Source organism: Bacillus sp. 37MA, from assembly GCF_000372765.1.
Lineage (GTDB): Bacteria > Bacillota > Bacilli > Bacillales > Domibacillaceae > Domibacillus > Domibacillus aminovorans.
This window is the reverse complement of the sequence record NZ_KB889752.1, coordinates 3,404,730-3,453,464: the sequence shown is the minus strand read 5'-3', so window position 1 is coordinate 3,453,464 and position 48,735 is coordinate 3,404,730. Positions and strand designations below refer to the sequence as shown.

The following is a 48,735-nucleotide window of genomic DNA, read 5'->3' as shown; positions in this document are numbered from 1 at the left end:
CATGAAATCTTCGATATTATTCGGTATTAGCCCCGGTTTCCCGGAGTTATCCCAATCTGTAGGGCAGGTTGCCCACGTGTTACTCACCCGTCCGCCGCTAATCTAAAGGAGCAAGCTCCTTTAGATCCGCTCGACTTGCATGTATTAGGCACGCCGCCAGCGTTCGTCCTGAGCCAGGATCAAACTCTCCAAAAAGTGTTTGACTTGCTCATAAATAAAACATGTTAAAAATTAACGTTGGCGTTTATTTTGTTCAGTTTTCAAAGATCAATTTCAATCGCTGTTATCAACGACAGCTTTAACATCATACCATTTATTCAATATGAATGTCAACATGTTTTCAGAAGTAATTATTCCGATAAAACATATTACTTGTTAAGAATTTGACTACATCTAAACATCCACTCACTCCAAGTTGATGTTATATCAGTAGCAGATCAACATTGTACCATTTCCCGAAACATAAAGTCAATAATTTTTCCCGAAAAATCACTTGTGGATAGTTATTATCGAATTTCAAATGTACTAGGGATTTACAAAGCCACAATAATTAGCGACAGGAATTAATATAACATACATTCAAAAATAAAGTCAATGATTTTTCAACTTAATTTTTCATCTGATATACATTACCTTTTTTAAAAAGGAGTTCTGCTTATTTAAATAAATACTCCTTTTTGATGCGTTTCTTCTATTAATAGTAAGCAGCATATAAATGTGATTGAAAGCGAGTGAATAGTTTTGACTGTTCCACACGCAGACCGACTTTTTCACCACTGGAACTTTTTCAAAGTAGCCTGGCACGATCTTTTCTGAAAAAATACTTTTCGTATCGTGAATGGTTAGTTTTTCACCGCCCTTGGCAGCAGTGCTTCCATATCTTTAGAAAACTTTTCAATCCACATTTTCACTTGTTCAAACAAACAATGAATCGATATAAAAAGTTAAACCGAGGCATGTGAATGAACCTCTTTCCGAACTTCCCATGCATGCAGCAATTTGAAAATTGGCGGCAAAATGAGGCAGACAGCAATAATTCGTAGCACCTGTACAGCGACGACAAATGTCGAGTCGGCATCAAGAACAACAGCGGTTGTCGCCATTTCAGCGATGCCACCTGGTGCAAATGCAAGTGCCGCAGTCATGAACGCCATTCCAGTCATTTCCGAAACAGCATAGGCGCATGCAAACATTGCGACAATTAAAACTATGGTGCTGATGAACGCGACCGTTAACGTTTGTTTTAATCCGATAAACATTTCTTTCCGGAAACGCGAGCCAATTGATACCGCAATTAAAATTTGCGATGCGACCATCACACTGTGCGGCCAGAATGCGGCCATATCATGACCTACGTATGAGGAGCTAACGGACTGGACGATCGCAACAGCGACCATGCTTCCAAGCAGCGATGGTGCCGGAAATTTCAATAGTTTTCCTAACCGGTATCCTCCATAAGCAATAACAGCCAGTACCGCGGTCCACAAAAGCTGATTCATTTCAAATGATAGTGCCGCAGGCCCCGCCTCAACCGGTATCGATGCATGAAAAACGGGTGCCGACACGATGACTGGGATAATTAAAATAACGAGGAAGACACGCATCGTTTGAATGAGGCTGACGACCGCTGTGTTTGCGCCGACTTCTTCCGCCATTCCAGGCATCGCTGACAATCCACCCGGTGCTGTGCCAAAAAAACTCGTCAGCATATCCGTCCGGCTAAATTTCCATAGCATATAACCGGATAGCAGTGAAAACACGATTGACAATAACAACATGACGAGAATAACCACCCAGTGCTGCTGAAAAACGGATAAGAGCGATAAATTTATTTTTTGCCCGAGCTCAATGCCTAAAATGCATTGCCCGATATAAAGCCAGTATTTCGGTGTTCCTTTGGATCCCAGTAAATGTGGCTTTGCGAAAGAAATAAGTGCTGCCGTTAGCAGCGTTCCGAGCATCCAGCCGATCGATAAACCCGTCATCGACAATAAAAGACCACCCACACTGCTCGTCGCCATAAACAACCATTTATTTTCTTTCATTATATCTTCCCTCTTTCTGTTCCTTGTACAATTAACTATAATATACACACAGAAATAAATAAAATAATGGTTTAATATGATCAATCATAAATAAAAATTATGTCTATTGGAGGGGATTTTATATGGATGAGCGTGATTGGCTCTTTTTGCAGACACTTTATGAAGAAAAAAATATTACGAACGCAGCAAGAACGTTGTATATTTCACAGCCTGCTTTGACAAATCGATTAAAACAAATTGAAAAAGAATTCGGCGTTCAAATCGTCAATCGCGGCAGGCGCGGTGTTCAGTTCACACCGCAAGGCGAGTATTTAGCAAAATGCGCGCACGAAACGATTCATCGCATGCAGCAAATAAAAGAAAACGTACTCAATATGGAAAATAAAATCGCCGGCACATTGCGACTTGGTGTCTCCACCTTTTTCACAGATTACAAACTGCCCGGCTTGCTGAAATTATTTAAAGAGGAGTATCCAGATATTGAGTTTAAAGTAACGACGGATTGGAGCAGTCAAATCGCTCATTTAATCCATAACCAGGATGTACATGTTGGATTGGTGAAAGGCGACTACAAATGGAAAGACCAAAAGCGGCTCTTATTTGACGAATCGATCTGCATCGCCTCAAAAGAAAAAATTGATTTGAGTGATCTGCCCGACTTACCACGTATTGATTACCGCACCGATCAAAACTTAAAAATGATCGTCGACAATTGGTGGGCAGAAAACTATACAAAGCCGCCACTTGTCAGCATCGATGTCGATAAAGCCGGCACGTGCAAAAACATGGTCGCCAACGGACTCGGCTATGCCATTTTGCCAAGCATGATTTTAGACGATCTTGAAGACTTGCATAAAACCGAACTAAAAACGAGTGAAGGCGAGCTGATTATCCGTAAAAGCTGGATGTTCTTTCACGAAGAGTCTCTGCAACTAAACATTGTGCGGGCATTTGTTGAATTTATTGAGCGAATCGATCTGGAAGCCATTCATTAAAGTAGTAAAAACTAAGTAAACAAAAACGAGATGCCCCGCCAATATCGGGACACCTCGTTTCTTCATTGCAATTAATTTCATTTTGAGCCATTCAGTATGTTTTGCAGACCAGCTATTGCTTGCTTTTGTCCAAACAGTGTGTACGGACCGGCAGTTGCCGTAACACCACCTGCTTCTGTGACGAGTAATTGTCCGGCTGCTACATCATAAAACGCTGGGCTCATGTAAAGTGCCGCATCAAAACGGCCCGCTGCAATGTAAGCTAATGATACGGCCGCAGTCCCAATAATCCGCACTCTGTACACATCATTCACAATTTTACCAAGAAGTTCGAGACGCTGCGTGTTCGCTTCTTTATTCCCGTCTTTTGCAAAATCGCTATGGGAAATGATTGATTCTGCGAGACTGACTTCACGCACCTGAATCCGTTCCCCGTCTTTAAACGCACCGCTGCCTTTTGACGCCCAGTATACTTCATTCAACCCTGGAAATGAAAGGACCCCCACAATTGGATCATTTTTATATGTTAGTGCGATCGATACACCATATAAAGGAACACCCATGCTGTAATTAATCGTGCCATCGATTGGGTCAATCACCCATTCAAAATCACTGTCACTATCAATCGCCCCTGCTTCTTCACTAAAGATGCGATGATCAGGATAGGCTGCTTGAATGCGTTCGATGATCAGTGCTTCCACTTTCAAATCCATTTCCGTCACGAAATCTTTTGCGGCCTTCAACGTCTGCCCGCCTGCTTTGCCTTCCTGAGGTAAAATAAACTGTCCTGCTTCTTTTCCAAGCTCAATCGCAAATGCTAAATAATCTTTATACATATAATCGCTCCCCATATCTATGTATTCTTCCTCTTCTATCATACAGCATCCAAACAGATGGGTCATTTAAAAAAAGGATCAGTCCCAGGCGGACTGATCCTCTCATCTGATTTTCCCATCTTCAATCCGCACAATGCGGTCACATACATCAAGCATTCGTTCATCGTGTGTCACCATGATGGCTGCTTTATTGCGCCGTTTCACTTCATCGGCAATCATTTCAACAACGTCCCGGCCACGTTTTGAATCAAGGCTTGCAGTCGGTTCATCCGCAAGTAAAATGTCTGGATCATTCATCCAGGCCCGGGCAATCGCCACACGCTGCCGCTCGCCGCCTGACAGCTTTTCTGGATAATGACCGGTCCGGTGCGATAACCCAAGCTGTTCCAGCAGCTCATCCGCCTTTTTTTCACCAGCTGTCTGTTCTCCCGATAATTCTGCAATCAAAAGAAGCTGATCACGCACCGTTAAATAGGGAATTAAGTTAGACGTTTGAAAAATGAAACCGATTTTCTCTAAACGAATACGATGGCGTTCTTTTTCAGACAAATAGCTAAGATCTTCTCCCCCAACCAAAACGCGTCCAGACGATGGTGTCAACAAAGCACCCGCAATCGATAAAAAAGTGCTTTTCCCCGACCCGGATGGTCCGACGACGGCCACAAATTCGCCTGCTTTCGCTTCAAATGAAATATCGTTCAATGTATTTGTATTTCCAAATGACTTATTTACATGATCCAGTATTAGTTTCGCTCCCATTAAAATGACCCTCCCATCGCGTCAAGCGCATCCACTTTCGTTACTTTATACAACGACAGCAAAGAACCAAGTACCGATACAGCCAAAAAAAGAAGCGAAGTGCCTGCAGTAACCGATGGCGTCAAATAAAATGGCAAATCCACTGGCAAGACAAAAGCGATTCCATAAACGAGCGTAACACTAATGAGTAAACTTACGATCGAGATGATGATCACCTGAGAAATAATCGTCCGTGCAAGATAGATTGAATGCGTACCGATCGCTTTTAAAACGCCAAATTGATGCATTTTTTGAATCGTCATGACATAAAAAAATACCGCAAGCACAATTGCTGCAATCATAAACAAAAAGACAATCATCATCATCAATGATCCTTGTTCTTCTTTATAACCAGGAATACTTTGCAACGCTTCTTTTTTTGTCAGCAATTCTACACCATCTACGTGTATACTCTTTGATTGAACGGCCACGGCACTGACAGGCCCTTCTGTTACAAAGATCGCAGGCGTATGGCTGAATGACTGTCCTTCTGTTAAGCCGGTCACCGTCATGACTTCCCTAGTAATAGAGTCCGTGAATTGATCACCAATTGTCATTTGCAGCGACTGATCTGCGACAACACCTGACTTACCTTCTACAATTCTTGGCATAATCTCACTTTCCGGATTCATCGAAAACACCGTTACATCGACTTTTCCAGTATGCTCAATCGTCATCATCCGAACACCGAACGGCTCGCCGCCAATCGCATCTACCTGTCCAGCCGATAATTCGGAACGATTCAGCCGGTTATCTGCTCCTTCCTGCAAAACAAAATAGTCGGCGTCCATTTTTTGAATCACTGCTGCATTATCAGAAGCAAGCCCATTCGCAAGACCAGTCACAAACAGGACAAGCCACGCCACAAGCACCATAATGAGCCCGATCAGCGTATAACGGAGCTTCGCGTATTTCATTTCTCTAATCGCTAAAAACATCATTTATCCACCTTTCTTTTTTCCTGTACACAGTGTAAGAAAGAAAGATGAACGCAATATGAACGGATTATGACAAAATCGGCAGACTGACTGAAAATGTTGTTCCTCCTCCAGTTTCACTTTCTACTTTAATCGATCCATTATGCAAATGAACGATCTTTTGCACGATCGAAAGGCCGAGTCCTGTGCTGCCTTCTTTTCGGTTTCGCGCTTTATCGGCTCGATAAAAGCGATCAAATATAAAGGGCATGTCTTCTGGTGCAATTCCCTGTCCTGTATCCGTGATCGTAACGATACACATCCATTCCGTTTTCGATACATCAATTGAAATCGTACCGCCTGCTCCCGTATATTTAATACTGTTTGTAATCAAATTCACCCATACTTGATGAAGCAATTTCTCATCTGCTGTAATGGAGGCAGACGCGATATTCAAACTGAACGCCAGATCCTTTTCCTGCCAGCTCCATTCTGTCATTAAGATAACCTGCTTTATTTGTGCTGCGACATCGTATGATTTTTTCTCCAACGTTGTGTCTTCCTTGTCAAGCGTGGCGAGAGTCAGCAGCTGCTTGCTTAAGCTGGACATTCGCTGACTTTCTTCTTCAATGATCGTTAAATAACGCTCGCGTTCGGCATCTGATAGCTTTTCAGTTCGAAGTGTTTGAGCGAAACCTTGAATAGAAGCAAGAGGCGATTGTATTTCGTGCGATACGTTTGAAACGAATTCCTGACGCATCTCATCAAGCTGCGATAAACTTTTCGCCATCTTAGCAAAATGATTAGTAAGCGTTCCGATTTCATCTTTCCGCTTTACATTCAAGTCGACATCATACATGCCTTGCGCGATTTTCTTCGTCGCATCGGTCAATGTCACAATGGGTTTGACGATGTAACGCGTACTCATAATCACAAGCACCATACTTATCAGAATCATCAGCAACACGAGCACAGAGAAGAAAAGGCGGAGTTCACCAAACTGCACTTCTGTATTCGGGCGCATAAACAGCGCATACCGATCACCATTTATCATCACCGGTACGCCAATCGTGTTGACTGCTTCATTGTCAAAAAAACCGGTCACAAATGCGTTGCCGGCAAAATGCGAAATGCCATGGTATGTTTCACCAGCTTGAACGCGCCTGATAATGTCTGCACCTAAGTTACGATCGCGAAATGCACCGCCATAGTCATTCCCACCCTGTTCATTAACGAGATAGATTTGGTAACCAAGCGCCCCAATGTGATTCAAATAGTTATCTTTATTCAATGATGGATTATTATTTGTAAATGCTGCAATGTTCTGTGCCATAGCCGTTATTTTTCCATCATTATACGGCTTTAAAAATTGTTGATAATACACATTTGAAACGATAAAGGCGATAAAACTGCTCACGAGCATGACAAAAATTGTTGTCCATACGATACGTAAATAGAGCGTCTTCATCATTGCTTTAACTCCATTTTATATCCTACACCCCTCACGGTTTTGATCAAAAAATCATCCGTCCGCCCTGAAAATCGCTCGCGAAGCCGCTTTATATGAACATCTACCGTTCGATCGTCTCCCGAAAAATCGATGCCCCAAATGAGATGAATCAATTCTTCTCTCGTAAAAATCCGTCCCGGAAAACTCGCCAGCTGAGCCAATAATTCAAACTCTTTCATTGGCAGCATCATGAGCTGTCCTCCACACTCCACTTCATAACTGCGCCGGTCAATCGTCGTGCCGTTCATGATGATTTTCTCTTCATTCACCTTCTGATACCGGCGGAGCAACGCCTTTATTCGAAACAGTAATTCCTTTGGAGCAAAAGGTTTCGTCAAATAATCATCCGTTCCGACTGCATACCCTTTTTCTTTATCCTCAAGCTGATCTTTCGCTGTCAATAAAATGACCGGCACATCGTAATGACGCCGAATTTCTTCGCATAGCTCATATCCGTTCTTATTTGGCATCATGACGTCGACGATCGCTAGATGAATCGTCTTTTGCTCAAGGAGAAGAGATGCCTTCGCTCCATCGTCTGCTTCAAACACAACATACCCTTCTTCCTGCAGCGAACGCCGGACAAGTTCGCGAATATGCACGTCGTCATCCGCTACTAAAATATGAATCATTCGCTCACATCCTTTTTTCATTCATCATAACGCAAACAGCCTGCAGAGAAAAATCTCTACAGGCTATTATCTATTTTCAACTACTTAGCCGCCGATGTACGACATGCCAATTTTCTTTCGATTCTTCGCCGTCTGCTCTGTCCGTTCATCTGAATAGCGGTCGTCTCGTTTTTCCCATATACTCCGGACAGCAGATGCAAGCTCCTTATCCTCAGCACCAGACCGGATGAGCGCCCGAAGGTCGTGTCCCACTGATGCAAACAAACACATATAAAATTTTCCATCTGATGACAGACGTGCCCTTGTGCATGAGGAACAAAATGATTCGGAAACCGATGTAATAAACCCGACTTCCGCCGTCGAATCTGCGTATCGGTAACGACCGGCCACTTCCCCAAAATAATCAGCATCTACCGGCGTAAGATTTTCATTTTTTTGCAGCTGTGCTAAAATCTCTTTTTTCGTCACCACTTGCCGGAAGCTCCAGCCGTTATCATTGCCGACATCCATAAACTCAATAAATCGAAGCGTAATGCCACGCTCTTTAAAATAAGCCGCCATTGGTACAACTTCGTGGTCATTCACACCTTTTTGTACAACCATATTTACCTTTACCTGAAAGCCGAGTGCCTTCGCATAGTCGATGTTCTCAAGAATCGGTCCCGGTCCGATGCCACGCCCGTTCATTTTCCCGAACGTTTCTTTAGACAACGAATCGAGGCTTACATTCAATCGTTTTAAACCCGCTTCAAATAGGGCTTTGCCGTGCTGTTTCAGCAGCAGCCCATTCGTCGTCAGTCCAATGTCATCAAGTCCGTCAATCTCACATAACATCCGAATGAGTTCCGGCAAATCTCTTCGCAGGAGCGGTTCGCCACCGGTTATACGAATTTTCTTCACGCCGAATGCAACAAATTGTTTCGCTAAGCGTGTCATTTCTTCAAATGATAACAGCTCGCTTTTTGGCATAAAGGCATAATCATCGCCAAAGACTTCTTTCGGCATACAGTACGTGCACCGGAAATTACATCGATCGGTGACTGAAATACGCAAATCACGCAGCGGTCGCTTTAGCTGATCCAATACGTGGAGACTGGTCATGGCAATCCATCCTTTTTATTTGTCATTATCCTCCGCTGACGGGTGGAATAAAGGCGACATGGTCCCCTGGTTTCACGGATTCGGTTTCAAGTACATACTCTTCGTTCACAGCCACTTGTACGGCTGAAAAATCAAATGCCGGGTATGTATTCGCTGCCCACTTCACAATGTCTTCCACTGTTCCGTCTGTCCATTGAATGTCTTCTGATGCTTTTCCAGCTGCTTCTTTCAACCCTGCAAAATAATGAAGATGAATCATCGTCATTCACTCCCTGGTTTATATGATTGGTCGCCTATCCACTCTTCGCCATCTTCCCACATTTCTTTTTTCCAGATGGGGACGACTTTTTTGATTTGTTCTATCGCGTATTCATTCGCTTCATAGGCCGCTTTCCGGTGTGGCGATGATACAGCAATCACGACGGCAATATCTGAAATGGAGAGCGCTCCGATACGATGGACAATCGCAACACGGGAGCCCGGCCACTTTTGTTTAATTCCCACACCAATTTCTGTCAGTTTCTTCTCCGCCATCGGTACATATGCTTCATATTCTAAATACATGGTCCGCTTGCCATTCGTCCATTCGCGCACTGTACCCGCAAATAATGTGACAGCTCCCGCTCCTGGATGCGTGACATACTCCATATAACGTGCTGGTTCAAGCGGTTCGGTCGTGACTTCAAAAGGCTTCATTAATTGAGCACCCATGATTCCACCCCTTCTTCTGTTCCAATGAGCAGGACATCGACTTCATCGCCCTTTTGAAAGCCCCTTGTTCCACCCGGCAGTACCATAAAGGCATTGCCCCGAGCGATCGATGTCACTGAGTTTGATTTATTAAATCCAGCTGGTGCGATAAAAGAGCCTTTCGGTGTCGATTTATAGACCGCCCGGATAAAACGGTTAAACGGATTCGCTTTTGCAAAATCGGCTGTTAACACCGCTTTTGTATAAGCCAAATACGGCTTATCATTGCCCATCATCGATAATAGGGCCGGTCTTGTAAATAGTTCAAAACCGACAAAGCAAGCGGATGGATTTCCAGATAAACCAAATAAGAAGGTATCGTTTACATGCGCTACAGTTGTCACACTCCCTGGGCGCATCATTACTTTGTTAAATAATACTTCCGCGCCGAGCCGCTTATATACGGCTGGCAAATAATCAAAGTCACCGACCGATACACCGCCTGTCGTGATGACCGCGTCACATTCATGGACAGCTTCTTTCACCATGTTAAAACAAGCATCCTCATCATCCGGCAGCGTGCCAAGCAATCGGCATTCGATCCCCATTCGTTTCAACTGGGCCGCAATCATTGGCCCGTTTGAATTGCGAATTTTGCCCGGTTCAAGCGGTTCATTTACGTCAAGCAGTTCTGTGCCTGTCGCTAAAAGCCCGACGATTGGCCGCTTTGCCACCTGCACGTTTGCGTAGCCAAATGTCGCGAGCACTGCAATGACCCCAGGCTGAATAAATGCGCCTGCCTCTACGATGACTTCTCCTTCTTTTGCATCTTCGCCTTTTGGCGACACATTTTCCATTGGCGCAAACGGCTTACGAATGGTAAACGTTTGCCCATCAATCACAGTCTGTTCAAGCATGACGATAGCGTCCGCTCCTTCTGGCAGCGGCGCCCCCGTCATAATTCGGACTGCTTCTCGTTCGCCTAACGTATGTGATGATACCGCACCTGCACCTATGTGATCCATAACAGTAAATGCGATTCGTGATTCACCAGATGCACCTTCTGTATCAACCGATCGCACTGCAAATCCGTCGTAAGGAGAACGATCAAACGGAGGAACGGGGTGGCTAGCTATAACCGGTTCGGCTAAAATGCGGCCATACGCTTCTTCAAGCAGCACCGACTCGCTTTTGACATGTGCCACCCGTTTCATCACTCTGTCTACTGCTTCTTTTACTGGAATCGGCTTCCGTTTTTCGACCACGATAAACGCCTCTCTTTCTTTTTCTCATGATATACTACTTTCATAACGCACTAAGAAAGGATGAAACTTATGTCTGAATTGACTCATTTTAACGAACAAGGACGAGCGAAAATGGTGGACGTATCCGATAAATCAGAAACCGTCCGAACAGCTATTGCGCACTCGTCTATCGAAGTAAGTAAAGTCATTTACGATCAGATTGCTTCTGGCCAAAATAAAAAAGGGGATGTATTTGCGGTCGCACAAGTTGCTGGTATTATGGCTGCCAAGCAAACCTCATCCATTATCCCCATGTGCCACCCAATCCCTCTCACTGGTGTCAACATAACGTTTGAATGGGATATTGACGTCTCAAACAACCATTATGCCGTACTAATTCATGCCGAAGTGAAAACAAAAGGCGTCACGGGCGTTGAAATGGAAGCATTAACGGCTGCATCCGCCGCAGCTTTGACAATTTATGATATGTGCAAAGCGGCTGACAAAGAAATGGTCATCGGCCCAACATTCTTACTTAGCAAAACCGGCGGGAAAAATGGGGATTACGAACGCGCACGCAATTAAGCGGCGTGTTTTCTTTCATCTGTATACGTGACAACATATAAGAATGTGGATGAAATGGCATCGATGCCAACAGAAACCGTTTCATCATTTCCTCACTTCATGAAGCAAATGTGCTGCTTCCGGCAAAATCAGTCGCTTCATTGCCAAATCTACAGCCCCCCGCGATCCTGGAAGCGCAAACAAAAGTTTATTTCCACCTGCTGTTCCGGCCGCTGCCCTTGATAGCATCGCCTTCGTACCGATATCTTCTGTGAAGCTCAAATAGCGAAAGATTTCCCCAAATCCCGGAATTTCTTTTTCAAAAAACGGTTGGACCGTTTCAATCGTTACATCACGTGGGGCAATGCCTGTTCCACCTGTCACAATAATAAGATCCATTTCTTTATCGTGAAGCCATTTTTGTATTATCCGCGCAATAGCTGTCTGCTCATCCGGCACGATGGCGTAATCGATTATTGTATGTCCGGCCTTTTTGAGCAGCTCTTTTATATGAATACCACTTTTATCTGTTTCTTCTGTTCTCGTGTCGCTTACAGTTAGCACTGCAACAGATACAAGTAAATCATTCGAAAAGTCTACCGACATGGTCCGATCCCCCATTTTTTCAGTTGAATAATTGATTGTACAGCTTCATTGCTTTGTTTACATCCTGCATATCGTGAAAAAAGAGCCGGCCGTTTGCGAATAAGACAATCCGGCTGTCTTCGTACATCATTTGCAAAAAATAGGGTGTCCGTTTACGCCTTAGATCAAGTTGTTTAGCAATCCGTTCACCGTCATCAAGCGTTAACTGTCGGCCTGCAGCAGGTGTCAGTTGAATGGTATCGCGACCGCATAAAACAGCCGCTTTCGTTTCTTGCGATTGATTCAATGATGGATATGTTCGTTCTTTGCCGCATGACGGGCAGTCTGGCCGCTTCATTTTACGGAGGCCGAATTGATTTTGCTCATTCATCCATACATCAATCCGAAGCAGCTCTTTTCGCATTACGTCGTGGTTCCCCGTCAGCCATTTCATCACTTCGGCACATTGATAGGAAGCCGTAATCTGTACAGCAGGCGCAATCACTCCTGCTGTATCACACGTTTCCCCAGATGAAGGCAGAACCGGGAGAAGACAGCGGAAACAAGCTCCTTGATCCGGAACAAATGGCATGACCACACTTGATCCACCGACACACGCTCCATACACCCATGGAATACCATATTTCAAACTCGCATCATTGATGGCAAGTCTCGTTTCAAAATTATCTGTTCCATCTACCAGAATATCACTTGTTGCAGCTAGTTTTTCAATGAGTGCGGCGTCTGCGTGATCCATCCACACTTCAACCCTCACATCGCTGTTAACTTCCGCAAGCCGCTTCTTCGCGGCAACGACTTTCGGAATCATGTCACGTGCATCTTTCTCTGTATAAAGCGGCTGTCTATGCAAATTAGACACTTCCACATAATCCCGGTCGACGATGAGTAGCTGTCCAACACCGGCACGTGCCAGTAGGTCTGCCGCTGCTGAACCGAGCGCGCCGCAACCAATAATGGCGACCTTCGATTCAGCGAGACGGTTTTGTCCATCTGCTCCAATCGGCCGGTAGGTCTGCTGCTTCCTATACCGGTTTTCCATGCTATCCTTCAACCCTCTTCATCATCATTGTTTATTCCTTTTATATGACCATCGCATAAAATGCTCTTTACCTACAGAGTACTTCAACAATTTATGTAATAAAGCATAACATTTTTTCACTATTAAGTTCATTATATTCTGACTTATTTTCATATTTAATGGATTGTATGCCTTCTCTTTATAACAAAAAGACCGGCTAAACGTGACCGGTCTTCCTAAAAGATAATTTAATAGATTATTTTTTTAGATGACGTCGTCCAGTTTTCAAATGGCTCTTTACTCTTATCTATAACCAACTTTTTCATTTTCAACGAACGCTCTTCAATTGGCTGCCCCAGTTCTTCGTAAATAAACTGGTCATCAAATCCAATCGCTGCAGCTTCTTCTTTCGTACAAGCATAATACACCGCATCCGGCCGTGCCCAGTAAATCGCACCGATGCACATTGGACACGGTTCGCAGCTTGTGTAAATCTCACAGCCAGTCAACTGAAAGGACTCTAGATGCTGGCATGCTTCGCGAATCGCCTGTACCTCTGCATGTGCCGTTGGATCATTTGAAGCGGTTACTTCATTGCAGCCTTTCCCAATAATTTCTCCATCTTTGACGACAATGGCGCCAAAAGGTCCGCCATGTCCAGTATCAACATTTTCTTTCGCCAACTGAATCGCATGCGCCATTAATGATTCCTGTTTAGTCATGACTGATCAACTCCTCCATTCGTGGATCGCCTTCTAGCATTTCTTTGAATTGGACCACTACCCGGTCTCGAATCTGATCCGGCACCTGATTTAAAAACTGCTTCGCCTCAGATATCTTATCAATTTCTATAAGGACAAGGATGATACCTGCATATCCTTCTGTTTTATAAGGCGCTATTTCAATCAATTCTTCATATTCCGTGAGTGCATCATCCGGCTGTCGGGTATACATATACGCATCTCCAAGCATTTCCCGCACAACCGCATCAGATGGATGACGTTCTTTTAATAGAAGCAAATGCTTCTTCGCTTCTTGAATATACTTCTCTTTCCCGCTTTCCGTTCCATGACTCATCGCCGCTGCCGCTGCTTTAAATCGCAAACTGTCATCATCGTGATTCGAGAGATAACGTTTCAACACTTTCAACGCGTCATCTGCCACACCTTGCTCGATGAAAAAGATAGCCAGCCTGTCGTACGCACGCGGATCGTCTGGCTCAAACTCAATCGCTTTTTCATAATATGCCGTCACCGTTCCAACAAGGCCAGCTGTTTTAATTCCGCTTGTCAGCTTCTTCAGAAGCCCACGATGCTCTTTTTCCATCTGCTCCCGAACATACAGTACAAGTACATCAGCACTGTTTCGATAAATAGATGCTGTATCTTCATCCAGTAATTCCATCTCTCTTACGAACTTCTCGACCTTCAACAGCTTTTTCGATCGGTAAAGAGCTTCCACCCACGGTTCATATAATGACTCATTGTCAGGTTCTTTTTGAATGAGTGCTTCGATAAGCAACAATGCTTCTTTTATATTGCCTGCTTTTAAATACAATGAAGCCAACTTTGCCTGAAGCTGGACGGATTCTTCTTGTTTGAGCAGACGGATCGCTTCATCTATATTAAGCATATCTGCGAGCGTACCAAGTCGCCATTCTTCATCTGTCGTTCCTTTTAATTTTCCCAGCTGCGTGATTACTTTTTGCCGCTCTGCAGGCGTTGACATCCACTCTGAAAAAAGATCGAAATCACACGACTGTGGCATCTGCTCAAGCACATGAAAAAGATGTCTTTTTCCTTTATTGCAATCACTCGTTTCCATATATAAATGAGCAAGTTCATCATGTGCGGCTGTAAAATTATGATCCAGTTGAATACAGCGGCGCAGATGAAAGACCGCTTTTTCATACTCCTCAATAGCCCGATACAGTTTGCCGAGCCGGTAATGAGGAAACGTGCTTTTCGGATCAAGTTCCACCGCTTCTAAAAGCAGCCATTCCGCTATCTCCATATTCTCCATCTGCTCATGAAAAATCGCTTCATAGCAATAAATGTCGCTGATCGGGTACCGGGCACGCAGCGTTTCCGAAAATACCGCCGCCCGATGAATAAACGGTGTGTCTTCCACGTAATCCACATACATGGAAACATGTTCCGATAAATCATCGCCTCCTGCTGTGAGACCCGCTTCCATAAAGTTGAGCGCCAGCGACTGCTGAATTTCCCGTTCTGCTTCTTCCATCATCATCGCGCCGGCCCGCACAAGTATATCCGGCCTGGTTTCTGCACGAATCACTTGTTCCGCCCGCTCCCAATCATCTTGTTTAATAATCGACTGTGCTTTATATACAACCGCCAGCAATTCACCGTCGTCATCGAGCCTCACTGCTCTGTCATACGCTTCTTCCGCATGATCATACAGCTCACGGCCCATCCGCGTATGGCCGATATACAGCCAGAGAATACCTGTTTTCGATTCCGGTACAAAATCCTCAGCTCCCGTGCATAAATATGCTTCAGCCCGCTCCCATTTTTCTTCCTCCATCCGTATTTCTGCAATACGCAAATACGGATACGGTATAGCCGGGTTCATATCAAGCGCACGCTTCAGCCATTTAGATGCCTGCTTATCGCCAAGCTCCATATAGCAGCGCCCAATTTCATATACGTAATAATCATTGTTTGGATATTCTTCTGAAAGCTGTTCAAACGCGTGAAGTGCTTCTTGAACGGCACCTGACTCCAACAAAATAATTGCATATGTCGAACGGGTAAACTCATCTGTTCCGGCTTGTTCAAGGGCCGTCAATGCATGGTGTCTCGCCAACTGAAACTGTGAAAAATCCGCATAGCTTCTCGCTAAATATGCATAAGCAGACGGCTGGAACGGATCTTTTTCAAGTGACCGATTCAAATGAAAAATCGCTTGCTCCGTTTTGTCTTTCTGGTAATCGACGACTCCCATCAAAAAATGAGCATATGCGTTTTTCTTTTTCACGTTATCCATAACATCTTGAAACTCTTTACCTGTTTGATCGTGCGTGTAATACGACTGTGCAATCAAAAGTTGCACATCTTCGTCATCGTCACCAAATCGCTCCATCACATGACGGATCCATTTTTCCTGATACGGCTTCGCTTTTTCATGCTGAATTATCGATAGACCAAGAATCGACGCAAAAATTTCGCCGTCATTGTTTTCCAGAAATGCAAGAAATGAATCGATTGATGCCTCTATGTTTTGTTCTATTTCTTCCAGATGAACGAACATGCTTTGGAAAAATTGATGTTCCTTTTCATCTAAAGGCTTAAGTAGATGCATCTGTTCTGTCGTGACGAATACGACAGACAGCCGATCTTTTAACCGGTACGTTTTCGCCGCCTCATCATACGGCACCATAACCGCTTCAAATTCATTCGGATCCTGCACTAGCAGTACGCCAAGTCGGTCATCATACCCAACCACGACCTGCACATGCGAGTTGTTTTCAATCAACATATCGAGCATGACCGGGCAGCCTGCATCAATAAACTGTTTATATAAATCGATCGTCCCTTTGAAAAACTTCGATGTAAAACCACGCGACGTCATATAATCAATCGCGGTCATTAGCTTGGATCCAGTCACATCAAATACGTACTCCGCCACTTCATCCTGCGATATTTTTTGACCCAATGTCTGCAAAACCATTGACAACGCAGCCGGCACGCAGTAATTAAGCTTTTGTCTGACCGGCTGAATCGTGAGTTCTTTATACTCGCCATCAGGATTGATCGTCCGCTCGCCTAATTCAGTCGATTGCAACACCTTTTCATGTTGTGAAATCCACGCCCTCAGTTCATCCCATTTTTCAAGACGGTACAGCGCTTCTGCTTTTAAATAAAGGAAATAATCGATGTTTGCGTGAAATGGATTTTCTTCGTTTAACCTTTCCACGTTTTCAAGAACATCTGCGGATCGGCCCATATTACGTAATCTGCGTATTTGTTCCAATTGAAGCGATGGCAAATCCGGAAACCGTTCCGCTCCTTTTTCCAAAAAGTGAAGCGCTTTTTCATGATCTCCCTGTCTTGATAACAGGTCAGCATAGACGAGATAAGAGATGTCACCCCGTTTGTCAAACGGTAGGTTGAGACCTTTCACAATCTCCTGTTCCGCCTGCACCCAGTCGTTCGTTTCCATGTAAAAAGCGGCAAGCTGATCCGGCAGAAGAACACCACCTGCTGTTTTAATGCGTTCCATGTATTCGTCCGCTTCCCGGTAACGATGCAGCTGGCACATCGTCCAAACGAGCAAAAGATAAGCCTCCTTTTGTTCTTCGACAGATAATGAATCGATGTCCTTGTCAAAAAGGTGACGCTTCATTTTCGTCTCCGCTTCCATGCTTTTCCCCTTCTCAAGCAAACTATAGCAATACCACGAAAGAGTGCGCACTGATTGAAATCGCTTATTTGCCATGACCGCCAAAAAATGACTGTAACTGTGCATAGACCCAGCTTCCGCGAGCCGGATCAGCCGGTAATAGTCCTCTTCCGATTCAATTTTAGCAAGAAACTCGCGCAAAGCTTTATATGATTTCAATTCCCAGAGCTGCCGAATTTTCCCGATCAGTTCTGAAACAGTTTTAATATCAGATGGTTTCATGTTGCAACGCCCTTTCTGAAAGTTTTCATTTAACTTTCAGCGTAGCAGACATTCGAAGTACAGGCAAAGAGATTTGTTGTTGATTGTTAACGAATGGACCAATTTAGTGGAGATTAACAGCACGCTATCATCTCGTACAAAAAGGACGATCTCAACGGTTATAGAATGAGCGCAGCCTTCATTCTTGATTCACGAATATCTTTTCTACCTCCTTGTAAATGGAGCTCCACGATCGTTTGGCAAAACAGATGGGGATCGACTGCTCGTTCGCTTTTCGTTTAATGACACTTGAAAGATTATGATTAATATAGTCTGTTAAGACAAGAATGAGGTCGACTTTTTGAGGGATATTCGTTTTTACCATTTTGGCCTTTCGACCGCTCACATGAATCACTTCATCAAATCCATGATGCTCCAATTTGTCTGCTAGTTTATCAATTTTGTCTCCACCTACAACTAATAATGAGGTCATCTTACTATCTCCTTTCTTTTTTTAAAACAAAAAGCTGCCTATCTTTAAAAGATAAGCAGCTTTCAGTCGCCTGATCAGCCTGTTTAAATCGAATAATCTTCTGGAATAAAAACACGAAGCTGGTTTGGTTTAACGAAAACGTCCTCGCCTACTTTTAGCTCCAGCTCTCGGTATCGTTCTCTCGTTAATTCCGCTTCTAAAAATTGATCGGTATCTTCTCGTTTCAACTCGATGTGAACAGACCGGCCGACGGCATGAACGTGGACAACCTTTGCTTGTACGGCTTCATTCGATGTATCTTCTCTGTCAATAGTTACGTCATGCGGACGAACGTAACCGACAGCCTGCTGATTTTCTGCGCTCTCAAAGCCCGGTGCATCCATTTCCACATTTCCATAAAGCAGCTTTCCATTTTGAAGCCTGCCTTGAAATAAATTTACATTCCCCAAGAAATCATATACAAATGGACTGTTTGGATGATCGTATACTTCTTCCGGACTGCCGATCTGTTCAATTTTCCCTTCATTCATGACCACAATCCGGTCGGCTACATCGAGTGCTTCTTCCTGATCATGTGTCACAAAAATACTCGTAATATGGAAGTTATCATGTAGTCTTCGCAGCCAGCGCCGCAGCTCTTTTCGTACTTTTGCATCAAGTGCGCCAAACGGTTCATCAAGAAGCAGCACTTTCGGTTCAACGGCGAGTGCCCGTGCTAGTGCAACACGCTGCCGCTGTCCGCCGGAAAGCTGAGACGGGTAACGGTCCGCGAATGCGTCAAGCTTTACAAGCTCCAGCAGTTCATTCACTTTTGCTTCGATCTCTTTTTTCGACGGCCGCTCTTTTTTCGGACGTACTTTCAATCCATAGGCGACGTTGTCAGACACGGTCATATGCTTAAACAATGCATAATGCTGAAAAACGAACCCGACTTTTCGCTCTGTCGTACGAATGTGGGTCATGTCTTCTTCACCGAATAAAATGACGCCATTATCCGCTTCCTCCAGACCTGCGATAATGCGGAGCAGCGATGTTTTTCCTGACCCGGATGGACCGAGCAGTGCCACGAGCTCTCCGGTTTTGATATCAATATTTATATCATTCAGCGCGTTAAATGAGCCGAATGTTTTTGATACTTCTTTTATTTGAATACTCATATGAAAGCCCTCCTGTCTTATCCGTGCTGACTTGTTTTCCATTCAATGAAATTTTTCAAAACGAGCGTGACGATCGCCAAAATCGACATAAGCGATGCGACAGCAAACGAAGCGGAAAATTGATATTCATTGTATAAAATTTCAATATGAAGCGGCATCGTATTCGTCAAGCCGCGAATATGTCCGGAAACAACCGAAACGGCGCCGAATTCGCCAACTGCCCGGGCATTACAAAGGATGACTCCATATAATAAGCCCCATTTAATGTTCGGCAACGTGACGAGAAGAAACGTTTTAAATCCGCCGGCACCAAGTGTTAAGGATGCTTCTTCCTCCGCCGATCCTTGCGCCTGCATGAGCGGGATCAATTCACGAGCAACAAACGGGAATGTGACAAACAGTGTGGCCAGTACAATACCTGGTACAGCAAAAATAATTTTAATGTCATGTTCGAATAAAAATTCACCGAATAAACCGTGTGCGCTAAATAACAAAACGAATACGAGACCGGCAATAACAGGTGAAACCGCGAACGGCAAATCGATAATTGTAATTAAAAGGCTTTTTCCTTTAAAATCAAATTTTGTCACCGCCCACGCAGCGGCTACACCGAAAATAGCGTTAAGCGGGACCGTCAGCAAGACGACGATCAATGTCAATTTGATTGCTGACAGTGCATCCGGGTCTGTAATGGATGCGAAATACACACTCGCTCCCTGTTCAAATGCTTTTATAAAGATTGCAATGAGCGGCAAGACGAGAAAGATAAGCAAAAACCCGAGTGCAAGCGCGATAAGCAGGACGCGAATCCAAAGCGGTTCTTCTGCTGTCCGCTTGCCTGTTTTTTTACTGCCATGCTGCATTGGAATATGTCCGGCCATGAAATTCCCTCCTTAATTATGAACAAACTTCCGATTCGTCCACCACTGTATTCCGTTAATGAGCAGAAGCAGGACGAACGAAATGATGAGCATGACCGCCGCAATCGCTGTCGCCCCGGCATAATCATATTGTTCCAGCTTTGTCATAATAATGAGCGGTGTAATTTCCGTTTTCATCGGCATGTTTCCTGCAATGAAAACGACCGAGCCATATTCACCGAGCGCCCGCGCAAATGCAAGAGCAAAACCGGTAAGCGTCGCAGGCAAAATCTCTGGAATGATCACTCTAAAAAATGTTTGAATTCGGTTTGCTCCTAAAATAGCGGAAGCCTCTTCCATTTCCTGATCGAGGTTTTGAAGTACGGGCTGTACCATCCGCACAACGAATGGCAAACCAATAAATGTTAACGCGATCGTAATACCAATGGGAGTAAACGCAACTTTAAACGATAAAAACTGACCAATCCAGCCGTTTTCCGTATATAGTGTTGTTAATGCGATACCCGCTACGGCGGTAGGAAGCGCAAACGGTAAATCTACCAGTCCGTCTATTACGCGCTTGCCCGGGAATGAATAACGAACGAGCACCCAGGCAATAAGCACGCCGAATATCACATTTATACAGGCTGCTGCAAACGCGGCTCCAAAACTTAGTTTATAAGAGGCAACAACACGCGGTTCTGTCACTGTCGCCCAGAAATCCGCCCAGCCCATTGATGAAGTATTAATAAAAATCATCGATAGCGGCAGCAAGACGAGCAAGCTGACATACAACATCGTAAACCCGAGCGACAGCCCGAATCCCGGTAATATGCTATGTTTCTTAAATCTCCAGTTCTTCGCCATGACATCACCTTCATTTCTATAATAAATAAACGATATAGTTTAAAAAATATCGGTGGGAACGAATCCCACCGTCTTCGCCTTATTGTGGCTGATAAATTTCATCAAACGTGCCGCCATCGTTAAAGTGTGTTTCTTGGGCTTTTTTCCATCCACCAAAATCATCGTCAATAGTGACGAGATTAATGTCTGGGAATTGATCGGCGTATTTCTTTAATACTTCTTCGTTACGTGGACGGTAGTAGTTTTTCGCGGCGATTTCTTGACCTTTTTCCGTGTACAAGTATTCAAGATACGCCTGCGCCACTTCTTCTGTGCCTTTTTTCTCTACGTTTTTATCTACAACCGCAACTGGCGGCTCCGCTAAAATACTAATTGATGGGACAACAATTTCAAATTCGTCTTTTCCAAGTTCGTTCAGTGAAAGAAATGCCTCATTTTCCCAAGCAATCAGAACATCGCCAATGCCACGTTCCACAAATGTCGTCGTTGAACCCCGTGCACCTGTATCGAGCACTTCCACGTTTTTATAAATATTTCCGACGAATTCTTTAATCTTCGCTTCATCTCCATTAAACTGCTTATCCGCGTATGCCCAGGCAGCCAAATAATTCCAGCGTGCACCGCCTGATGTTTTCGGATTTGGCGTAATAACCGATACGCCTTCTTTCGCTAAATCATTCCAATCTTTAATGCCTTTTGGATTGTCTTTACGTACTAAGAAAACAATCGTTGACGTGTAAGGAGTTGAGTTATCTTCCAATCTTGTCTGCCAGTCTTCTGCAATTAAATCACGGTTCGCGGCAACTTCATCAATATCTCCAGCAAGAGCCAGTGTCACAACATCCGCCTCCAAGCCGTCAATCACTGCACGGCCTTGTTTCCCGGACCCTCCATGCGATTGCTGGATGGTGACTTCCTGGCCCGTTTCTTCTTTCCAATGTGCAGCAAATTCTTTATTAAACTCTTCATACAATTCACGCGTTGGATCATAAGAGACGTTCAAAATTTCAACCGGTTCTTTTTTAGCAGTAGAGGCCGTTTCTCCGCTCCCGCTGCTTTCTTCTGAGCCACAGCCTGCTAAAATAGCCGCTGTCGCTGTAATCGCAACTAAAAATTTGGATGCTGTTTTCTTTTTTTGCATCGTGTAAAACCCCTCTCACCTGTTTGTTTTTATATAAAAAAAGGCAGACTTTATTTAATATTTACTTATTAAAAAGAGTCTGCCTTCAGTCTGTCTGATCGGCTTTTTATTGAATTCTTATTTGTTTTGGTCTTTCAAATGCCTGACTTTTCTTCAAAGGAAACCGCTGCTTTTCCAGCCGGTCAATTTGTGTAATTTGCGAATCATGTATGACAATTTCCACCGATCCGTATTCAATTCCTTTTAGCGACTGCACAATACGCTCAATCCACTGATCATCAATTCTTTTTTCTGACATGTCGTTCCCCTCCATTTTTTAATCTTGACTATATCAGTCGACTTTTGCACAAAAAAGGCTCCAAGTAATCTACATTCAAAAAAACGTTTAGATTGCAAGGAGCCTTCAGTTATCTGATCGGCAGTCTTTTGTATGTAGTTTTTTATAACCAAGTATTTAGGTTTGTTTTATTTGATTAATTGGATTATAGCGCATCCTGTATAACATGTCTATACGTTTTTTTCAAAAAATTGAATTTATTTAAATTATATTGGTACAACTGGCCGCAGTTTGCCTTGCAGTAAATCATCCAGTGTCGTTTGTTCTAACACGTAAGCGATCGTGTCTCTCACAAGTGTCCAGAGCGGTTTCAACAAGCATTCTTCTTCAAGTGGACACGGCTCATATGCTGTAATGCTTGCACATTTCATCGGCGAAAGCGGTCCTTCGATTTTACGAATGACTTCTCCTAGATTAATGTGTTCTGGTGATCCCTTCAGTAAGTACCCACCTTGGACTCCTCGTCTACTTTCAACATATCCGAGCTTTTTCAACTGAAGCAAAATCTGCTCAAGGTAACGAACTGTCACAAGTGTCTTTTCAGAAATTTCACTGATCGACATTAACTCTTTCTTCTGTCCAAGTACGATTAAGGCACGCAGCGCATACTCTCCACGACTAGATACTTTCATTTTGAATTCCCCCCTTTCCTTAAAACCGACTAATTCAATAAGATTTATTTAAATTATATGTGGATCCTAAATAAATGTCTATAAAAAAATGAAAAAAGCGATCTAAATTCGATCGCTTTTTTCATTTCGTGCTCTATTCATCTGTTAAATTACCTTGAGCTGGAATAGGATGGTCTTTAAAACATTTTAGCTAAATGCATTGTATTGTACGTCAGCATTTGCACATGTTTTTTCGTGAACTCATTGTCCCGGCCGCCTTCCATATCACTGCTAATTCCATATGAAATGTGATAATCCGCCAACCCTACAATTTCAGATTTCACTTGATGCTGTTGAAAAATAGCTTGAACTTCCTTTGAAAGAGCCTCTGTATGTGATGGTTCATCGGAGTTTTTCAAGGAAGCATTCAAAATAAGTGCTTTTATATTCGTCATTGAATTCCTCCCATTTTGCTTTCATACAGTGTCTACCCTTTTTCCAGAAAATTAGTCTTCACTTCACTTTATTATATCCGTTCTCTCCATACGGCTGTAATTTTTCCAGCCACTTCTCTTCTAGCTTCTCGAGTTCCCTTTTTTCATCAAAAAAGCTGGTTTCTTTCTTTTTTAATACTTCAAGCACGTCGAATTCAAATGAATCCTTTCCGAACTCATTCCACTCTTTTTGCAGCTCTTTATGTGTACTTGAACCGGCTTCAAGTTCAAACTTGCGCCCGTTCAATGTTTTTAAATTCCGTGTGCTTGCAATGAAAATCTTACCGTTCACCACATTTTTGATTTGATAAATTCCTGCTTCTATTGTTGTTTCCTTATATTGCTGTTTCAATTCTTTTTTGCGGTCCATTTCACTTTCCTCCATTACTCATTCACCCAGTAGGCACTGCCGTCTGATTTTCTTCTTAAAAATCCATATTCGATTAAATATCGTCTTACTTTGACGTAATCATCAAAAATCGCAGCGATGATTTCGTTCACTTCTTTTTCGTTATAAGTCTGCCCTACAGAAAACTTTTTGGCAATTTTTCTCATGACAATGAGGCGCTGTTTTTCTTTTGGTGGAAACGTAAGCAGCACACCATCCGGCATAAATTTCGCAATCGTCTTTGCCTGCTCCTCTTCCGTTACATCATAGCGGCTGTCAATCATCTTCGCTTTTTGATGAGGCGGCACGAGCGACGGTGCATGGGCATCTTTTTCTTTTAGCAGCTCCATTAATGCCAAAAACATTTTCGCCTGACGTTCTTTTTCTTTCAGCACAAAACGGTGATTCCGGATTGTCGATGCACTGCCAATTCCCATCTCTTTCTGCACTTCTTTATCATTTTTTCCTTCATAAAAAAGACGCATTAGATTATTTTGATGCTCCGTTAAGCCAGTCAGTTTTTTATCCATGCCTATAATGTAATCAAATACTGATTCATGCGATTGCTCTATGTGAAGCTGCATATATCGCTCTGCTTCATATAAGACTTCTTTCTCCGGATAAATAAGTCCCTTTTCAACTTTTGTTCCGCAAAGCAAACAAAGAAAGTTCTTTTTTTCTTCTACATACCCCCGCTTTAATTCATCTAGCGGCGCATTCCAAAAACGTTCCGAAACATCCATTAACCAAACACCACCTAAATAAGTTTCGCTATTAATAAACATATTATATTTTTGTTTGTTTTATGTCAACTTTCCGAAGAGATCTTATTTAAAGTTGATAATGCTTTAGCCAAACACCATTCTTTATAGCGAAAAATGATTTTCGCAACTTAAATCGTGTATAATTTATACAAAAGACAGTCTCTAACAATTGCATATATTGCTGGATGAACTCGTGTCATAAAATAGATGGGAGAATGAGAGATGGGTACGTTATATTCAATTGGTGAAGTATTAATTGACTTTATTCCGCTTCAAAAAGGACGGGCATTGAAAGATGTCGTGTCGTTTGAACGAGCTCCTGGTGGTGCGCCGGCAAACGTAGCAGCAGCCGTTGCCAAACTGGGTGGCCATTCTAAGATGATCACAAAGCTCGGGGCGGATGCATTTGGCGATTTTTTATTAGAAAAACTAGAAGAAACTGGTGTGGATACAAGACATGTCATTCGCACACACGAAGCAAATACAGGGCTCGCATTCGTTTCACTTCGAGATGACGGTGAACGTGATTTTTCATTTTACCGGAAGCCGTCTGCAGATTTGCTTTTGACGGCTGATGAAGTGGATGAGTCAATCTTTGAAGCTGGCGATATTTTGCATTTTTGTTCGGTTGATTTAGTCGACAGCCCGATGAAGCAGGCCCATGTAAAAGCGATGCAATCAGCAAAAGAAAGCGGCGCCTTAATCAGCTTCGATCCAAACGTACGCCTGCCGCTCTGGGACAGCCCCGATGCATGCCGCGAAACCATTCTCGAGTTTATTCCTAAAGCACATATCGTGAAAATTTCCGATGAAGAGCTTGCTTTTATAGCGGGAATAGAGGACGAGGATAAAGCGATTGCGTCGCTGTTTGTCGGTGATGTACAGACAGTTATTTATACGAAAGGGGCTGCCGGTGCAACGCTTTATGTACAGGATATAACGATTGATTCTAGCGGTTATTCTGTTGACGTACAGGACACCACCGGAGCCGGTGATGCTTTTATTGGTGCATTGCTGTATCTACTGCTTGAAGCTGGGGCAGATCAAAAAGGACTCTCTGCTGTTCTCGCACACCACGGCCATTCCATCCTGGCCTTCGCCAACGCAGCCGGTGCAATTTCGACAACCGGAAAAGGCGCAATTTCATCATTGCCTTCTAAAAATCAAATTGAAGACATGCTCAAAACCCCCTAAGCACCATGCTTAAGGGGGTTCTGCTTGTTTATCAAGTTTTCTAACCAGTCCACCTCATTTCTGACCGGTTATCGAGTTTTTTTCATACTTATGTAAAATAAACTTTTTGTTACGGCTGAATTGTATATTGCCACACACCATCCACCTTTATTTTCGCAACACGTCCCCGGTTTTCCAAATAATCAAGATGACCGATCACTTCCGACATAACGAGAGAAAACTGATCGTAATAAACATTTTTATAATAACGTAAGGCGATTTCAGCTGCTGTAGCCGAACCGTTTTCAATAAAAGAAACAAATTTCCCCGCTTTTTTATCGATGCGGCTTAACCGATTTTGAATCAATGATTCCCCATTTTCAATTAACGTCCCATGTCCTGGGAAAACGATATTCATTTTTAAATCCAGACATTTTTTCATGGAATTCCTATGCTGGACAAGTGTCATCATTCGATTACCTGAAGAATCCGGTTCAACTAGCGCATTGCTCGATATGTGGCTGATTAGCAAATCACCTCCGAACAGCCATCCCCTTTTCTCATCATAAAGCGCCATTTGATCTGGTGCATGACCAGGCGTTTCGATTATACGTAATGAAAGACTTGTCAAAAAGTCATCCTCGATCGGTGTTAAACTGGCTTGCAGCGCGTTGTCCTTATTTTTTTCAATGGCCTCTCTAACAAAACGAGCCTGCTGTTCACCGGCTTTCCCGCATCCCATCTCTTTGTACAGTTTTTCAAAGAAATCGGCTCTTTTCTCCAAAAAAGCTGGTTCCCGTTTTAAACGTGGAACAGCCTCCTTGTGAACGAAAACGGGTATTAGATGGTGTGAGACAATTCGATCGACAAGTCCTACATGATCAATGTGATGATGTGTCAATATAATACCGTTTAAATCGCTAAGTGAAAGATCATTTACTTCGAGCGTATGTAGGAGTGTATTCCAGCATGCTTCATCGTTCATGCCGGCATCGATCAAATAAAGCATCTCTCTTTCCTTGAGCAAAAAGAAATTCACGCTTTTCAAACTGGAAGAGTTCGAAACGATCACCGGAAAAACAGTCTGTCCATCTCGTTCTATTTTCATCATTATCCATCCTTTTGTTTTTTCTTAACACATACGTGCAGACGAACGCACCATCGGCGTTACAGATTCCCTCTACCGGCACTTTGTCCATTTTCATTTTCGTCATTCGTTACTTTTTATCATGTTATGTATCCTTTTATCTGTAACATTCTTATATAAGAAAGAATAAACCTGTATAGGACAAGGGATGGATGGCGTTATAGATCGTCTTCCGGTTCATCTGTAACGGTTTTGTATACGAAGAAACCCGCAATCGTCCATCACCTTCTTCCATACTACCATCCCTTTATAAAAAAGATAAACCATTGCTCGTAATGGCGCATAAGCTGTCATAAATGCGTTAAGTCTAATTATTATTCGCCATTTAATTAACGAATGGCGCCATATCCTTTATAATAAGAATGATCAAATAAAAAGGATGGTGAGCAGCTATCGATGCGCTGCAGATTGTAAATGAATTAAAAACGAAGATAGATGAAAAAACGATTGATTTGTTCTTCCCTTTATGGAAGCACACATATACAAAAACAGGCGGCACGGCAGACATTTTCATTAAGCCAAAACATATACAAGATCTTCAATTGGTCATCGAATATGCACAGTCGAATCACATTCCACTTACTGTTTTAGGAAACGGTTCGAATGTGCTTGTGCGGGATAAAGGGCTGCGTGGGATCGTTATTACACTTGAGCATTTTAATACGATTGTTGTAGAAGGCAATCAAATAATTGCCGGAAGCGGCGCAAAAATTATTGATGTATCACATACGGCATTAGAGCATCATCTGACTGGCCTCGAGTTTGCCTGTGGAATTCCTGGCTCTGTTGGAGGGGCGCTTGTCATGAATGCCGGTGCATATGGCGGCGAAACATCGACCGTTTTAAAAAAAGCGACCGTTTTTTCTCATTCGGGCGAACTTATTGATCTAGAAGAAAAAGACTTTCATTTCGGGTATCGTAAAAGTGTCTTTACCGAGAAAGACTACATTATTGTAGAAGCTCTGTTTGAACTGCAGCCTGGTGAGCATGCAAAAATTAAAGAAGAGATGGATACGTTTACAGCGCTTCGCGAAGCAAAACAGCCGCTTGAATACCCATCGTGCGGAAGTGTCTTTAAACGGCCGACCGGTTATTTTGCCGGCAAGTTAATTCAAGACAGCGGCCTTCAAGGAACACGGATCGGCGGTGCTGAAATTTCAACGAAACATGCTGGATTTATTGTAAATGTAGACAGTGCTTCCTCAACCGATTATTTGGAATTAATTCAGCATGCACAAGATACAGTACGGGAAAAATTCGGCGTCGAGCTTGAAACAGAAGTGAAAATTATCGGTGAAGATTAAAAACGATTCCGCTTCAAAAGGGCACAACTTTTGAAGCGGTTTTTCTATTAAACACGCAAAAAAAGCGGATATATTCAAACACATCCGCTGCTTCTAATGTTGTCGTATGATATTTAGCTGGATTGGATGGCGCTTTTGCGTGATCAAGGTTTTGTTCGATTAAATAATCCAACCATTTTTTATTCACTACTATACACTAACTGCTTGTTTACAATGGTTTACAGCAGCCCTAATGCGTATTGACCGGCAATTTGCCGTTGGCGATCTACTGGGTCATGCAGCGTCAATGTTCTTGCATTGCGATAATACATATCAAAATCGTAGCTTCGTGTAGCGGAGCGCGCACCCATCACTTGGAAGATGTCGTTCGTTACATCGAGCCCTGTTTCGGTAGCGATGATTTTCGCGTGTGAAACAGCAATCTCGATTACCTGTCTATTTCCTGCTTCTTTTTCATCTGTAATTGATGTTTCCAAAGGTCCATCACTTGGCATTCTTATCAAAAGGGACAGCAAATCATTAAGCACCATTACCCAGGCATTACTAAAAAATATGAAACAAACATCGATCGTTCATCATTCCGTTTCTGAATTAATCTAAAAACCTAGAGGCCAGCAACGCCTCTAGGTTTATTTGAAATTATTTTCGGGTCTTTATATAACAGCTAAGTGTTCGTCTTTGTTTTCACTGAGGTGGAAGAAAAACCGACTAAAGAAGAGATTCTTACATGGTCTTCAGCATGGGCCAACAAGATCAGCTTTTATAAATGAATAATTTTTAAGGGGCTGTCTCATAAGCCCTTTGATATATAAAAGTTTACTAGTATCATTTTCACCTAATCAGATTATAACTGACTTATTCGCTAATTAGAGATCTATTAACTGACCATCTTCTACTTTCCAGCTGTCTTCTTCAGTGGGAGTCTTACTGTCCGTTAATACGGGATAAAGTGTCTTATGACATCTATCTCTAATTGCACATATATTTTCTATGAATAGTGTGTTCTTTACTGGAAATGTTGTATCCGTTAAAATAGCATAGTTGTCATTCATTACAAAAGAAGGTGTTAGTTTTGTTTAAAGTATATGCCTGGCTAACGTTCTGTGTAGCAGTCTGGGGAAGTAATTTTATCTTTGGTAAAATATTAGTTCAGGATTTTTCATCTGCTATGCTCACCATGTTAAGATTATTATTTATTGTGATCTGCTTACTTATTTACTCTTACTTTAAAAAATCCTTTAAAAGAGTGAATAGAAATGAGTTTTTGATGATTATTATATTAGGTATTGTCGGCGTATTTATAAATCAATGGTCTTTTTTTGAAGGCTTACAAACAGCTGATCCAACAACATCTGCGCTAATTTTAGCTACTACCCCCATATTAACGGGATTTTTAGCAGCTGTTTTTTTGAAAGAAAAATTAACTATACGTATGTGTATAGGTTCTATTGTAGCCATTCTAGGAATTTATTTTGTTGTAACCAAGGGCGGCTCTACATCCCTCCAGTTTGATAAAGGGTTGTTATGGATCATCGTAACAATGGCCACGTTTTCTATTATGATTATCATGACAAGAACATTGTCACTGAAATTAGATTCATTAACGGTCACTTTGTATTCAAATGTAACAGGTTTTATCATTTCCATTCCATTTGTCTTCTTGCTAGATAAACCTATTCGTGTTAGTTCAGAATTTCCAACTTGGCTCTTTTTAATTGCTACTGCCATTGTTGTACATGGAATCGCCACATTAGCATGGAATCGCAATATTCGATATGTTGATGCTTCGAAAGCTTCCATGCTTTCAAACTTAGAACCATTTATCGCTATGCTTATGGGAGTAGCTTTACTATCTAAAGCCATTACAGGTGTAGAAATCTTAGGTGCCATATTTATTGTTGGAGGTGTCGTATTGTCTACGTTTCAACGAAAAAAGTTATCCAATTCAGCTATATCCAACAAATAATAAAAATTTGATCCCACTTTAGCGATTCAATTTTTGTTTTCACTGCATTAGGTATTTGTAATCCCACCGTTTTTAGCTTCTAATTGAAGCAGATATTGCTTCATCTCCGTGCCTCCCCGATAACCGGTTATCGCTCCATTCTTTCCAATGACACGGTGACATGGTACTGTAATCAACACCGGATTGGCACCAATTGCCGTTCCAACGGCGCGAACGGCCGTAGGTCTTTGAATGAGCTCGGCAATATCGGAATACGAGTACGTTTTGCCATAAGGAATCTGCTTTAACGCTTCCCAAATTTCTTCTTGAAACGGCGTTCCTTTTACATCTACAGCTAATGAGAAAGATTGCCGTGTCCCCTCAAAATATTCGCGCAGTTCATTTATATATGGCTTTAATGCTTCTTCATTTTCTACAAGAGACACTTTTGGAAAATGTTTTTGTATCCAAGCTTCAAGCTCCTCATACGACTGCCCAGGTGAGCCTACATAACAAAGGCCCTTTTCCGTTTTGGCTGCATATAATTTCCACTGTTTGTATGTCAGAGTGGACCATTTGATCACTTGTTCTTTTTTATTCACCATGATTTTCCCGCCCCTTATTCACGTTTTGGTGGTATGCTTTTCGGTAGCCTGATGGCGTATTTCCCACCATCTTTTTGAACAATGTAATAAAATAAGGCGTGTTCAAGAATCCTACAGCCGTTCCGATGTCAGCAATCGATTGCTCGGTTATCTCAAGCTTATTCATTGCTTTTTCAATGCGAACTTGTTGAATATACTCCGTTGGTGATATCCCCTTCACACGCTTAAACAATCGCTGCAAGTGGTAAGGGCTGCCGTGGGAAATATCCGCCAATGTATGAAGTGTGAGAGGTTCGGTATAATGATGATCGATCCATTCAACAATTTGCTCGATCCACTCCTCTGCAGGCAATTGTAATCCATCAGGTTTACATCGCTTACACGGCCTGAATTTTTCCTCCAAAGCGATATAAGCATTTTTGAAGATGCGCACGTTCTCTTGATTAGGTGTCTTTGATTTACAAGAAGGACGGCAAAAGATGCCCGTCGTCGTGACCCCGTAAAAAAACGTGTCATCATACGCTGCGTCACATTCTATAATCGCTCTCCAGTACGCATCGGGAATCTTTGATTTTTTTACTTCCATCACGTGTTCACCTCTACTTTTATTCTATACGTTAGTACTTATAAATAAACGATTTATCAATTAAAAAGCAAGATAACGTAATTTTTTTTCTTAATTATGCGATTAAAATAGAAAGACCGCGTGATTGAGGAGGGACAAAAGTGAAAGAACAAGATAACTTGATCAAATAATTTCCTGAAAAACACAAAAATGATCTTCAGACAAACACATTGATCAGGGGGAGTTGGGAAGATCATATAGATGAATTGGTCATCCATACGCCAAAAGAATTTAGCTTTTAGGAAAACATGCGTTACTTGTCACGCTCTCCAAATGAATACTTTTTTGAAATCGTTCTTGCTTAGGGGATTCTTGGGCAGCAAATCAACCTGACGTATGCCTGTACATTGAAACGGCGGCTTGTGGAGATGTTTGGTACACATATTGAATATGATGGAAAGAAATATTGGCTGTTTCCTACACCTGAAGTGATTGCCGATTTAACGGTGGAAGATTTAGCTGATATGAAGATGACGGTCAAGAAAAGTGAATATTTAATTGGCGTTGCCAGGCCTCTCGTTCGCGGTGAACTTACGAAAGAAGCGTTGTTGAATGCAAAAGATGTAAAAACGGCCGAGAAAATGCTAACTAAAATCCGGGGAGTCGGTCCTTGGACAGCGAATTATGTATTAATGCGCTGCTACGTTTCCCTGCTGCCTTTCCGATCGATGATGTAGGGTTGCATAATTCGATGAAATTGGTCTTGGAAACGGAAGCAAAACCGACGAAAGAAGAGATTCTTACATTGTCTGCAGCATGGGCCAACTGGGAGTCCTATGCGACTTTTTATTTGTGGAGACTAATTTATTCATAACTGACATTCCATTAGAAAAAACACCTCCAAGTTATTTTAGGTAGCCATTACCCGTTTTTCAACTTAAAGGTGTTTTTATTTGTCTCACTCTATGGAGTCAGTCCCATCATATGAGAGGGTTTTTAATAATCTTAATTAATAATGTTTACTATATTTCTAAATTCAACCTATTTAAAACACTTTCTAATGAAGGCATACCACTTTGAGCACCTTTTTTCTCAACTGATATAGAAGCACTTGCATTTGCAAATCTTACTGCTTCCTCAATACTTTTTCCTTCTGTTAATGCAACAGCAAAGCTCCCATTAAAAGTATCACCAGCACCTGTTGTATCAACAGGATTCGTATTAAATCCTTTAATGAATACATGCTTTTTACCGTCATAAAAACGGGCACCTTTATCACCTAAAGTTACAATTAATTTATTGGGATAACGTTCTAATGATTGTTCAATATTTTCACCAAAAATACTAATACATTCAGATTCATTTGGCGTAATATACGTTGCTAAATCAATAAATTCATTTTTAAAATTATCAATTGGTGCAGGATTTAATACAACAGGAATGTTATGATCCTTACATATTTTCAATGCTGTATGAACTGTATTTGATGGTATTTCCAACTGTATAACTACCATTTCGCTTTTAATAATCTCATTTTTAACAAGTTCTATTTCATTGGATGTCAATAGATTATTCGCACCAGGAACGACAATAATTCTATTATCAGCATTAGAAACAATGATTGAAGCGATACCTGTTGTTTCATCGGGAAATAAAAACACATGATCTGTTTTTACGTTTTCTTGTTTTAATGAAGTCAATGCCATCTTTCCATATTCATCCGTACCACAAGCACCAATAATTTGAGTTTCCTTCCCTAATCTAGCAATAGATACTACTTGATTTGCACCTTTTCCACCAAAAAAAGTTGAAAAAGAATTTCCTAACGTAGTTTCTCCTTTTTTGGGTACATGATTTGTTTGAACAACCAGATCCATGTTTACGCTTCCAATTACGGTAATCACATTATCACCTCTATTAAACGTTTATACAATGATAGAAGGAATATTGTTAGAATAAATCGTTTAATTTACTTTTTAATTGTTTTATAGCATTTCCACGATGGCTAATTTTTGATTTTTCAGCTCTACTTAATTGAGCCATTGTTGTATTGACTTCTGGTAAAAAGAATATTGGATCATAACCAAAACCATTTGTACCAGATGCTTCAAAAGCAATTTCTCCTTCGCACGTTCCCTTAAAAAATACAGGTTCATGGTTTGGTCTTGAAATAGCTAATACACAAATAAACCGACACGTTCTTTTCTCTTTGGGAACGTTTTCAAGTTCAGCTAATACTTTTTTCATATTATCAGCATCTGATTTATGATTACCAGCATATCTTGCTGAATATACACCTGGTGATCCGTTCAGTTGATCAATCATCAAACCGCTATCATCAGCTAAAACAGGTTCATTTACCATCTTTGATAATGTTTCTGCTTTAATTCGTGCATTTTCTTCAAACGTACTACCATTTTCTTCAATTTCAATAGCATCTTCTAGATCATTCAACGTTTTTATTTTATAACCTAAATCCGAGAACATCTCTTGATATTCTGAAGCTTTACCCACGTTATTCGTTGCAATCCAAATAGTTTTCATTAAACTTACTTCCTTCAATATTAGGTTCTAGTATTTTTTAAGTGCTTCAATCATTAGTTCCCAAAAACCTTCTACATCAAGTTCTAACCCAAACTTAGCATTAACTTTTCTGCCAGTGACCCCATGTAGATCAATTAACGTCGTTCCTGCAGTAAACTCTCCTTTTGTTTCCACCGTAATGTTTACATCTTTCGTCTTAAACAATTCTGGTGCAACACAGTATGCCACAGTTAATACATCGTGTACTGGTGCCCCATCAAAATCGAACATTTCTTTATATGTCGATGCAAAAAACACTAATAATTCGCCAACTATTTTAGCAACATTGTTATCAATTGTATTCACTTGTTCGATAACTTCTTTTGTTGCTAAGGCTTGATGTGTTATATCTAGTCCCATAACCACTATTGGAATCCCACTATCAAATACTTTTTTTGCAGCTTCTGGATCAGCCCATATATTAAATTCAGCAGTTGGCGTCCAGTTACCAAATGTTCCACCACCCATAAGTACAATCTCTTCAATATTGTCCTTAATTTCTGGTGCTTTCGATAAAGCTAAAGCAATATTTGTTAATGGTCCTGTTGGAAGAATTGTAACCGGCTCATTTGATTCTTTTATAAGTCTTATGATTGTATCAAAACCATGTTCCTCACTCCAGCTGCGAGAAGGTTCAGGCAACTCTGGGCCATCTAAACCTGAGTCTCCATGAATACCAGGGGCAGTTTCTCGTAATCGAACCAATGGCTCACTCGCCCCTTTTGAAACAACAACTTCTGTTAATGAAACTAAATCACAAATTTTTAATGCATTATTAGTCGTTTTTTCGATTTCTGCATTTCCTGAAACCGTTGTTATTCCTAAAATCTCCAATTGTGGTTGTACAGCAGCTAATATAATTGCAATTGCGTCATCATGCCCTGGATCACAATCCATAATAATTTTTCTTTTAGTCATTCTATTTCACCTCTATAATAATATTTACATGACAAGACCCATGATTGTGCCTGAAATGACAGATGCTAATGTCGCACCTAACAATAATTTCAAAGAAAATTTCGCAACATGATTCCCTTGTTTTTCACTGATTGACTTGATTGAACCAGCAACAATTCCCACAGTTCCAAAGTTTGCAAAACTAACTAAATAAACAGATACAATTGCAATTGTTTTATCGGAAAGATGGTTTGAGATCTCACCAAAATTCAGCATTGCAACAAATTCATTTGTTATAAGTTTTGTAGCCATAATTCCACCTGCTTGTACAGTTTCAGCCCATGGAACACCCATTAAGAAAGCGATTGGTGCAAAAACATAACCAATAACTGTTTGGAATGAAATGTGAAATACGCCTAAGAAAATCACATTTATCAATTCCATCAAGGAAATAAATCCTAATAGCATAGCGGCAACAATAATAACAATTTTAAATCCATCCATTACACTTTCTCCAACCATTTGGAAGAATGGAAGTCTTTCTTTTTCTTCAATTTCAATTAAATCTTCACTATCGTCTAAATCGTATGGGTTTATAATGTTAGCAACGATAAGTGCACTAAAGATGTTCAATACAACAGCTGTTACAACATACTTTGGCTCTAACATTGTCATATAAGACCCAACCATCGCCATACTTATTGCACTCATTGCTGAAGTACAAATTGTGTAAAGTCTTTTTGGAGATAAAAGGGGAATTTGTTTGATAATTGTTAAGAACACTTCTGGTTGTCCAAGTGCAGCTGTAGATATAGCAAAATAGCTTTCTAGTTTTCCCATTCCAGTTATTTTACTTAAAATTAAACCTAAATATTTGATTATGAACGGCAATACTTTTATATAATTAAGTATCCCTATTAAAACTGATATAAAAACAAGCGGTAATAAAACTGCAAGGAAAAATGAAAATCCCCCTTCATTCAACATACCACCAAATACAAATTCGATTCCTGAATTAGCAATCTTCATTAAATTTTCAAAAAACAAGCCCACTTTAGTAATTGCAATTAGACCTATACTAGTATTCATCATGAAGTAAACTAAAATGATTTGCACAGCCAACATGATCAGAATACGTTTATACTTAATTTGTTTTCTATTATTACTAACTAAAAATCCAATAACAAAAACAAGCAAAAGTCCTGTTAGTAAGAATATAAAATTCATGTGAAAAACCCCCTTTTGTTGTTAGCGTTTACATTACTTTAGGAAAAACAACTCCTATAAAGTCTAATTATGTCAATACTGTAGAAAACAATATTTCGAGAAATTTAACTTTATAGAAGTTGAGTTTATGCTAATTACAAGCTAAATTTCATATTATTTCGTTTTATTGTTGAAACTAACTGCAATTTGTGTTCCTACTTTAGCATTGTGTTTTACTAATTCAATATTGGCATCAAGGCTTTTTCCGCCAGTTAATTCTTTAATTTTTCCTAGCAAGAATGGTGTACTATCTTTACCAATAATATGATTTTCTTCTGCTTCTTTGATTGCTTGAACAATAATTCCATTGATATAGTCTTCATCCATAGCATGTTCTTCTGGGATTGGATTAGTGATTACAGCCCCACCTTTAAGGTTTAATTCCCATTTCGTTTTTAATGTTTCAGCAATTACATCGATGGAATCAGTAGAGAAGTTTAATTGATGCTCACTTCTTCTTGTGTAGAATGCTGGCAGGACCTCAGTTTCATATCCAATGACAGGAACCCCTTTTGTTTCAAGGTATTCTAGTGTAAGACCTAAATCTAAGATTGATTTAGCACCTGCGCAAATGACAGCTACATCTGTTTGAGCCAATTCATCAAGGTCAGCTGAAATATCCATCGTAGTTTCGGCACCTTTATGAACCCCGCCAATACCACCTGTTACAAAGATTTTGATATCTGCTAATTCAGCACAAATCATTGTTGTTGCAACAGTCGTTGCACCTAGTTGTTTTGTAGCAATAATTTGAGCTAAATCACGTCTTGATACTTTTGCAACACCTGAACTTTTACCAAACAACTCTAATTCATCATCTGTTAAACCAACTTTTATTTTCCCATCAATGATTGCAATTGTTGCTGGAACAGCACCGTTATCACGAACAATTTGTTCCACTTCACGAGCCATTTTTACGTTTTGAGGATAAGGCATACCATGAGAAATAATTGTAGATTCTAATGCAACGATTGCTTTTCCTGTCTCTTTTGCTTGTTGTACCTCTGCAGATAATTCAATATACTTTTTCATTTAAATTGCCTCCATATCTAATGTAAATTGTTTTTGTGATAATTCTTGTCTAACTGTATACTTTGACTTAATTGTTTTATGAGAATTGACTAAACCTGATTTAATAATGTAATCAGTATCTTTCTTTTGCAGCCAAGAATAAATAACTCCTGAACAGAATGAATCTCCTGCACCTGTAACATCAACAACCATTGGTGTTTCGATAGCTGAATAATGTTTAATTTCCCCATTTTCCAAACCTGCCATTACACCTTTTGATCCATTCGTTACAATGACATTTTTGACTCCTAACTCCAACCACTTCTTAACTGAATTTTCCCAATCTTCATCATCATTGATTTTAATATTCATAAAAGTTTCTGTTTCATCTTTATTTACGATGAGCCAACTCGCTGCACTCAACGTTTTTGGCAGTCTGTTCATTTTTGGAGACGAAACAGGGATAATGACTAATGGAATATTATATTTTGATGTGAAAGAACAAATATAATCAATCGTTTCGCTCGGACAATTCAAGTCCACTACGATACATTTAGCTCTTCTAAGAAAATTACTGTTTTTTATCATCAACTCAGGAGTAATATTTTCATAAACATCCATGTCTGCTAATGCAATTGATAAATCACCATTCTTATCTAAAACTGCTGTATAGGAACCCGTTGACGAATTTTCAAAGCGAGCGACATGTTCTACATTCATAAAAGGTGACGATAAAGCACGAATCTCTTCCCATTCTGAATCGAGGCCACTTGCTGAAATTAGGAAAACTTCCTCACCCAATCTCCCTAAGTTTTCAGCAATATTTCTTGCTACTCCTCCAACTGATGTAGAGGATTTTACTGGATTAGACGTTTCATTAGTAATTTCATGTTTCGCATAGAATTTTCTATCTACGTTTGCTCCCCCGATACAAATAATAGGGGTTGTTTCATTTAGAACATAAGCCTTGCCCATAACATACTCTTTCTTGATTAGTTCAGAGATAATATTAGCAATTGACGACATTGATAGTCCTACAATTTCTGATAGCTCCTGTTGGGAAATAAACGGATTTTCTCTTATCATGCCTAAAATTAATTCTTCATTTTCATTAATATCATCAGCCATTTCTACACCCCCTTTTCATTACAAGTGTTTATCAATTAAACATATGTTTAGTATACGTTTTCATTTTAGATTGTCAATAGTGTTTCAAATAAAAATTAAAACACTCTTTCGCAATTTGTTAACTTTATTGATGACAACATCATCCCAACCAATATAAGATCCATACCAAATACCCGTACTAAATTTACACTTACATGTAATAACAAAACAGAAACTGTAACAATAAATAGTAACTCAATAGCACTTAAAATTGATGCTGATCCTGAACCAATTTTTGATACAGCAATCGGGAATAATACTACTGGTATAATCAATCCTAAAGTTGAGCCTAAACCAAAAAAATGCCTCATCCACTTTATCTTTTGGATGAGGCATTGTCTATCAGCAATATTTTCATTTGTGTTTTTTAAAATTCATCAAACATCATCAAGCATGTAAGATTTATTTTTTGCTTATTGTTGCGCAACTTCATTTTTAGTTAACAATATATTTCTATTTAGTATCGTTGGTAAACTTATACCGAGAATAATGGTTACAATACCTACTATTTGCAGCGTAGTAACAGTTTCACTTAGTAATATGACTGACACCATTACCGCGATTGGCAATTCAATAGCACTCAAGATTGATGTCATACCTAATCCAACTTTAGGAACTGCTATAGTGAATAAGAAAACCGGAATAATCATCCCAAATAACCCCAATGCCAAACCATACATCCAAAGTCCTTCGTTAAACAAAGTCCCATTCCAAATAATTTCCGGAGACTGAAAACCAGCCGACATCATAAAAGCAGTGAAAGAAACAATTACTAACCGATTAGAGGTTGTCATACTTGTAGTTGCCTTACCATTAACAAATAAAAATAGGGAATAACAAAGAGCGGCCGCCAACCCCCATAACCACCCTTGAAAAGGTATTTGAGATAAATCAACATCAATCAAACCAGCTGCTGGTATGGATCCCATAACCAAGATTATTATAGAAAAAAATTCAATTCGACTGGGAAGTTGGCGTTTTGTTATACAAGAAATCAACATGCCTATCCATGTAAATTGAAACAGTAGTACAACTGCCAATGAAGCAGGTAAATAGTTCAAAGACTGACCGTATACAATATTTGTTAACCCCGTTAAAACGCCTGCAAAGATAAGAATTTTAACTCCATTAAAGCTTAATTTCGTTCTATTTGTAAGAAGGTAAATACACACAGCGATGCAAAAACCGATAAAAAATTGACTTGTAACGGCTTCCTGGGCTGAAAAACCACTATGCATTGCTAATTTTATGATAGTTGAAACTACACCATAACTACTAGCTGCTATAACTACCAACAGGGGGTACAGATACGTTTTCATCATTCTACTTCCTCCTATAATTTATAATTATTATGATTTTTCAAAATTCGTATGGCAAAAAAATCATAGTACCCAATATAAATCACAGATAGACTTTTTTGCAATCTATTTTTTGTTTATAATAGATTTGACTATATTATCTGTCTGTAATATTTAGGTCTCGTACAATGTATCTATCACTAGTAAAGATAATAATAATAAAATTTAAAACCTTTATAATTCAAGCGGAATTTTAGCACGTTAGGAGCACTACTATTTGAATTGAAAGCACAGAAATGAGATGGCTCAAGAGTATAAATTATCCTAAAAGTATTTTAGTTGTATAATAAATTAGGGGGCAAGAGTAAAAACGAGAATTTTGTACGCTAAGCAATTTTGTTTCCTTAGCATACGAACTATCGGTTTTCTTTATAAACAAACAGAAGGAAAAAGTTATTATTATCACCAATCTATAAGAATACTATCAAAATTGTATATAATATTAAGCATTTACAAACACTTGTTTATTATATAAACTATTGTTCAAAGAGAGATGAGGTTGTTTAATGGATAAGGAGCAACAAATTTTATCTTACATAAAAATGAATCCTTTCATTTCACAGCAAGAATTATCAAGTAAAGTTGGTTTATCACGACCTGCTGTTGCTAATTATATTGCTAACCTGACGAGACGCGGTGAAATCAAAGGACGTGGCTATATTCTCCAAGAAGAATCCTCGATCGTATGTATCGGAGGGGCAAACACAGACCGAAAAGCGCGAACAAATCAGAAGGTGCGTTTATATTCATCCAATCCAGTAAAAATTACTGAAGTTTGTGGAGGTGTAGCACGCAACTTTGCCGAAAATTTAAGCCGGCTCGGCTGTAGCACTTCTCTTATGACTTGTGTCGGCGACGACAAAGAAGGTAACTGGATACTGAAGCAAACGAAAAGTCAAGGAGTGGATGTTAGTCAAGTATGGGTATTCCCAACTGAACGTACAGGGACTTTTACCACCTTGTTAGATATTAATGGTGAAAGTATTGTCTCCATGGCTGATATGAATATATACGAAAAAATAACAACTTCCATGATTGACGAAAAATGGTCCTATATCGTTGCCTCAAAAGCTGTTTTTTTGGATACGAATATTCCTAAGGAATGTATCAGCTATTTAATTAAACGCTGCAGCGATGAAAACATCCCTATTTACATTGACCCTGTATCTTCAGCCAAAGCTCGAAAACTTCCTTTACGTCTTGATGGTGTAGAACTGCTGATTCCTAACCAAGAAGAAGCAGAGATGCTTGCTGAAATAAAAATCGACTCAATCAAAGATTGTCAATCAGCATGTGAAAAAATTAGACAGCGTGGCGTTCAAAAAGTTATTATCACGCTTGGTGATCAGGGGATTTATTATTTCTCTACTGAGGAATCTGGGCATTTGTCTCCTTTCAAAGCTGATATTGTTGATGTCACAGGGGCTGGTGACGCATTTGCCTCATGTGCAATATATGGAATCATGAACAAAGAATCACTATTTAGTGCCTGCCAATTAGGACTTGCTGGCGCTGCTCTTACCCTTCAAACTGAAGAATCTATATCATCATTTTTAAAACCTGAAAAACTTCATGAAATAGTAAAGGAATTTTCGTGATGAAATCATATTTGACTTTTACCGAAGAAATATTTCCTTTTCGTTGCTAGTGATTATCCTGCCGTTGTGAAGCATATTCGTTTGTACCGTTTCAAGCGTTTAATAAACACACTGCTGTCCGAAAATTGGTTCACGGTCACACACTGTTGTTCATGATAATCCCCTTTTCTCCATCGTCATGCCTGTATCATAACCAAAGCAAAAAACTCCGGAGATCCCTCACCGGAGTTTTTATTTATGACCGCGCAACCACCCAGTTATCATTCGACCAGCTGCCTTCTGCCGGGCGGTCGGTGACGATGAAATCCACTTGCTGCAAAGGCGCAATACAGTGTGTGGCCCGCGTGTTCATTTTTGAATAGTCCGCGAGCACATAACTTGTTTCCGCCTGTTCCATATACATCTGGCCGAGCACAGCTTTGTCGCTGTCGTAGCAGGAAAGGCCAAATTCCGGATGAACCCCGTCAACGGCAATAAACGCTTTGTCGGCATGAAGTTCCCGTACCACTTTCGTCGTCAAGCTGCCAGCCGTCCGCCAGTGATCTTTTTGTACGAGTCCACCGAGGAAAATGATGTCGCCTTCAAAATCCGTCTGCATTAACCGGTTGGCGAGCGGAAACGATGTGGTCATCACAGTGATCTCTTTAAACCGGCTCAGCCCGTCTGCCATTTGCAAAGTTGTTGTTCCTTCATCGATAAACACAACATCACCTTCTAAAATAAACGAGACGGCCTGTTCAGCGATAAGCCGCTTTTCCAGCCGGTTTTTCGTTTCCCGATTTAAAATCGGCGGTTCCTCTTTTTCACTGAGCCGAACCGCACCGCCGTATACTTTTTTTAGCTTTTGATCTTTTTCCAGCTCATCCAAATAGCGACGGACCGTTTCCGTCGACACGACAAATTCTTCGGCAAGATCCGAAACTCGTACACTTCCATATTCCGCTACGTACTCCATAATCTTTAATTTTCGTTCTTCCGCCAGCATCGGCGTCCACCTGCCTTTATACATACGATTCTTCAGGCAAGACAGCTTTCTTTTCGATATGAACATGAATGCCTCGTTTTTCAAGCAACGGGAAAAATAATTCTGGATGGGCGCCAAATGCCTCTTCCGGCGTCAGCACACCCGTTTTTCCCACGTCTCCTTTCGCCATGCGTTCCGCCACCACCGCAAACGGAATCGCCACATTACGCGTATACGCACGCAGCCCTTCCCAACCTGGCACGGACCCATCGCTTTTCGGGTGCGTATGCGTCAGCTCATAACAAATCGCCTCGCCGTCTTTTTCCCCGATCACTTCTATATGAAGCGCATAGCCATACAGTTCGGTCGACTGTCCTTCTTCTGATTGAAGCAAGTATGAACTGATGATATCCATTATACCCTCTTCTTCGCCGCCAACACTTACTTTTTCATTTCGTAAAATGCCATACTCATACAGTGCACGCACGAGACGCATGTTTTGCTCCGGCCATGTGCCGCGTGTTTCAATTAACTGGACGCCTTTATCTTTCAATGCTTTGGCGAGCGTTACTGTTTCGGAATGCGGAATAATATACTGTACCGTATGACCGTACGGCTCCGGCAAATGAATATCACGCGGACGGGCAAACGGCTTCACCTGAACAAATTCACCGTTTTCAAATACGACACGCCCTGGCAGTTCCGGGTCATATTCATAGGTCGTCGTTTCGGCAATAGATTTGGAAAATGCAATCGGCCGGAACGACCCGTGGCTCACCCGGACGGACTGCACCGAATCCAGACGGTTCGCTGCGTACATCGCCATCATTTGCGTCAGGCCCGGCGTCATTCCGAAGCCTGGCAGCATTGTTTTTCCGTTTGCTTTAAACGTCTCTTCATAGGCAAACTCTTCCCCGAATCCATTCAAATTAATCCCATGGCAGCCCGCCGCTGCAATCAATTTCGTTGTTTGGCCATTCAATTGAATCGTCGTCCCGTCCAGCACAATGTCAAATCCGGTCATCTTGGCTATCGTATCTGCTTCGTCAAACACATTTACTTTCACAAACGACACACGCGGATCATTCAGCCACTCTACCACACTGGAGCCTTCTTCTTCATTATAATCGCCAATCATAATTTCTTCGAATGAAGAGTGCTCCACTAAATCAAGGACAGCTTCTCTGCTGATTCTGCCTGCTCCACCTAGACAAAATATTTTCATATACGTATCGCTCCTCTCACAGTCATATACGTTTTAATAGATTCAAGCAGCCGCTGAATATCCGAGACGTGTATATCACCAATGGTCCCGATCCGGAATGCAGGAAGATCCGTTAATTTCCCTGGATAAATAATAAATCCATCTGCTTTTAACGCTCTATAAAAAGTGTCAAATGAAAACGCGCGGTCTAGATACAAAAACGATACGATAAACGGTGATTGAATTGATTTCGAGACAGCCGTTTTAAAACCAAGTGCTTCCATGCCGGCGATCAATGTTTCTTGATTTTCACGGTATCTCGCTTCCCGTGCTAACACACCACCTTCTTCATCCAGTTCCAATAGTGCCTGTGAAAACGCATGAACCGCATGTGTGGGCGAAGTAAACCGCCATTTCCCACCGTCATTTTCCATCGTTTCGAACTGATCGTACACATCAAGCGAAAGCGACGGTGCACATCCTTTTCGTGATTTTAACAGCGCACGGTTTGCTAGTACAAAACCAAAACCCGGCACACCTTGCAGGCATTTATTTGAACTGGAAACGAGAACATCCATGTTCCAGTTAGCCATTGACATGTCCATGCCGCCAAAGCTCGACATCGCATCGACCATCGTCGTTTTTCCAAATTGTTTCGCAATCCCGCAAATGTCTTGAGCCGGATTCAAAAGCCCCGCAGTCGTTTCCGAATGAACGAACATCACGTGTGTAATCGATGAATCAGCACGCAGCTTTTCTTCAAATGAAGCAACTTCAAGCGCCATTGTATCATCTGCCGTCACCGTGCTGTACGGAATATGTAAACGTTCGGCAATTTCCACCATCCGCCGTCCATACGCCCCGTTCACGCCGATGAGCACATGATCTTCTTTTGATATAAACGTACCGATCGCCGCCTCCACCGAAAATGTACCACTGCCCTGCATCAAAACAGCAGTATACTGATCTCCGCCGCCAGCCAGTTTCACGAGCTGACTGCGTATGCCGCGCGTCAGCTTTTTGTATTCTTCTTCCCACGTACACCAGTCACCCATCATCACTGTTTTAACGGCATCTGTTGTTGTCAGTGGACCTGGAGTTAAAAGGAGAGAACGGACCATGATGATTCCTCCTTTTCCGAAAGAGTACGATCAAGTTCGCGAATAAACGCCGGCAGCTCGTCAATGGATAACAGCACCGCATGCGCACCTGCCGCCATTAGTTTTTCACGTACAGCCGCTTCACAAACGGCGCGTTCGTTTTCTGTCAACTGTGATACTTCCTCCATTGATAAGCCAAGTTCGCTTGAGCCGTAAATCAGCCCGACTGTCCATGCACCTGCATTCCGGCCTTCTTCCATATCGACTGTCGTGTCGCCCACTTTCACAATCCTGTTCATCGGATACATACCGAGCTTCATCGCCGCATAATACATCATCCATGGATATGGACGGCCTGCATCCACATCATCCGCTGTCACAGTCACATCCGGCTCATAGCCTTTTTCCGCCGCACCCGCACGCACAATGTCGATCATCTCCCTCGTATAGCCTGTTGTTGTCCCAATGACTAATCCCATTTCCCGCAGTGTCTCGACCGCTTCTACCGCGCCTGGCACTGGATCCGTGTATTCATCAAGACTTTCAAACAAACACGCTTCAAACCGCTCATTCAGCTCACGAACATCCGCTTCTGTCGGCTCTCCTTGCCACTGTTTTCGAATCGACGGCATCTCAAGCATCGTCCGGATATGATCGATTTTCGCCATGCCCATTGGCTCGCGTGTTTCATCCATCGTGACCCGAATCCCTTTTTCTTCAAATATTTTCACAAAACTTTCAACCGGCGCCATGCAGCCGTAATCTACTGTCGTTCCCGCCCAATCAAGAAATACACCTTGAATTGTTTTCATCACGCAATCTCTCCTTTTCGTTTTGTTCTTTTTACTGCCATGCGCAGGAGCTGTTCATATAAAAAACGCACAACAACATTCACAAGGACAATTAAAAGCCCCATCGCTGCTGCTGCTTCGATATTTCCTGCATCATCCAGGCTGACAATCGAAACCGCCGCTGTTTTTGTATCCGGCGTGTACAAGAAAATAACCGCCGAGATTGTGACCATCGAATTGACGAAAAAATACATCGCCATTTCCAAAAGCGCCGGTGCACACGATGGTAATGTGTAATAAAGAAACGTATCGATCCGCGTCAGCCCCAGTGTTTTCGCGACCTGTTCACATTCCGCATCCAGCTTCTTCAAAGCCGTCCGCGCCGTCATATAAGTAACAGAGAAAAAATGAAGAACCGTCGATACAATCACGATCGCCATCGTTCCATACAATCCGTGCAGCATATTTGGCACCACCAGTCCGAAGAATGACCATTCGGGGCGACTGAAAAACAGCACGTAGCTGATCCCGATCACAAGACCCGGCACCGCCATCGGAAGCAGGCTCATAAAATGACCCATTTTCGCGAGTGTAGCCGGCAGAGCACCATTTTGAAGCCAGTACGCAAACAAAAAGGCAAAAAGAGTACCGAATACCGCCGTACCAGTCGCTGCAATCAAACTGTTTAAAAAGACTGTAAACCCGTCTCCTGTGTAACTGTTAAACGTAAAATGCTCAAGTGAAAATCCGAATGTATATGGCCAGACCGGGGTCACAGACGCCACAATCATCATCAAAAACAAAACCGCAACAACGAGCGCCATGCCGTATGCGAATAAACCGAACAACACATCACGGACCCGATGTATGCCAATCTCAAGTGCTTTTGCTTTTGCATTCAATGAAAACGACGGCTTTTGTGACGCAGCTTGGTCAACCACGAATGCGATCAGTGCCGGTGTCATTAGTAAGATCCCAGCTACTGCGCCAAGCGCAAAATTTTGCTGCCCGACGACCTGCTTGTACACATCAGTCGCGAGCACATTGTACTGTCCTCCAACAAGTTTCGGTGCACCGTAATCCGTGAAGCTGAGTGTGAATGCCACCATTCCGGCACTCACAAACGCGAGCCGAATGCTGGGAATCGTAATGCCGAAAAGCCGGCCCGCTGAACTGATACCCATCGTTTTCGCGGCATCATACAATCCTTGATCCGATTGACGAAGCGCGACGTACATAAGCAAAACGACTTGTGGGAAAGTATAGATAATCTCCGCCATCACAATGCCGACCGGGCCATACAATCCGATGTCAACACCTGGAAAGAGACCAAACAAACCGGTCGTCACAATCCCCTGCCGCCCAAATAAATAAATGAGCGCAATCCCGTGCATCATCGTCGGGGCAAAAAGAGGCAACATGGCAAACCCGAGCAACACCCGCTTCCCTTTCACATTCGTACGCGAAATGGCAAATGCATACACAAAACCAAACGACAGTGCAAAAACCGTTGTCCAAAGAGCAATCGTCAGCGAATGCTGAAAGCTTGTTAACAAAGTTGGATTGAACAAATAACTGATTGCCTGGCCAAACCCGGTCCATCTGCCTTCTTCATCTTTGGCCACTTCGAGAAACAACGCCGAAATTGGCATAAAAAGCAGACAGCCAAATGATAAGAAAATAATCGTTAATTGAAGCGGGCGCCACAATGAAACACTTCGCCCCAATATTTTCACACCAGAAAGTAGCGTCACGCCATCACCACTTTTTTTGAAGGCCGTGCTTCATGCTCATGCACGGATAAATAGACAATCTTCCTTGGGCAAATGTTTCGGCTGTCCACGACGTCTGCCGGCAAATCCACAATGAGTTTTTCATTAAAAAGTGGCGATGTTCGGTCTGTGACACTCACTTTCAGGCGGTAATATGCGCCTTTAAACATCATACTGTCCACATATGTCTCCATGCCGGATTGGGCGTTAGCAGCGAAGAAATGCTCGGGACGGATCACGCGTGTTTCCCCCAATTGTTCGATCTGGTTCGACGTTCCAATAAAAGATGCGACGAACGAATCAGCAGGAAACCGGTACACATTTTGTGGTGTATCGTACTGGGCAATGCGTCCGTTGTTCATCACCGCAATCCGGTCAGCCATGGTGAGCGCTTCATCCTGATCATGCGTGACCATAATCGTTGTCATGCCAAATTCGTGATGAATACGGCGAATTTCCTGTTGTAGCTGATGGCGCACATTCGCATCAAGCGCCGATAGCGGTTCATCAAGAAGAAGAAAATCCGGTTCGATCACAAGTGCGCGCGCCAGTGCTACCCGCTGTTGCTGGCCACCTGACAATTGCTGCGGTGTCCGGTCTGCGAGTGCTTCAAGTCCGACAAGTTGCAGCATATGCATCGCTTTATCTGTGCGCGTCTTTTTTGACAGCTTCTTCGGCTTGAGAGCAAACTCAATGTTTTTGCGCACCGTCATGTTTGGAAACAGCGCATATGACTGAAACACCATGCCAATGTTTCGTGAAGAAGCAGACGAAGCTGTAATATCAGCTCCATCAACGTTCAATCCTCCCGCTGTCGGCTGATCGAGCCCCGCAATGATCCGGAGCAGCGTTGATTTCCCGCATCCGCTCGGTCCTAGTAAACTGACAAACTCTCCTTTTTCAATGTCCAGATGAATTTCTTCAAGCGCAGTCGTCTGGCCGAATGTTTTCATTACCGATTTAATTTGAAGTGATTTTGCCATCATGATCTCTCCTTTATTCTTTCGGTTCGGCTTTCGTTCCATATTTTGATTCCCATTCTGTTAAAATCGTATCCCGGTTTTCCGCCGCCCAGTACAAGTCATTTTCCTTATACATCTTTTCTTCTACATCTTTCGGGAATGATGCCGGCAGCTCAAAATCAGTGTCCATTGTCGTAAATCCATTTGCGTCAAAATATTTCTTCATCACATCTTCTTCGATGGCCCAGTCCAAAAAGGCTTGCGCCGCTTCTTCATTACCAGTATCCTTTTTATTGATTAACGCATTAGCTTCCACTTCCCAACCGAGTCCTTCTTCCGGCAGGATCACTTCAACCGGCGCGCCGTCTTCTTTCATTTGAACAGCTGTATATACAAGTGAAATTCCGATCGGATATTCACCCGCCGCCGCCATTTTTGCCGGTTTTGATCCTGAATGCGTGTATGTACCGATATTTTTATGAAGCTTGTCCATGTAAGTCCAGCCTGCTTTTTCGCCCATCATCTGCAGCCATCCATTAACTGTTAAATAGCCGGTTCCGCTTGACGCCGGGTGAGGCATGACAATGAGCCCTTTATATTCTGGCTTCAGTAAATCTTCATATGTTTTT

Annotated in this window: 50 protein-coding genes and 1 pseudogene (1 of these 51 cut by a window edge); 7 read left to right on the top strand and 44 right to left on the bottom strand. The window is 41.8% G+C overall.

Going from position 1 to position 48,735, the window contains the following annotated elements; all coding sequences use genetic code 11:
* Positions 1-944: 944 nt before the first annotated feature.
* Positions 945-2,045: an AbrB family transcriptional regulator gene (locus A3M5_RS0118990; protein WP_018395362.1), complete on the bottom strand. Its 1,101-nt coding sequence runs from the start codon at positions 2,043-2,045 to the stop codon at positions 945-947.
* A gap of 122 nt (positions 2,046-2,167) precedes the next feature.
* Between A3M5_RS0118990 and A3M5_RS0118985 the strand changes: the two genes are divergently transcribed.
* Positions 2,168-3,040 (top strand): LysR family transcriptional regulator, encoded by an 873-nt coding sequence (locus tag A3M5_RS0118985; protein ID WP_018395361.1) that lies wholly within the window; start codon positions 2,168-2,170, stop codon positions 3,038-3,040.
* 77 nt (positions 3,041-3,117) lie between these two features.
* On the opposite strand, the gene A3M5_RS23310 is transcribed toward A3M5_RS0118985, so the two are convergent.
* From A3M5_RS23310 to A3M5_RS0118940, 9 genes are all read right to left on the bottom strand, one after another.
* A complete protein-coding gene (locus A3M5_RS23310; RefSeq protein ID WP_196803575.1) occupies positions 3,118-3,876 on the bottom strand; it encodes an inositol monophosphatase family protein in 759 nt (252 codons plus the stop codon).
* A 102-nt stretch (positions 3,877-3,978) separates the two neighbouring features.
* The gene (locus A3M5_RS0118975; RefSeq protein ID WP_018395359.1) at positions 3,979-4,635 is read right to left on the bottom strand and encodes an ABC transporter ATP-binding protein; all 657 of its coding nucleotides are present in this window, start codon (positions 4,633-4,635) and stop codon (positions 3,979-3,981) included.
* On the bottom strand, positions 4,635-5,612 hold the full coding sequence (locus tag A3M5_RS0118970) for an FtsX-like permease family protein (RefSeq protein WP_018395358.1): 978 nt from the start codon (positions 5,610-5,612) through the stop codon (positions 4,635-4,637). The genes A3M5_RS0118975 and A3M5_RS0118970 overlap by 1 nt, the downstream gene beginning before the upstream one ends.
* A 67-nt stretch (positions 5,613-5,679) precedes the next feature.
* Positions 5,680-7,059: a sensor histidine kinase gene (locus tag A3M5_RS0118965; protein WP_026221820.1), complete on the bottom strand. Its 1,380-nt coding sequence runs from the start codon at positions 7,057-7,059 to the stop codon at positions 5,680-5,682.
* Positions 7,059-7,733 (bottom strand): response regulator transcription factor, encoded by a 675-nt coding sequence (locus A3M5_RS0118960; protein ID WP_018395356.1) that lies wholly within the window; start codon positions 7,731-7,733, stop codon positions 7,059-7,061. The genes A3M5_RS0118965 and A3M5_RS0118960 overlap by 1 nt, the downstream gene beginning before the upstream one ends.
* A gap of 84 nt (positions 7,734-7,817) precedes the next feature.
* Positions 7,818-8,834, bottom strand: a complete 1,017-nt coding sequence (moaA, locus tag A3M5_RS0118955) for a GTP 3',8-cyclase MoaA (protein WP_026221819.1) — start codon at positions 8,832-8,834, stop codon at positions 7,818-7,820.
* A gap of 25 nt (positions 8,835-8,859) precedes the next feature.
* Positions 8,860-9,093, bottom strand: a complete 234-nt coding sequence (moaD, locus tag A3M5_RS0118950) for a molybdopterin converting factor subunit 1 (RefSeq protein ID WP_018395354.1) — start codon at positions 9,091-9,093, stop codon at positions 8,860-8,862.
* A 2-nt stretch (positions 9,094-9,095) separates the two neighbouring features.
* On the bottom strand, positions 9,096-9,530 hold the full coding sequence (locus A3M5_RS0118945) for a molybdenum cofactor biosynthesis protein MoaE (protein WP_026221818.1): 435 nt from the start codon (positions 9,528-9,530) through the stop codon (positions 9,096-9,098).
* On the bottom strand, positions 9,530-10,789 hold the full coding sequence (locus A3M5_RS0118940; protein WP_018395352.1) for a molybdopterin molybdotransferase MoeA: 1,260 nt from the start codon (positions 10,787-10,789) through the stop codon (positions 9,530-9,532). Before A3M5_RS0118940 ends, A3M5_RS0118945 begins: the two co-directional genes overlap by 1 nt.
* A gap of 69 nt (positions 10,790-10,858) precedes the next feature.
* Here A3M5_RS0118940 and moaC point away from each other — a divergent pair, with 69 nt between their 5' ends.
* Positions 10,859-11,353 carry a cyclic pyranopterin monophosphate synthase MoaC gene (moaC, locus tag A3M5_RS0118935; RefSeq protein WP_018395351.1) on the top strand — a complete coding sequence of 165 codons (495 nt, stop codon included), beginning with the start codon at positions 10,859-10,861 and terminating at the stop codon, positions 11,351-11,353.
* 84 nt (positions 11,354-11,437) lie between these two features.
* On the opposite strand, the gene A3M5_RS0118930 is transcribed toward moaC, so the two are convergent.
* From A3M5_RS0118930 to A3M5_RS0118865, 14 genes are all read right to left on the bottom strand, one after another.
* Positions 11,438-11,938 carry a MogA/MoaB family molybdenum cofactor biosynthesis protein gene (locus tag A3M5_RS0118930; RefSeq protein WP_018395350.1) on the bottom strand — a complete coding sequence of 167 codons (501 nt, stop codon included), beginning with the start codon at positions 11,936-11,938 and terminating at the stop codon, positions 11,438-11,440.
* A 19-nt stretch (positions 11,939-11,957) separates the two neighbouring features.
* Complete coding sequence (locus tag A3M5_RS0118925) at positions 11,958-12,977, bottom strand: ThiF family adenylyltransferase (protein WP_018395349.1); 1,020 nt, start codon at positions 12,975-12,977, stop codon at positions 11,958-11,960.
* Positions 12,978-13,204: 227 nt separating this feature from the next.
* Positions 13,205-13,678: a nucleoside deaminase gene (locus A3M5_RS0118920; protein WP_018395348.1), complete on the bottom strand. Its 474-nt coding sequence runs from the start codon at positions 13,676-13,678 to the stop codon at positions 13,205-13,207.
* Positions 13,671-17,603 (bottom strand): tetratricopeptide repeat protein, encoded by a 3,933-nt coding sequence (locus A3M5_RS0118915; protein ID WP_018395347.1) that lies wholly within the window; start codon positions 17,601-17,603, stop codon positions 13,671-13,673. Before A3M5_RS0118915 ends, A3M5_RS0118920 begins: the two co-directional genes overlap by 8 nt.
* Before the next feature lie 178 nt (positions 17,604-17,781).
* Positions 17,782-18,075, bottom strand: coding sequence for a DUF2325 domain-containing protein (locus A3M5_RS0118910; RefSeq protein ID WP_018395346.1), 294 nt, complete (start codon positions 18,073-18,075; stop codon positions 17,782-17,784).
* A gap of 83 nt (positions 18,076-18,158) precedes the next feature.
* Positions 18,159-19,232, bottom strand: a complete 1,074-nt coding sequence (locus tag A3M5_RS0118905) for a sulfate/molybdate ABC transporter ATP-binding protein (protein ID WP_018395345.1) — start codon at positions 19,230-19,232, stop codon at positions 18,159-18,161.
* 17 nt (positions 19,233-19,249) lie between these two features.
* On the bottom strand, positions 19,250-20,113 hold the full coding sequence (cysW, locus tag A3M5_RS0118900; protein ID WP_018395344.1) for a sulfate ABC transporter permease subunit CysW: 864 nt from the start codon (positions 20,111-20,113) through the stop codon (positions 19,250-19,252).
* Positions 20,114-20,125: 12 nt separating this feature from the next.
* On the bottom strand, positions 20,126-20,959 hold the full coding sequence (gene cysT / locus A3M5_RS0118895) for a sulfate ABC transporter permease subunit CysT (RefSeq protein ID WP_018395343.1): 834 nt from the start codon (positions 20,957-20,959) through the stop codon (positions 20,126-20,128).
* A gap of 79 nt (positions 20,960-21,038) precedes the next feature.
* The gene (locus A3M5_RS0118890; protein WP_018395342.1) at positions 21,039-22,100 is read right to left on the bottom strand and encodes a sulfate ABC transporter substrate-binding protein; all 1,062 of its coding nucleotides are present in this window, start codon (positions 22,098-22,100) and stop codon (positions 21,039-21,041) included.
* A gap of 106 nt (positions 22,101-22,206) precedes the next feature.
* On the bottom strand, positions 22,207-22,398 hold the full coding sequence (locus A3M5_RS0118885; protein ID WP_018395341.1) for a YezD family protein: 192 nt from the start codon (positions 22,396-22,398) through the stop codon (positions 22,207-22,209).
* A 245-nt stretch (positions 22,399-22,643) separates the two neighbouring features.
* Complete coding sequence (locus A3M5_RS0118880; protein ID WP_018395340.1) at positions 22,644-23,069, bottom strand: RrF2 family transcriptional regulator; 426 nt, start codon at positions 23,067-23,069, stop codon at positions 22,644-22,646.
* A 176-nt stretch (positions 23,070-23,245) separates the two neighbouring features.
* Positions 23,246-23,503 (bottom strand): hypothetical protein, encoded by a 258-nt coding sequence (locus tag A3M5_RS0118875; protein ID WP_018395339.1) that lies wholly within the window; start codon positions 23,501-23,503, stop codon positions 23,246-23,248.
* 58 nt (positions 23,504-23,561) lie between these two features.
* The gene (locus A3M5_RS0118870) at positions 23,562-23,912 is read right to left on the bottom strand and encodes a GIY-YIG nuclease family protein (protein ID WP_026221816.1); all 351 of its coding nucleotides are present in this window, start codon (positions 23,910-23,912) and stop codon (positions 23,562-23,564) included.
* 14 nt (positions 23,913-23,926) lie between these two features.
* Positions 23,927-24,673 carry a DUF2087 domain-containing protein gene (locus A3M5_RS0118865; RefSeq protein WP_018395337.1) on the bottom strand — a complete coding sequence of 249 codons (747 nt, stop codon included), beginning with the start codon at positions 24,671-24,673 and terminating at the stop codon, positions 23,927-23,929.
* Positions 24,674-24,916: 243 nt separating this feature from the next.
* On the opposite strand from A3M5_RS0118865, the gene A3M5_RS0118860 reads away from it, so the two are divergent.
* Positions 24,917-25,888: a carbohydrate kinase family protein gene (locus A3M5_RS0118860; protein WP_018395336.1), complete on the top strand. Its 972-nt coding sequence runs from the start codon at positions 24,917-24,919 to the stop codon at positions 25,886-25,888.
* A 109-nt stretch (positions 25,889-25,997) separates the two neighbouring features.
* Here A3M5_RS0118860 and A3M5_RS0118855 read toward each other — a convergent pair whose 3' ends face one another.
* A complete protein-coding gene (locus tag A3M5_RS0118855) occupies positions 25,998-26,978 on the bottom strand; it encodes an MBL fold metallo-hydrolase (protein WP_155894739.1) in 981 nt (326 codons plus the stop codon).
* Between the two features lie 428 nt (positions 26,979-27,406).
* Here A3M5_RS0118855 and murB point away from each other — a divergent pair, with 428 nt between their 5' ends.
* Positions 27,407-28,318, top strand: a complete 912-nt coding sequence (gene murB / locus A3M5_RS0118850) for a UDP-N-acetylmuramate dehydrogenase (RefSeq protein ID WP_026221815.1) — start codon at positions 27,407-27,409, stop codon at positions 28,316-28,318.
* A gap of 13 nt (positions 28,319-28,331) precedes the next feature.
* On the opposite strand, the gene A3M5_RS25575 is transcribed toward murB, so the two are convergent.
* Together A3M5_RS25575 and A3M5_RS0118840 are read right to left on the bottom strand one after the other, a co-directional pair.
* Positions 28,332-28,505, bottom strand: a complete 174-nt coding sequence (locus A3M5_RS25575) for a hypothetical protein (RefSeq protein ID WP_018395333.1) — start codon at positions 28,503-28,505, stop codon at positions 28,332-28,334.
* Between the two features lie 31 nt (positions 28,506-28,536).
* Complete coding sequence (locus A3M5_RS0118840) at positions 28,537-28,794, bottom strand: acyl-CoA dehydrogenase family protein (protein WP_018395332.1); 258 nt, start codon at positions 28,792-28,794, stop codon at positions 28,537-28,539.
* Positions 28,795-29,390: 596 nt separating this feature from the next.
* Here A3M5_RS0118840 and A3M5_RS0118835 point away from each other — a divergent pair.
* The gene (locus A3M5_RS0118835) at positions 29,391-30,284 is read left to right on the top strand and encodes a DMT family transporter (RefSeq protein WP_018395331.1); all 894 of its coding nucleotides are present in this window, start codon (positions 29,391-29,393) and stop codon (positions 30,282-30,284) included.
* Between the two features lie 47 nt (positions 30,285-30,331).
* On the opposite strand, the gene A3M5_RS0118830 is transcribed toward A3M5_RS0118835, so the two are convergent.
* A complete protein-coding gene (locus A3M5_RS0118830) occupies positions 30,332-30,868 on the bottom strand; it encodes a methylated-DNA--[protein]-cysteine S-methyltransferase (protein ID WP_018395330.1) in 537 nt (178 codons plus the stop codon).
* On the bottom strand, positions 30,858-31,454 hold the full coding sequence (locus A3M5_RS0118825) for a bifunctional transcriptional activator/DNA repair enzyme AdaA (RefSeq protein ID WP_018395329.1): 597 nt from the start codon (positions 31,452-31,454) through the stop codon (positions 30,858-30,860). Before A3M5_RS0118825 ends, A3M5_RS0118830 begins: the two co-directional genes overlap by 11 nt.
* A 344-nt stretch (positions 31,455-31,798) precedes the next feature.
* On the opposite strand from A3M5_RS0118825, the pseudogene A3M5_RS24115 reads away from it, so the two are divergent.
* Positions 31,799-32,307: pseudogene (locus A3M5_RS24115) on the top strand (DNA-3-methyladenine glycosylase family protein); the annotation flags it as partial.
* A gap of 148 nt (positions 32,308-32,455) precedes the next feature.
* On the opposite strand, the gene rbsK reads toward A3M5_RS24115, so the two are convergent.
* The 8 genes from rbsK to A3M5_RS0118780 all read right to left on the bottom strand — a co-directional run bounded on the left by rbsK (position 32,456) and on the right by A3M5_RS0118780 (position 39,679).
* Positions 32,456-33,337 (bottom strand): ribokinase, encoded by an 882-nt coding sequence (gene rbsK, locus A3M5_RS0118810; protein WP_018395327.1) that lies wholly within the window; start codon positions 33,335-33,337, stop codon positions 32,456-32,458.
* A 46-nt stretch (positions 33,338-33,383) separates the two neighbouring features.
* Positions 33,384-33,977, bottom strand: a complete 594-nt coding sequence (locus A3M5_RS0118805) for an XTP/dITP diphosphatase (protein ID WP_018395326.1) — start codon at positions 33,975-33,977, stop codon at positions 33,384-33,386.
* 27 nt (positions 33,978-34,004) lie between these two features.
* Positions 34,005-34,934 carry a nucleoside hydrolase gene (locus tag A3M5_RS0118800; RefSeq protein WP_018395325.1) on the bottom strand — a complete coding sequence of 310 codons (930 nt, stop codon included), beginning with the start codon at positions 34,932-34,934 and terminating at the stop codon, positions 34,005-34,007.
* A gap of 24 nt (positions 34,935-34,958) precedes the next feature.
* Entirely contained in the window at positions 34,959-36,140 is a 1,182-nt protein-coding gene (locus tag A3M5_RS0118795; protein ID WP_018395324.1) for a NupC/NupG family nucleoside CNT transporter, read from the bottom strand.
* A gap of 153 nt (positions 36,141-36,293) precedes the next feature.
* A complete protein-coding gene (locus A3M5_RS0118790) occupies positions 36,294-37,211 on the bottom strand; it encodes a pseudouridine-5'-phosphate glycosidase (protein WP_018395323.1) in 918 nt (305 codons plus the stop codon).
* The gene (locus A3M5_RS0118785; RefSeq protein WP_026221813.1) at positions 37,212-38,306 is read right to left on the bottom strand and encodes a carbohydrate kinase; all 1,095 of its coding nucleotides are present in this window, start codon (positions 38,304-38,306) and stop codon (positions 37,212-37,214) included. It abuts the gene before it with no gap.
* A gap of 107 nt (positions 38,307-38,413) precedes the next feature.
* Positions 38,414-38,668, bottom strand: coding sequence for an EamA family transporter (locus A3M5_RS26695; protein WP_082193937.1), 255 nt, complete (start codon positions 38,666-38,668; stop codon positions 38,414-38,416).
* A gap of 102 nt (positions 38,669-38,770) precedes the next feature.
* A complete protein-coding gene (locus A3M5_RS0118780; protein ID WP_018395321.1) occupies positions 38,771-39,679 on the bottom strand; it encodes an EamA family transporter in 909 nt (302 codons plus the stop codon).
* A 542-nt stretch (positions 39,680-40,221) separates the two neighbouring features.
* Between A3M5_RS0118780 and A3M5_RS0118775 the strand changes: the two genes are divergently transcribed.
* Positions 40,222-41,313, top strand: coding sequence for a carbohydrate kinase family protein (locus A3M5_RS0118775; RefSeq protein WP_018395320.1), 1,092 nt, complete (start codon positions 40,222-40,224; stop codon positions 41,311-41,313).
* Positions 41,314-41,548: 235 nt separating this feature from the next.
* Here A3M5_RS0118775 and A3M5_RS0118770 read toward each other — a convergent pair whose 3' ends face one another.
* The 7 genes in view from A3M5_RS0118770 to A3M5_RS0118740 are tightly spaced (at most 16 nt apart) and all read right to left on the bottom strand, a layout consistent with a single transcriptional unit that may run on beyond the window.
* A complete protein-coding gene (locus A3M5_RS0118770; RefSeq protein WP_018395319.1) occupies positions 41,549-42,298 on the bottom strand; it encodes a DeoR/GlpR family DNA-binding transcription regulator in 750 nt (249 codons plus the stop codon).
* 16 nt (positions 42,299-42,314) lie between these two features.
* On the bottom strand, positions 42,315-43,502 hold the full coding sequence (locus A3M5_RS0118765; protein ID WP_018395318.1) for a saccharopine dehydrogenase family protein: 1,188 nt from the start codon (positions 43,500-43,502) through the stop codon (positions 42,315-42,317).
* Positions 43,499-44,602, bottom strand: a complete 1,104-nt coding sequence (phnW, locus tag A3M5_RS0118760) for a 2-aminoethylphosphonate--pyruvate transaminase (protein ID WP_018395317.1) — start codon at positions 44,600-44,602, stop codon at positions 43,499-43,501. The genes A3M5_RS0118765 and phnW overlap by 4 nt, the downstream gene beginning before the upstream one ends.
* Complete coding sequence (gene phnX, locus A3M5_RS0118755; protein WP_018395316.1) at positions 44,581-45,393, bottom strand: phosphonoacetaldehyde hydrolase; 813 nt, start codon at positions 45,391-45,393, stop codon at positions 44,581-44,583. Before phnX ends, phnW begins: the two co-directional genes overlap by 22 nt.
* Positions 45,393-47,126, bottom strand: a complete 1,734-nt coding sequence (locus A3M5_RS0118750) for an ABC transporter permease subunit (RefSeq protein ID WP_018395315.1) — start codon at positions 47,124-47,126, stop codon at positions 45,393-45,395. The genes phnX and A3M5_RS0118750 overlap by 1 nt, the downstream gene beginning before the upstream one ends.
* On the bottom strand, positions 47,123-48,127 hold the full coding sequence (locus tag A3M5_RS0118745) for an ABC transporter ATP-binding protein (protein WP_018395314.1): 1,005 nt from the start codon (positions 48,125-48,127) through the stop codon (positions 47,123-47,125). Before A3M5_RS0118745 ends, A3M5_RS0118750 begins: the two co-directional genes overlap by 4 nt.
* Before the next feature lie 13 nt (positions 48,128-48,140).
* On the bottom strand, positions 48,141-48,735 hold the 3' portion of the coding sequence (locus tag A3M5_RS0118740; RefSeq protein ID WP_018395313.1) for a putative 2-aminoethylphosphonate ABC transporter substrate-binding protein. The gene runs 467 nt beyond the window's last position; the window shows 595 of its 1,062 coding nt (coding positions 468-1,062); its start codon lies off the right edge, out of view; its stop codon occupies positions 48,141-48,143.

Bases quoted from the DNA above. Each gene is read 5' to 3' on its own strand.
- A3M5_RS0118990 (WP_018395362.1), bottom strand. From the start codon at position 2,045: ATGAAAGAAAATAAATGGTTGTTTATGGCGACGAGCAGTGTGGGTGGT.
- A3M5_RS0118985 (WP_018395361.1), top strand. From the start codon at position 2,168: ATGGATGAGCGTGATTGGCTCTTTTTGCAGACACTTTATGAAGAAAAA.
- A3M5_RS23310 (WP_196803575.1), bottom strand. From the start codon at position 3,876: ATGTATAAAGATTATTTAGCATTTGCGATTGAGCTTGGAAAAGAAGCA.
- A3M5_RS0118975 (WP_018395359.1), bottom strand. From the start codon at position 4,635: ATGGGAGCGAAACTAATACTGGATCATGTAAATAAGTCATTTGGAAAT.
- A3M5_RS0118970 (WP_018395358.1), bottom strand. From the start codon at position 5,612: ATGTTTTTAGCGATTAGAGAAATGAAATACGCGAAGCTCCGTTATACG.
- A3M5_RS0118965 (WP_026221820.1), bottom strand. From the start codon at position 7,059: ATGAAGACGCTCTATTTACGTATCGTATGGACAACAATTTTTGTCATG.
- A3M5_RS0118960 (WP_018395356.1), bottom strand. From the start codon at position 7,733: ATGATTCATATTTTAGTAGCGGATGACGACGTGCATATTCGCGAACTT.
- moaA (WP_026221819.1), bottom strand. From the start codon at position 8,834: ATGACCAGTCTCCACGTATTGGATCAGCTAAAGCGACCGCTGCGTGAT.
- moaD (WP_018395354.1), bottom strand. From the start codon at position 9,093: ATGATTCATCTTCATTATTTTGCAGGGTTGAAAGAAGCAGCTGGAAAA.
- A3M5_RS0118945 (WP_026221818.1), bottom strand. From the start codon at position 9,530: ATGAAGCCTTTTGAAGTCACGACCGAACCGCTTGAACCAGCACGTTAT.
- moaC (WP_018395351.1), top strand. From the start codon at position 10,859: ATGTCTGAATTGACTCATTTTAACGAACAAGGACGAGCGAAAATGGTG.
- A3M5_RS0118930 (WP_018395350.1), bottom strand. From the start codon at position 11,938: ATGTCGGTAGACTTTTCGAATGATTTACTTGTATCTGTTGCAGTGCTA.
- A3M5_RS0118925 (WP_018395349.1), bottom strand. From the start codon at position 12,977: ATGGAAAACCGGTATAGGAAGCAGCAGACCTACCGGCCGATTGGAGCA.
- A3M5_RS0118920 (WP_018395348.1), bottom strand. From the start codon at position 13,678: ATGACTAAACAGGAATCATTAATGGCGCATGCGATTCAGTTGGCGAAA.
- A3M5_RS0118915 (WP_018395347.1), bottom strand. From the start codon at position 17,603: ATGAAACCATCTGATATTAAAACTGTTTCAGAACTGATCGGGAAAATT.
- A3M5_RS0118910 (WP_018395346.1), bottom strand. From the start codon at position 18,075: ATGACCTCATTATTAGTTGTAGGTGGAGACAAAATTGATAAACTAGCA.
- A3M5_RS0118905 (WP_018395345.1), bottom strand. From the start codon at position 19,232: ATGAGTATTCAAATAAAAGAAGTATCAAAAACATTCGGCTCATTTAAC.
- cysW (WP_018395344.1), bottom strand. From the start codon at position 20,113: ATGGCCGGACATATTCCAATGCAGCATGGCAGTAAAAAAACAGGCAAG.
- cysT (WP_018395343.1), bottom strand. From the start codon at position 20,959: ATGGCGAAGAACTGGAGATTTAAGAAACATAGCATATTACCGGGATTC.
- A3M5_RS0118890 (WP_018395342.1), bottom strand. From the start codon at position 22,100: ATGCAAAAAAAGAAAACAGCATCCAAATTTTTAGTTGCGATTACAGCG.
- A3M5_RS0118885 (WP_018395341.1), bottom strand. From the start codon at position 22,398: ATGTCAGAAAAAAGAATTGATGATCAGTGGATTGAGCGTATTGTGCAG.
- A3M5_RS0118880 (WP_018395340.1), bottom strand. From the start codon at position 23,069: ATGAAAGTATCTAGTCGTGGAGAGTATGCGCTGCGTGCCTTAATCGTA.
- A3M5_RS0118875 (WP_018395339.1), bottom strand. From the start codon at position 23,503: ATGACGAATATAAAAGCACTTATTTTGAATGCTTCCTTGAAAAACTCC.
- A3M5_RS0118870 (WP_026221816.1), bottom strand. From the start codon at position 23,912: ATGGACCGCAAAAAAGAATTGAAACAGCAATATAAGGAAACAACAATA.
- A3M5_RS0118865 (WP_018395337.1), bottom strand. From the start codon at position 24,673: ATGGATGTTTCGGAACGTTTTTGGAATGCGCCGCTAGATGAATTAAAG.
- A3M5_RS0118860 (WP_018395336.1), top strand. From the start codon at position 24,917: ATGGGTACGTTATATTCAATTGGTGAAGTATTAATTGACTTTATTCCG.
- A3M5_RS0118855 (WP_155894739.1), bottom strand. From the start codon at position 26,978: ATGATGAAAATAGAACGAGATGGACAGACTGTTTTTCCGGTGATCGTT.
- A3M5_RS0118830 (WP_018395330.1), bottom strand. From the start codon at position 30,868: ATGGTGAATAAAAAAGAACAAGTGATCAAATGGTCCACTCTGACATAC.
- A3M5_RS0118825 (WP_018395329.1), bottom strand. From the start codon at position 31,454: ATGGAAGTAAAAAAATCAAAGATTCCCGATGCGTACTGGAGAGCGATT.
- A3M5_RS0118805 (WP_018395326.1), bottom strand. From the start codon at position 33,977: ATGAAAACTATTTGGATTGCAACGAATAACGTGGGTAAAGCTTCAGAA.
- A3M5_RS0118800 (WP_018395325.1), bottom strand. From the start codon at position 34,934: ATGACTAAAAGAAAAATTATTATGGATTGTGATCCAGGGCATGATGAC.
- A3M5_RS0118795 (WP_018395324.1), bottom strand. From the start codon at position 36,140: ATGAATTTTATATTCTTACTAACAGGACTTTTGCTTGTTTTTGTTATT.
- A3M5_RS0118790 (WP_018395323.1), bottom strand. From the start codon at position 37,211: ATGAAAAAGTATATTGAATTATCTGCAGAGGTACAACAAGCAAAAGAG.
- A3M5_RS26695 (WP_082193937.1), bottom strand. From the start codon at position 38,668: ATGAGGCATTTTTTTGGTTTAGGCTCAACTTTAGGATTGATTATACCA.
- A3M5_RS0118780 (WP_018395321.1), bottom strand. From the start codon at position 39,679: ATGATGAAAACGTATCTGTACCCCCTGTTGGTAGTTATAGCAGCTAGT.
- A3M5_RS0118775 (WP_018395320.1), top strand. From the start codon at position 40,222: ATGGATAAGGAGCAACAAATTTTATCTTACATAAAAATGAATCCTTTC.
- A3M5_RS0118770 (WP_018395319.1), bottom strand. From the start codon at position 42,298: ATGCTGGCGGAAGAACGAAAATTAAAGATTATGGAGTACGTAGCGGAA.
- A3M5_RS0118765 (WP_018395318.1), bottom strand. From the start codon at position 43,502: ATGAAAATATTTTGTCTAGGTGGAGCAGGCAGAATCAGCAGAGAAGCT.
- phnW (WP_018395317.1), bottom strand. From the start codon at position 44,602: ATGGTCCGTTCTCTCCTTTTAACTCCAGGTCCACTGACAACAACAGAT.
- phnX (WP_018395316.1), bottom strand. From the start codon at position 45,393: ATGAAAACAATTCAAGGTGTATTTCTTGATTGGGCGGGAACGACAGTA.
- A3M5_RS0118745 (WP_018395314.1), bottom strand. From the start codon at position 48,127: ATGGCAAAATCACTTCAAATTAAATCGGTAATGAAAACATTCGGCCAG.